This window comes from Solitalea longa, from assembly GCF_002920915.1.
GTDB lineage: Bacteria > Bacteroidota > Bacteroidia > Sphingobacteriales > Sphingobacteriaceae > Solitalea > Solitalea longa.
On record NZ_PQVF01000006.1, the window covers coordinates 230,687 to 288,357 of the forward strand.

At 38.0% G+C, this 57,671-nt stretch carries 52 protein-coding genes and 6 tRNA genes (2 of these 58 running past the window's edge); 33 read left to right on the plus strand and 25 right to left on the minus strand.

Annotated elements, in window-relative coordinates:
- Positions 1 to 2,605: the 5' portion of a TonB-dependent receptor gene (locus C3K47_RS10095; protein WP_103789007.1), read on the minus strand. Its footprint begins 26 nt before the window's first position; only the first 2,605 of its 2,631 coding nucleotides appear in the window; its start codon is at positions 2,603 to 2,605; the stop codon falls past the left edge of the window.
- Positions 2,606 to 2,808: 203 nt separating this feature from the next.
- Positions 2,809 to 5,280: a TonB-dependent receptor domain-containing protein gene (locus tag C3K47_RS10100; RefSeq protein WP_103789008.1), complete on the minus strand. Its 2,472-nt coding sequence runs from the start codon at positions 5,278 to 5,280 to the stop codon at positions 2,809 to 2,811.
- A 546-nt stretch (positions 5,281 to 5,826) separates the two neighbouring features.
- Between C3K47_RS10100 and C3K47_RS10105 the strand changes: the two genes are divergently transcribed.
- Positions 5,827 to 6,882: a hypothetical protein gene (locus C3K47_RS10105; protein WP_103789009.1), complete on the plus strand. Its 1,056-nt coding sequence runs from the start codon at positions 5,827 to 5,829 to the stop codon at positions 6,880 to 6,882.
- Between the two features lie 57 nt (positions 6,883 to 6,939).
- On the opposite strand, the gene C3K47_RS10110 is transcribed toward C3K47_RS10105, so the two are convergent.
- The 6 genes from C3K47_RS10110 to C3K47_RS10135 all read right to left on the minus strand — a co-directional run bounded on the left by C3K47_RS10110 (position 6,940) and on the right by C3K47_RS10135 (position 9,059).
- Positions 6,940 to 7,011: transfer RNA gene (locus tag C3K47_RS10110), tRNA-Glu, on the minus strand.
- A 248-nt stretch (positions 7,012 to 7,259) separates the two neighbouring features.
- The gene (locus C3K47_RS10115) at positions 7,260 to 7,700 is read right to left on the minus strand and encodes an RrF2 family transcriptional regulator (protein ID WP_103789010.1); all 441 of its coding nucleotides are present in this window, start codon (positions 7,698 to 7,700) and stop codon (positions 7,260 to 7,262) included.
- A gap of 84 nt (positions 7,701 to 7,784) precedes the next feature.
- Positions 7,785 to 8,519 carry an iron-sulfur cluster repair di-iron protein gene (gene ric / locus C3K47_RS10120; RefSeq protein ID WP_103789011.1) on the minus strand — a complete coding sequence of 245 codons (735 nt, stop codon included), beginning with the start codon at positions 8,517 to 8,519 and terminating at the stop codon, positions 7,785 to 7,787.
- A 186-nt stretch (positions 8,520 to 8,705) separates the two neighbouring features.
- Positions 8,706 to 8,780 (minus strand) — tRNA-Glu (locus C3K47_RS10125).
- Between the two features lie 68 nt (positions 8,781 to 8,848).
- Positions 8,849 to 8,920: transfer RNA gene (locus tag C3K47_RS10130), tRNA-Glu, on the minus strand.
- A gap of 67 nt (positions 8,921 to 8,987) precedes the next feature.
- A tRNA-Glu gene (locus C3K47_RS10135) sits at positions 8,988 to 9,059 on the minus strand.
- A 136-nt stretch (positions 9,060 to 9,195) separates the two neighbouring features.
- On the opposite strand from C3K47_RS10135, the gene gap reads away from it, so the two are divergent.
- From gap to C3K47_RS19505, 21 genes are all read left to right on the plus strand, one after another.
- Positions 9,196 to 10,215, plus strand: a complete 1,020-nt coding sequence (gene gap, locus C3K47_RS10140; RefSeq protein WP_207765278.1) for a type I glyceraldehyde-3-phosphate dehydrogenase — start codon at positions 9,196 to 9,198, stop codon at positions 10,213 to 10,215.
- 167 nt (positions 10,216 to 10,382) lie between these two features.
- Entirely contained in the window at positions 10,383 to 11,570 is a 1,188-nt protein-coding gene (locus tag C3K47_RS10145) for a phosphoglycerate kinase (RefSeq protein WP_103789012.1), read from the plus strand.
- A 112-nt stretch (positions 11,571 to 11,682) separates the two neighbouring features.
- Positions 11,683 to 12,330: a DUF47 domain-containing protein gene (locus tag C3K47_RS10150; RefSeq protein ID WP_103789013.1), complete on the plus strand. Its 648-nt coding sequence runs from the start codon at positions 11,683 to 11,685 to the stop codon at positions 12,328 to 12,330.
- A 23-nt stretch (positions 12,331 to 12,353) separates the two neighbouring features.
- Positions 12,354 to 13,394 carry an inorganic phosphate transporter gene (locus tag C3K47_RS10155; RefSeq protein ID WP_103789014.1) on the plus strand — a complete coding sequence of 347 codons (1,041 nt, stop codon included), beginning with the start codon at positions 12,354 to 12,356 and terminating at the stop codon, positions 13,392 to 13,394.
- 266 nt (positions 13,395 to 13,660) lie between these two features.
- A complete protein-coding gene (gene mraZ / locus C3K47_RS10160; RefSeq protein ID WP_103789015.1) occupies positions 13,661 to 14,137 on the plus strand; it encodes a division/cell wall cluster transcriptional repressor MraZ in 477 nt (158 codons plus the stop codon).
- 7 nt (positions 14,138 to 14,144) lie between these two features.
- Positions 14,145 to 15,020, plus strand: coding sequence for a 16S rRNA (cytosine(1402)-N(4))-methyltransferase RsmH (gene rsmH / locus C3K47_RS10165; RefSeq protein WP_243392533.1), 876 nt, complete (start codon positions 14,145 to 14,147; stop codon positions 15,018 to 15,020).
- A 1-nt stretch (position 15,021) separates the two neighbouring features.
- Positions 15,022 to 15,423, plus strand: a complete 402-nt coding sequence (locus C3K47_RS10170; RefSeq protein WP_103789017.1) for an FtsL-like putative cell division protein — start codon at positions 15,022 to 15,024, stop codon at positions 15,421 to 15,423.
- Positions 15,413 to 17,512, plus strand: coding sequence for a penicillin-binding protein (locus tag C3K47_RS10175; RefSeq protein ID WP_103789018.1), 2,100 nt, complete (start codon positions 15,413 to 15,415; stop codon positions 17,510 to 17,512). Before C3K47_RS10170 ends, C3K47_RS10175 begins: the two co-directional genes overlap by 11 nt.
- A gap of 1 nt (position 17,513) precedes the next feature.
- The gene (locus C3K47_RS10180; protein ID WP_103789019.1) at positions 17,514 to 18,977 is read left to right on the plus strand and encodes a UDP-N-acetylmuramoyl-L-alanyl-D-glutamate--2,6-diaminopimelate ligase; all 1,464 of its coding nucleotides are present in this window, start codon (positions 17,514 to 17,516) and stop codon (positions 18,975 to 18,977) included.
- Between the two features lie 17 nt (positions 18,978 to 18,994).
- Positions 18,995 to 19,345 (plus strand): four helix bundle protein, encoded by a 351-nt coding sequence (locus tag C3K47_RS10185; protein WP_103789020.1) that lies wholly within the window; start codon positions 18,995 to 18,997, stop codon positions 19,343 to 19,345.
- Between the two features lie 42 nt (positions 19,346 to 19,387).
- Positions 19,388 to 20,632, plus strand: a complete 1,245-nt coding sequence (gene mraY, locus C3K47_RS10190) for a phospho-N-acetylmuramoyl-pentapeptide-transferase (protein ID WP_103789021.1) — start codon at positions 19,388 to 19,390, stop codon at positions 20,630 to 20,632.
- Positions 20,633 to 20,634: 2 nt separating this feature from the next.
- Complete coding sequence (gene murD, locus C3K47_RS10195; protein WP_103789022.1) at positions 20,635 to 21,978, plus strand: UDP-N-acetylmuramoyl-L-alanine--D-glutamate ligase; 1,344 nt, start codon at positions 20,635 to 20,637, stop codon at positions 21,976 to 21,978.
- A gap of 127 nt (positions 21,979 to 22,105) precedes the next feature.
- Positions 22,106 to 23,269 carry an FtsW/RodA/SpoVE family cell cycle protein gene (locus C3K47_RS10200; protein ID WP_103789023.1) on the plus strand — a complete coding sequence of 388 codons (1,164 nt, stop codon included), beginning with the start codon at positions 22,106 to 22,108 and terminating at the stop codon, positions 23,267 to 23,269.
- A 27-nt stretch (positions 23,270 to 23,296) separates the two neighbouring features.
- Entirely contained in the window at positions 23,297 to 24,403 is a 1,107-nt protein-coding gene (gene murG / locus C3K47_RS10205; protein ID WP_103789024.1) for an undecaprenyldiphospho-muramoylpentapeptide beta-N-acetylglucosaminyltransferase, read from the plus strand.
- Between the two features lie 147 nt (positions 24,404 to 24,550).
- Positions 24,551 to 25,912 (plus strand): UDP-N-acetylmuramate--L-alanine ligase, encoded by a 1,362-nt coding sequence (gene murC / locus C3K47_RS10210; RefSeq protein ID WP_103789025.1) that lies wholly within the window; start codon positions 24,551 to 24,553, stop codon positions 25,910 to 25,912.
- Between the two features lie 160 nt (positions 25,913 to 26,072).
- The gene (locus C3K47_RS10215) at positions 26,073 to 26,909 is read left to right on the plus strand and encodes a cell division protein FtsQ/DivIB (RefSeq protein ID WP_103789026.1); all 837 of its coding nucleotides are present in this window, start codon (positions 26,073 to 26,075) and stop codon (positions 26,907 to 26,909) included.
- A 2-nt stretch (positions 26,910 to 26,911) separates the two neighbouring features.
- On the plus strand, positions 26,912 to 28,219 hold the full coding sequence (gene ftsA, locus C3K47_RS10220; RefSeq protein WP_103789027.1) for a cell division protein FtsA: 1,308 nt from the start codon (positions 26,912 to 26,914) through the stop codon (positions 28,217 to 28,219).
- Between the two features lie 184 nt (positions 28,220 to 28,403).
- Positions 28,404 to 30,032, plus strand: a complete 1,629-nt coding sequence (gene ftsZ, locus C3K47_RS10225; protein WP_103789028.1) for a cell division protein FtsZ — start codon at positions 28,404 to 28,406, stop codon at positions 30,030 to 30,032.
- Between the two features lie 180 nt (positions 30,033 to 30,212).
- Positions 30,213 to 31,460, plus strand: coding sequence for an aminotransferase class I/II-fold pyridoxal phosphate-dependent enzyme (locus C3K47_RS10230; protein WP_103789029.1), 1,248 nt, complete (start codon positions 30,213 to 30,215; stop codon positions 31,458 to 31,460).
- Positions 31,461 to 31,791: 331 nt separating this feature from the next.
- Positions 31,792 to 31,865 (plus strand) — tRNA-Cys (locus C3K47_RS19500).
- A 113-nt stretch (positions 31,866 to 31,978) separates the two neighbouring features.
- A tRNA-Cys gene (locus C3K47_RS19505) sits at positions 31,979 to 32,049 on the plus strand.
- A 362-nt stretch (positions 32,050 to 32,411) separates the two neighbouring features.
- Here the strand turns inward: C3K47_RS19505 and C3K47_RS10235 are convergent.
- Positions 32,412 to 32,888: a hypothetical protein gene (locus C3K47_RS10235; RefSeq protein WP_103789030.1), complete on the minus strand. Its 477-nt coding sequence runs from the start codon at positions 32,886 to 32,888 to the stop codon at positions 32,412 to 32,414.
- Positions 32,889 to 33,293, minus strand: coding sequence for a group III truncated hemoglobin (locus tag C3K47_RS10240; protein WP_103789031.1), 405 nt, complete (start codon positions 33,291 to 33,293; stop codon positions 32,889 to 32,891). It abuts the gene before it with no gap.
- Between the two features lie 426 nt (positions 33,294 to 33,719).
- On the opposite strand from C3K47_RS10240, the gene C3K47_RS10245 reads away from it, so the two are divergent.
- On the plus strand, positions 33,720 to 33,902 hold the full coding sequence (locus C3K47_RS10245) for a histone H1 (protein ID WP_103789032.1): 183 nt from the start codon (positions 33,720 to 33,722) through the stop codon (positions 33,900 to 33,902).
- Positions 33,903 to 33,986: 84 nt separating this feature from the next.
- Here C3K47_RS10245 and dapA read toward each other — a convergent pair whose 3' ends face one another.
- The 4 genes from dapA to C3K47_RS10265 are packed head-to-tail and all read right to left on the minus strand — an operon-like array spanning position 33,987 to position 38,105.
- A complete protein-coding gene (dapA, locus tag C3K47_RS10250; RefSeq protein ID WP_103789033.1) occupies positions 33,987 to 34,862 on the minus strand; it encodes a 4-hydroxy-tetrahydrodipicolinate synthase in 876 nt (291 codons plus the stop codon).
- The gene (locus tag C3K47_RS10255; protein WP_103789034.1) at positions 34,859 to 35,386 is read right to left on the minus strand and encodes a DUF6913 domain-containing protein; all 528 of its coding nucleotides are present in this window, start codon (positions 35,384 to 35,386) and stop codon (positions 34,859 to 34,861) included. Before C3K47_RS10255 ends, dapA begins: the two co-directional genes overlap by 4 nt.
- Positions 35,387 to 35,395: 9 nt before the next feature.
- A complete protein-coding gene (gene ligA, locus C3K47_RS10260) occupies positions 35,396 to 37,408 on the minus strand; it encodes an NAD-dependent DNA ligase LigA (RefSeq protein WP_103789035.1) in 2,013 nt (670 codons plus the stop codon).
- Positions 37,409 to 37,433: 25 nt separating this feature from the next.
- Positions 37,434 to 38,105, minus strand: coding sequence for a hypothetical protein (locus C3K47_RS10265; RefSeq protein WP_103789036.1), 672 nt, complete (start codon positions 38,103 to 38,105; stop codon positions 37,434 to 37,436).
- A gap of 218 nt (positions 38,106 to 38,323) precedes the next feature.
- Here C3K47_RS10265 and tyrS point away from each other — a divergent pair, with 218 nt between their 5' ends.
- From tyrS to C3K47_RS10285, 4 genes are all read left to right on the plus strand, one after another.
- Positions 38,324 to 39,607 carry a tyrosine--tRNA ligase gene (tyrS, locus tag C3K47_RS10270; protein WP_103789037.1) on the plus strand — a complete coding sequence of 428 codons (1,284 nt, stop codon included), beginning with the start codon at positions 38,324 to 38,326 and terminating at the stop codon, positions 39,605 to 39,607.
- A gap of 104 nt (positions 39,608 to 39,711) precedes the next feature.
- A complete protein-coding gene (locus C3K47_RS10275; RefSeq protein WP_103789038.1) occupies positions 39,712 to 40,290 on the plus strand; it encodes a DJ-1/PfpI family protein in 579 nt (192 codons plus the stop codon).
- A gap of 280 nt (positions 40,291 to 40,570) precedes the next feature.
- On the plus strand, positions 40,571 to 41,170 hold the full coding sequence (locus tag C3K47_RS10280) for a hypothetical protein (RefSeq protein WP_103789039.1): 600 nt from the start codon (positions 40,571 to 40,573) through the stop codon (positions 41,168 to 41,170).
- A 159-nt stretch (positions 41,171 to 41,329) separates the two neighbouring features.
- Complete coding sequence (locus tag C3K47_RS10285; protein ID WP_103789040.1) at positions 41,330 to 42,475, plus strand: lactonase family protein; 1,146 nt, start codon at positions 41,330 to 41,332, stop codon at positions 42,473 to 42,475.
- Positions 42,476 to 42,713: 238 nt separating this feature from the next.
- Here C3K47_RS10285 and C3K47_RS10290 read toward each other — a convergent pair whose 3' ends face one another.
- Positions 42,714 to 43,841, minus strand: a complete 1,128-nt coding sequence (locus tag C3K47_RS10290; RefSeq protein ID WP_207765275.1) for a phosphotransferase enzyme family protein — start codon at positions 43,839 to 43,841, stop codon at positions 42,714 to 42,716.
- Positions 43,842 to 44,199: 358 nt separating this feature from the next.
- Here C3K47_RS10290 and C3K47_RS10295 point away from each other — a divergent pair, with 358 nt between their 5' ends.
- Entirely contained in the window at positions 44,200 to 45,549 is a 1,350-nt protein-coding gene (locus C3K47_RS10295; RefSeq protein ID WP_103789042.1) for a Gfo/Idh/MocA family protein, read from the plus strand.
- Between the two features lie 91 nt (positions 45,550 to 45,640).
- Positions 45,641 to 46,969, plus strand: a complete 1,329-nt coding sequence (locus C3K47_RS10300) for a DUF3472 domain-containing protein (RefSeq protein WP_103789043.1) — start codon at positions 45,641 to 45,643, stop codon at positions 46,967 to 46,969.
- 143 nt (positions 46,970 to 47,112) lie between these two features.
- On the opposite strand, the gene C3K47_RS10305 is transcribed toward C3K47_RS10300, so the two are convergent.
- A complete protein-coding gene (locus C3K47_RS10305) occupies positions 47,113 to 48,144 on the minus strand; it encodes a LacI family DNA-binding transcriptional regulator (RefSeq protein ID WP_103789044.1) in 1,032 nt (343 codons plus the stop codon).
- A gap of 262 nt (positions 48,145 to 48,406) precedes the next feature.
- On the opposite strand from C3K47_RS10305, the gene C3K47_RS10310 reads away from it, so the two are divergent.
- From C3K47_RS10310 to C3K47_RS10325, 4 genes are all read left to right on the plus strand, one after another.
- The gene (locus C3K47_RS10310) at positions 48,407 to 49,699 is read left to right on the plus strand and encodes a DEAD/DEAH box helicase (protein WP_103789045.1); all 1,293 of its coding nucleotides are present in this window, start codon (positions 48,407 to 48,409) and stop codon (positions 49,697 to 49,699) included.
- A 6-nt stretch (positions 49,700 to 49,705) separates the two neighbouring features.
- Positions 49,706 to 50,026 (plus strand): hypothetical protein, encoded by a 321-nt coding sequence (locus C3K47_RS10315; protein WP_243392534.1) that lies wholly within the window; start codon positions 49,706 to 49,708, stop codon positions 50,024 to 50,026.
- A 47-nt stretch (positions 50,027 to 50,073) separates the two neighbouring features.
- Positions 50,074 to 51,615 carry an alpha,alpha-trehalase TreF gene (treF, locus tag C3K47_RS10320; protein ID WP_103789046.1) on the plus strand — a complete coding sequence of 514 codons (1,542 nt, stop codon included), beginning with the start codon at positions 50,074 to 50,076 and terminating at the stop codon, positions 51,613 to 51,615.
- 69 nt (positions 51,616 to 51,684) lie between these two features.
- On the plus strand, positions 51,685 to 52,041 hold the full coding sequence (locus C3K47_RS10325) for a helix-turn-helix domain-containing protein (protein WP_103789047.1): 357 nt from the start codon (positions 51,685 to 51,687) through the stop codon (positions 52,039 to 52,041).
- Positions 52,042 to 52,123: 82 nt separating this feature from the next.
- Here C3K47_RS10325 and C3K47_RS10330 read toward each other — a convergent pair whose 3' ends face one another.
- The 9 genes from C3K47_RS10330 to C3K47_RS10370 form a co-directional block, all read right to left on the minus strand.
- Positions 52,124 to 52,966, minus strand: a complete 843-nt coding sequence (locus tag C3K47_RS10330) for an NAD(P)H-binding protein (protein ID WP_103789048.1) — start codon at positions 52,964 to 52,966, stop codon at positions 52,124 to 52,126.
- Between the two features lie 75 nt (positions 52,967 to 53,041).
- Entirely contained in the window at positions 53,042 to 53,917 is an 876-nt protein-coding gene (locus C3K47_RS10335) for a helix-turn-helix domain-containing protein (protein ID WP_103789049.1), read from the minus strand.
- 20 nt (positions 53,918 to 53,937) lie between these two features.
- Positions 53,938 to 54,237, minus strand: coding sequence for a HigA family addiction module antitoxin (locus tag C3K47_RS10340; RefSeq protein ID WP_103789109.1), 300 nt, complete (start codon positions 54,235 to 54,237; stop codon positions 53,938 to 53,940).
- A 10-nt stretch (positions 54,238 to 54,247) separates the two neighbouring features.
- Positions 54,248 to 54,529, minus strand: coding sequence for a type II toxin-antitoxin system RelE/ParE family toxin (locus tag C3K47_RS10345; protein ID WP_103789050.1), 282 nt, complete (start codon positions 54,527 to 54,529; stop codon positions 54,248 to 54,250).
- 183 nt (positions 54,530 to 54,712) lie between these two features.
- Positions 54,713 to 55,357, minus strand: coding sequence for a hypothetical protein (locus C3K47_RS10350; protein ID WP_133159363.1), 645 nt, complete (start codon positions 55,355 to 55,357; stop codon positions 54,713 to 54,715).
- A gap of 67 nt (positions 55,358 to 55,424) precedes the next feature.
- A complete protein-coding gene (locus tag C3K47_RS10355) occupies positions 55,425 to 56,153 on the minus strand; it encodes a DKNYY domain-containing protein (protein WP_103789052.1) in 729 nt (242 codons plus the stop codon).
- Between the two features lie 192 nt (positions 56,154 to 56,345).
- Positions 56,346 to 56,954, minus strand: a complete 609-nt coding sequence (locus C3K47_RS10360; RefSeq protein ID WP_103789053.1) for a hypothetical protein — start codon at positions 56,952 to 56,954, stop codon at positions 56,346 to 56,348.
- Between the two features lie 86 nt (positions 56,955 to 57,040).
- Positions 57,041 to 57,340, minus strand: a complete 300-nt coding sequence (locus tag C3K47_RS10365) for a protein tyrosine phosphatase (RefSeq protein ID WP_207765276.1) — start codon at positions 57,338 to 57,340, stop codon at positions 57,041 to 57,043.
- 237 nt (positions 57,341 to 57,577) lie between these two features.
- Positions 57,578 to 57,671 carry the 3' end of a hypothetical protein gene (locus tag C3K47_RS10370; protein ID WP_103789055.1) on the minus strand. 254 nt of this gene lie beyond the right edge of the window, so 94 of the gene's 348 nt are visible here — the last part of the coding sequence; its start codon lies off the right edge, out of view; it ends in the stop codon at positions 57,578 to 57,580.

Below are 57,671 nucleotides of genomic sequence, written 5' to 3' on the forward strand. Positions count from 1 at the left end.
AGAAGTAGGCTCCGCTAAAACCCATTTGAACAGCATCCCACATACCACCACTTTCGGTAAGTGCAGGGTCGTGGTGAGATGGATAAACATCAAAAATATTATTGCCCCCAACAGTTACATTAACGTGTTTACTCAATCGATAGCCAACTGAAATATCGGTGGTTAAACGAGGTGTATATTTGTCAGTTTCATCATTCCAATTAGCCAGAGACACTTTTGAAAACTGATTGAATCTTAAAAATGCGCTAAAATTTTTAAGGCCGTAATCAAAACTCAAGTTAACTTTATAGAAAGGCGCAGAAGCTAGCAAAAAGGCTTTTTCTCGAGGTCCAAAGTAAATATCTTCTTTTCCGGCTAATGTAGGAGTGGTATGAATATTATCGACCTTCATATCATTGATGTTGGCGGTTATGGTAGTATTTAAATTGTTTGCACCCCAGGATGCTGTATAAACGGCTATAATGTCGAGTCCCTTGGTATGTGTATCAACTGCGTTAGTGAAAAACTGCGCCGCACCTACATTCATTTCTTGCAAAACGGATCCGATAACATCATCATCACTTCCGAATAAACCTGTGAGTACAATGCGGTCTTTTACCTGAACCCAATATCCATCAACAGTTAAGGATAGGTTGTTCAATGGCTTTGCGGTAAAACCCAAACTTGCATTTAACGAAGTTTCTTCTTTTAATCGAGGAATACCTACCTTAAAAGCCAGGTCGCTGTGGTTGGGGGCAATAACCTGGTCGACAATTTTACCGGCAGCAACATTGGTAAATGTTGAACTAAATGCCACTTGTGGTAACGAAGGAGCCCTGAATCCAGAGCTAAATGAACCTCTGATGTTTACATTTGGTAAAATCGAATAGCGACTGGCAATTTTAAAGTTCGTTGTTGAACCAAAATCGCTGTAGTTCTCCAATCGAACTGCTGCGGCAACCATCCAGGTTTTTGTAAGGTCGAATTCTGTATCAATATAACCTCCAACACTGTTACGTGTTTGTGATACTACATCTTTAGGCTGAAATCCGGGAAATCCCTGAGCGCCTCCAGGTCTGAAGGTTGTGTCAGGTGGAGTAGTTGAATTGTCGATGCTGAAGATAACTGGCCCGTATTGTTTCCATGAATCCTCATTTCCGGCAAAAATATTGTAATGTTCGTTTCGATATTCTAGCCCCCAGGCTATATTAATCCCATTGCCTCCCAAGGCACTTTCAAGCAGTTTGCTAAAGTCGGCACTTAAATTAAATTGGCCGAGTGCAAAACCTCCCGCCTGAAAACTGGTAGGAGAAGCAGTTTCTAAGGAGGCGTTTAGGGAGTGATTAACATCGTACTCAAAACGGTTTTTTCCATAGGTAAGGTTAAAGTCGGAGTTCCAGCCCAGTATTTTAGTTCTTAGCCCTCCAGATGCTGAGTAATCGCTTATATCCGAACCAATATGAGGATTAAAGCCATTAGGATAAATTTCTATTACATTTCGTTCACTTTCAGGGTCTCGGGTCCAGGCAAAGGCGTCGCCCTTGCGTTGGTTGAATCCTCCGAAAAAATAAACTTCGGCATCTTTTTGTAGCGGGATCCGACTGTTGATCATTGCTGAATAATTGGTGTAGGATGCATCACCAAATTCTACACGATAATTATCGGGATATAAACTTGTGTAATTTGGTCTTGCTGTTTTGTCTTTATGATCAATATCACCGGTAATATTAAAAAAGCCACCTTTCGTTCCTATTTTAAAACCGTAGTTAGCATTTCCATTGTATTGCTGCCCATCCCAAACTTTGGTAAGTAGCTTAGCAGAGCCTGCATCCAAAGAACTCCCATAGCCGGTAGTATTGGCGCCGGCAGTAAAGTTCGCTTCAAACTTATCTACTGATTGTTTCAATACAATATTTATTACGCCTGCAATTGCATCTGATCCGTACTGCGCACTGGCTCCATCTCTCAATATCTCTATACGCTCAATGGATGAAGATGGAATTGCATTCATATCAGTGCCCGTATTACCCCGCCCGCGGGTGCCGTAAAGATTAACTAAAGAAGATTGATGTCTGCGTTTGCCATTAATAAGCACAAGGGTTTGGTCAGGGCCCATGCCGCGCAGTGTGGCAGGTTCAATATGATCTGCGCCGTCTGAACCGCTTTGTTTGTTGGCATTAAAAGAAGGTGCAGCATACTGCAAAATGGTGTTAATGTCAACCATACCGGTAGCATTGGCAATTTTACTTACTGGGATCAAATCGACCGGAACAGGGGAGTCGGTGACCGTTCTTTTCAAATTTCTCGATCCAACCACTTCAACTTCAGAGAGAGAACTCGTGTTTTCCTCTAAGCTCACGTTCAGGATTTTTTGACCGTTTAATATTATTTCTTTACTAAAATAGCCAATGTAAGAAAAAACGATAGTGGCTGTTGTGGAAGAGCAATTGAATGAATAGTTTCCATTGGCATCAGTGTTGGCGCCTAAAGCAGTTCCTTTTTGGGTAACACTTACACCAACTAACGGGCTCCCATTTTTATCTGTAACTTTTCCTTTGAGTAAAAATTGCGCTAAAGCAAAATTGCTTACCGAGAGCGCAAGAATAATAAGTAATACTTTCTTCATAATAAGTTTATTTGGGGATTAACTTATTATAAGTTAAGACTATACGTTTGTAAAGTCAAGATTGCTCCGAGTTTTTGGATAAAAAATGCTCAATAATTGAATAATGTAATTTATATGAACCATTGTTTAATTTACAATTATGGTATTACCGCAAAAAAGGCTGTCGGTTGACAGCCCTTCACTGAAAAGAATAAACACAACTATTAATCTTTGCCTTGTTTTGCCCTGTTTGCTTCCTCATTACTGCTTGTATTGTTATGCTGAGCTGTTTTCAAGTTGGAATTTCCGAAGCGATAGGTAAACGAAAGGGTTGCAACCTGGCTATCCCAACGGTTTTTTACATCAATATCCATTGTTGAATATTTGATTTTACCTTTAAACTCCTGACTATTGAAAATATCGTTAACATTTAGTTTAACAGAACCTTTTTTATTCAAAATGGCTTTTTGAATACCGGCAGAAATCATCCACATCGGATAAATATCAATAATACCCTCAATCATTTTCGAATTATAAAATCCACTGATTTCGCCACTAAAACCATCGGCAAATGTGAATGTGTTTTGAGCATTAAAACTAAAGGTGGTTTGTTGACGGTTTACATTGTCATTTAGGTATTTTCCTTTATAGCTATTATGAAAAACATTGGCATAGGCATTGGCACTCCACCATTTAGTAAAATTAATTGGAGCACTAAAACTGATTCCGTAGTTATCTAAGGTGCTTAAGTTGGCCTTGGTGATATAAACCGAATTTGGTTTTACTCCAGGAGCAGTTAAGTCAGTCATTACATCGGTTGTTTTACTATAATTAATTGTAGTGGTGTATTTACCTTTCAGTACATGACTGAATTCAACGCCATTACTTATTTGCGGTTTTAAAAGTGGGTTTCCAAGTTGGTAGGTATAGGGGTCGATTTCGTTGCGGAAAGGATTCAAACTTTCATAGTCAGGACGATTTACCCTGCGGCTGTAGGAAACCTGTAAAGCATTGTTTTTATTTACTTCATATTTAACATATGCAGTTGGGAACAATTGAAAATAATTACGTTCAGCAACCTCGTTGGTTGCTCTTTGATTTCCTTTGGTACGGGTTTGTTCTCCCCTTAATCCTAATTGGAAACTGAATTTCTTAATTTCTTTATTGAAGTTGATGTATGCAGCATTGATATTTTCATCATAGTCGAAATGATTGGATGTTTGGCCGTTCAATTGCCAATCGCCGTTATTTAATTGATCATAATAATCAATAGCGTTTTTTGTGGACACAAAACTGCTTTTCAAGCCGCCTTCAATTTTTGCAGATTTACTTAATGGGTGAGTATAATCAACTTTTGCGGCAAAGATATTAGCACTTGAAGGAAGCAATCCTTTTTGAATCAATTGAGGAGTACCTGGGTCTTCCATTCCCTGTTCATTATAAAAAGTAGTATTGTATAATTGATTTGCGCCATATTTATTATGAGCAATATCTACGTCGGCGCTTAACTCACGCCCATTAGAATCAATGCTGTATTTATAGTTGGTGTTATAGGTAAAGTTATTCCAATCTTCATCAATATGATTTTGAGAATAGGAACTGCTTTCTGTTTGCAAATTAGGATTTACTTTTTTTGAATAGGTTGGATTTTGGCTTTCCCAAATGCCAACACTACCATTTACTAAAAAGCCAAGAGTTTGCTTAGGTGTCAAAAACACATCAATGCCTGCTTTAAAACGATTGTTATGTGAAGGCATTTCCATTTCGGCATTTTGTAGCATCATATGGCTTAAGGTGCCTTCGTTATAAAATCCACGCAAAAGATTAAGATCCTGCATGTTGGTACGCTTACTAAAGTTATAATTACCAAATACATTGTAATAGTTCTGGCGGTAGTTCATATTAATACCGGCATTTCCCTTGCCATAGTTACCCTGACCCATAGAACCATTTACACTGCCATTAAAACCTGTATTTGTTCCCTTTTTAAGCTTGATATTTATAACCCCCGAATTGCCGGCTGCATCGTATTTAGCCGGAGGGTTGGTCATAATTTCAACCTGGCTAATGCTGCTCGATGACATGTTTTTTAACATATCAGCAACCTCGCTATTTGACAAATAAGTTTGTTTGCCGTCAATCAGCACCACTACTCCGCTTTTTCCTTTCAGGCTGATATTTCCTTCATTGTCAACGGTAATGCCAGGCGCTTTTTGCAGTACTTCAATAGCTGTACTACCGTTGCTGGTAATGCTGCTTTCAACGTTTAATACTGTTTTGTCAAGCTTTTGCTCAATTAGCGGCCGCGAACCGGTAACAGTAACTTCCTTAAGGCTTTTCACAGCTTTAGCTAAGGTTATATCGGCAATGTTTTTCTCAGCATCGTTAGCTTTTATTTCAAAGGTGTTGGAATAGTAGGGTAGGTAGTCAAAGGAAGTAATAGAGAGCAAATATTTCCCTTCTTTAACTTTTACAAATTCAAATGTGCCTGTTGCATCAGTTGTTAGTCCTTTAACTGAAACCGAATCTTTAGCGCGTAGAAGAGCAATAGTTACATATTCAGCTGCCTTTTGATCGGGCGATTTTACGGCCCCATAAATTTTTGTTAGTCCGGCATTAGAAGGGATGGATTGCGCATTGGCAGTAGAGGTAAAAAGTGCCATTACCCCGAGCGCAAAGGTAAATACTGTTTTCATCGTTTTTCTGTTGTTAGTTAATAGTTAATGTTGTTGTTTTTCATTGACGGTTCCGGATCCGCCAACTGTTATGATGCTTCTGACGTCAAAAGTAGAATAGTGGTTGCAGAGAAATTGAAGTTTTGATGTAACAAAAATGCTATGCAATGTATATGTTACAACAATGTACCTTGTATAGCAATGTACACTTGGTTTTCAGATGGTTATTTCTTAATAGTTATGAATTCGAAAACAAAACGAATATGAAATGGAAACAATCTGTTGAAAACAACTAAAAACAATGTTTAAAGAATGGTTAACCAGAATGTATTTACCACCCAAATGGATGTGACAATTTTTTGCTAATATTTTTTATTTTTTGGAATATTGATATAGTAAGCAGGCATGGATTTTGAACTAATAGTTGTATATTGATACTATAAATATGATTTTCAATATTTATAGTATTGAAAGAATCTTTTTTATAAAGTATTTTAAATGAAGGTGTTGCGAATATTTTTAGAAAATTATTATATTCGTCGAAACATAAGCTCTTAACGAACGTGTATGAAGAACGTTTACTATTTACTTAGCCTGGTATCTTTTGTTTTTTTGCTATCCTCATGCTTAAAAAACGAAAGATCAAATGCTGTTATCCATGAAAAGGAGGAACGGCCCAAAAAAGCAGCGCCCGCTGTTATAGGTTCTGAAAAGCTCAATTTTAAAAAGACATTTACCGGCAAAATCAACAAACGAGAGGACGTGGTTGTAAATTTATCAGCAAAGGAGGGCAAGATTAAAGGCTTTGCCGTTATTAAGAAAAGTGGGAAGAGGATTCCGATAGAAGGAGAAATTGATGAAGAAGGTCACTTAGAGGCAAAGGCCCTTTTTGAAACTGGATTTAAGCAAGTTTTAAAAGCCGATATGGAAAACGGGGAATTGAAAGGCGGTATAATTGACCCGAAGAATGAAAGAACTGACTCAGTAAGTTTAAAAGAAAACTTTGCTGCTGCGGCCACCCCTGATAAAGATCTGCAATGGGTTAAGGATCCTGGATTGACAAGTAATGGATTTAAACAAATCTTGTGGCTCCAAAACCGCTTCGATCCGCAAATGAATGATTCGTTGATCACCATTACCGTTAATTCTGAATACGTTTATACATGTCCAAAGCCCGTGAGAGCTGTCTTAGGCTATTACAGCACAATGGCCGGCGCCGATTATTCGGCTTCAGATGGCGAGCCTAATGCAAATTACTCAGGTTTTAGAAACTTGCTGATTGATGCACTCGATTTTGATTTTCAGGGTTCTGATAAGCAGATTAGATATTTAAGCAATTGGTTTAGAAAAGAACCAAACGTTCTTAAACAAATAAATAACGGTTATTTTGTATCATATGGCTCGAGCTGGTTTCGTCAGTTCGATTCAATTAATATGAAGTATGAAGGCGACTCCATTATTGTGAACTTTGCCTATTTTGATTGTGATATGAGCAAATCAGACAGATGGGAAATAATTGGTACCGGTAAATTCAAGGTGGTGGATGATATGATACACCTTATTGATCAAAAAGCAGATACGGTTAGGGTAGCTGCAATTCCTCAAATGGCTGTGACAAAATAATTTTAAGCTATTATTAAACATAAAAAAAGCGTACTGAACTTCAGTACGCTTTTTTTGTAGCCCGTACGGGAATCGAACCCGTGTTTCCAGAATGAAAATCTGGCGTCCTAACCCCTAGACGAACGGGCCATTTAACGTGGCGCAAAGGTACATAAATGAGCGTATGATGCAAATGACTGATTCAATAAAATAAAAAATAAAGTATAAGTGATTGAATCATAGAATGATTTTTTTTCGATATTCTATTTGTACATAAAGCTAACGGGCCTTGTTCTTAGCTCTAAAAATCAGTCGGGATGCAAAATGAAAAATGATATTCGATCCGCAAGATCTTAGCAAAAGTTCGAATATCATTTCTTTTAACGGAGGGAAGTTTATTATTCCCTCAGAAAATTATTGATTACATTTCCTTTTGAAATACTTATAGCCAGCTCTTGAATTGTTTTTGTGGAAAAGAGTTTCAGTAATTCAATTTTAATCGGTTTGTAATTATTGTGAAGCGGACAAGGATGTTTATCATCACATTCTCTGAGACCAAGCACACAAGCGCTAAAAGGGTTGGGCCCGTCAATGGCATAAATAACATCCATCACTGAAATAGGGGCTGCATTTTTTTCTAAAAAAAAGCCACCATTTGGCCCTTTGGTTGATGATACAAGTCCTTGCTTAGAGAGTGTTTGGAGAATTTTAGCTATAAAATGTTCCGGGCTGCCTGTTTCTTTCGCAATATCTTTAATGCTAAGTTTGTCACCTTCGGTGCTTTTGTGAGCAATATAAATAAGAGCTCTTATGCCATATTCGCAAGCTTTAGAAAACATTTAATAGTGTTTTAGTTTCTAAAGGTAAATGTTCACAAAAAAAATAGAATTAAAAACCTAAGGGACTTAATTTCTGCAATCAAATCACATTTCCGTTAATTCTTTTTCAAGTAAATCAGCTTTTGGAAACAAAATGTTGTTTTCCAGGTGAATATGTGTATGCAGGTCATTCTCAAATTCCTCCAATTTTGAATATAAAATCATGTAAGTACTACAGGCATGAAGAGGAGGTGTGTAATTAAACGACAATAATCGAATAGTTTTCATCAAATCACCGGCAATATCATGTTCCAACTCCATCATGTTGATAGGATCTTTAACAGTTCCAAAAGCGGCAACTTTCATATGACCGTTTGTTCTTTTGCAATTCACCAGCTCTTTTACATACGGAAATAGAATTTGTTCTTCTTTGTATAAATGGCATTGAAGTTCCGATGCTAGTTCATGTAATAACTCTGCAATTTTTATGTTTTCGGGATTGTGCTCCCCATGTACATGAGCCACTTTTGTTGCATATTCAAGCAATAATGGTAGTGATTGATTTACGTACTTATGATGCTTATTGATAATGTGGTCAATCAAAACATCCAATTCCCAATCGTCGTAATTTTCTGCTTTCATGCTGGTGTTTTCAATCTCAAGCAGGGCTGCTTTCAGCTCTTCGTAATTAATGCCTTTTCGTAGGCAAGCTTCTTTCACAGAACTCCTCCCTCCACAGCAAAAATCAATTCCATATGCTTTAAAGACATCTGCTTTGCGATAATCTTTAGAGACCAATTCTCCAATCGTCTGTCCGGTTAATTCGGTTATTGCATTCATAGCATTACTTTTTGATATCCTCAAATATACATGATGTTCTAAATAAGAGATAAAATTATCTTTTATTATTTTATTGAGCAGCGTTTCGAGGTCAACTGTTAAATGATTTATTGCTGTAAGTTTTGGGAGCAGAGAATTGGAGCGAGGCTGAAACAAAAAAAGAGTACTGAAATTCAGTACTCTTTTTGGTAGCCCGTACGGGAATCGAACCCGTGTTTCCAGAATGAAAATCTGGCGTCCTAACCCCTAGACGAACGGGCCAATTATTCAAAGTTTTGTTAAAATAGAAAAAGCTTACATCTTAAGCTTGCTACTAAAAGTAATTTCAGTAGCCCGTACGGGAATCGAACCCGTGTTTCCAGAATGAAAATCTGGCGTCCTAACCCCTAGACGAACGGGCCAATCATTCAATTTTTGTTAAAATAAAAAAGCTTACATCTTAAGCTTTGCTACTAAAAATAATTTTAGTAGCCCGTACGGGAATCGAACCCGTGTTTCCAGAATGAAAATCTGGCGTCCTAACCCCTAGACGAACGGGCCTTTATTTTTTTAACGGACTGCAAAGATAAGAGAAAATTAATATGATTAAAATTTTTTTAAAAAATCATTTTTACGAGGTATTAGGCCTTTAAACTGATATTTTTGCCTGCCAATGTATCAAGAGTTTATGCCAAAAATAAAAGTCGCCATTAATGGTTTCGGTCGTATTGGGCGGGTCTTCCTTCGTCGCGCTTTAGCAAAACAAGAAATGGAAATAGTAGCCATCAATGATTTAACTGATGCAGCTACAATGGCACATTTATTTAAATATGATTCCATTCACCGGTCTTTTCAGGGTGAGGTGAGCTTTGACTCGGAACATCTGATCATAAATGGAAATCCCATTAAAATCTTCAGAGAAAGCAATCCGGAGAATTTACCTTGGGCCCAATTAGATATAGACATAGTTATTGAATCTACAGGTAAGTTTACCCAAAAGGAAAAAGCCGAATTACATATTAAGGCAGGAGCCAAAAAAGTGATTATTTCGGCACCATCACCTGATAGGGAAGTTCCCACAATTGTACTGGGCATTAATGAGGAATTGTTGAAAGGCAATGAAAGGGTAATTTCGAACGCTTCATGCACAACCAATAATTTGGCTCCCATGATTAAGGTTCTTGATGATCTTTGGGGAATTGAAAGTGGTTATATAACTACAGTGCATTCTTATACCGGCGATCAATCCTTGCACGATGCCCCACATAAAGATTTGCGACGAGCCCGTGCTGCCGCTCAATCGATCATACCTACAACAACAGGTGCAGCCAAAGCTATTACTTCTGTTTTTCCTCATCTCGAAGGTAAATTGGGGGGAGCCGGAGTTAGGGTACCTGTTCCTAATGGTTCACTTACTGATTTTACATGTGTGCTTAAGGTGGTTCCAACCGTTGAAGAAATCAACAAAGCTTTCTTAAAAGTATCAGAAAATGAACTTAAAGGAATAGTTCAATACACCTCAGACCCTATTGTTTCGGTGGATATTTTGGATAATCCTTACTCATGTATATTCGATTCTCAGCTTACTTCAGTGGTTGGTGAGATGGTAAAGGTGGTTGGATGGTATGATAATGAATACGGTTACTCGAGCCGGTTAACCGAACTTGTTATTAAATGGTGGCAGGAACAGTCTAGTATAGAGTTAGTTAATGAATGATGGTTCATTTTGCCGCTAGTTTATGCTATTTTATTATTGTTTTAACAAAAACTAAAGGATTATCGTATTTTCGCAGCGCTCAGAATCTATCGGGGAGGATTCGTTGGAGTAAAATAGCAGATCAATTTACTCAATACGTATTTAGTTACTCATAGTTAATTAAAAATATGAAAACCATAGACAATTTTAATTTTTCAGGAAAGAAGGCATTGATCCGTGTAGATTTCAATGTGCCCCTTAACGAGAACTTTGAGATTACCGATGATACCCGAATTCAGGAATCGGCCCCAACCATTAAAAAGATTTTGGCTGATGGCGGAATGCCTATAATAATGTCACACTTAGGTCGTCCAAAAGGCGCCGAAGACAAATATTCATTAAAACATGTTAAAGATCATGTAGCAAAAGTGATGGGTGCTGAAGTTGTTTTTGCAACTGATTGCATTGGAGCCCCTGCTGAAGATGCAGCTGCTTCATTAAAACCTGGTCAGATCTTATTGCTGGAAAATCTTCGTTTTCATAAAGAAGAAGAAGCCGGTGATGAAGCCTTTGCTCAACAGTTGGCTAAATTAGGCGATGTATATGTAAACGATGCCTTTGGAACTGCACACCGTGCGCATGCTTCAACAGCTATTATCGCTAAATTCTTCCCTCAGGCTAAATGCTTTGGCTATTTAATGGCTAAAGAAATTGTAGCTATTGATAAAGTATTGAAAAATGGTGAAAAACCGGTTACTGCCGTTTTAGGTGGTTCTAAGGTTTCTTCTAAAATTACCATTATCAATAAAATGCTGGATACCGTTAACAACATCATTATTGGTGGCGGTATGACTTACACTTTTGTTAAAGCCAAAGGAGGTAAAGTTGGAAGCTCTATTTGTGAAGATGATAAAATGGAGCTTGCTCTAGATATATTAAAACAAGCAGAGGCAAAAGGGGTAAAGATCTATATCCCGGTTGATGTTGTTGCTGCTGATACTTTTGACAATAATGCCAAAACCAAGATCGTTGCAGTAGATGCAATTCCTGATGGATGGCAAGGACTTGATGCAGGTCCTGAAACCCTTGCAAGTTTTGCTGAAGTGATCAAAAACTCTAAAACTATTTTATGGAATGGTCCTTTAGGCGTTTTTGAATTCGAGAATTTTTCTGCCGGAACAAAAGCTTTAGGCGATGCCATTGGCGCTGCTACTGCTAACGGAGCATTTTCGCTTGTTGGTGGTGGTGACTCAGTTGCAGCGGTGAAGCAATTCGGATATCAGGATAAAGTAAGTTACGTTTCCACTGGCGGTGGCGCTATGCTCGAATCGCTTGAAGGGAAAGAATTACCAGGTATTAAGGCAGTATTAGACTAAAAAAAAATGAGGAAGCGGGTATTAATCGGCTTCCTCATTTTTTTGTATATAAATTTTGTATTAAATTAATTTTCAATATCCTTTAGCTGCCTGTTAATCAACAAGCTGTGTTATGTCGTTAAACTCAATTTTTCAATTTTTTGTTCCAAAGGACAAGAAATTCTTTCCTCTGTTCGAGCAAGCAACAGAAAATCTTACTACCATGTCGGCCGTAATGATCGAGCTGGTAAATTCAAAAACGGTGGATGAGCGCAATGCATTGATCCGAAAGATTGATGATCTAGAGCATGTGGGCGATAACATTACTCATAATATTCTAACTGAGTTGAGCCGTAATTTTATCACTCCGTTTGATCGTGAAGATATTCATGATCTGGCATCCGTTATTGACGATGTGGCAGATTATCTGAATGGTTCGGCGAAGGATTTCTTGCTTTATGATATAATGGATTATTCGCAGGCAATAAAAGATCTGGTGCATTTAATTCACGAAGGAGCCCAAGAGCTTCAAGTGGCTGTTAGAGAACTTAATGGTCTTAAAAATACTAAGTTAATCAGAGAAGCGATGGTTAAAATCCACAGTGTTGAAAATAAAGCCGACAATGTTTTGGATCAAGCTTTAGCGGATTTGTTTAAACACGAGGAAGATGTAAAAGAGTTGATCAAAATGAAGGAAGTGCTTTCAATGCTTGAATTAGCTACTGATAAGTGCGAAGACGCAGCTAACGTTATTTCTTCAATTGTATTAAAGAACTCATAGTTTAACAGCGAAAAGCTTTCCGAATGACCCTGTTGATCATCATCATCGTTTTGGCCTTCATATTTGATTTTATCAATGGCTTTCACGATGCAGCAAATTCTATTGCTACAATTGTTTCTACAAAAGTATTAACTCCGTTCCAGGCGGTTATCTGGGCCGCTTTTTTTAATGTAATGGCGTTTTGGATATTTGAACTTCACGTTGCAGATACCATCGCAAAAACCGTTAAAACTGATGCCATTAGCCTTGAGGTGATTTTTGCCGGGCTTTCTGCGGCCATCATCTGGAATTTAATTACCTGGTGGGCCGGTATTCCTTCCAGTTCATCCCATACTTTAATTGGTGGTTTCGCTGGTGCGGCCATTTCTCACGCCGGTTTCGGCGTAGTGAAACTGGAAGTAGTTATTCCCATTTTATTATTTATTGTAGCTGCTCCGATTATTGGTATGCTGGTTTCCTACACAATTTCTGTGATCATGCTCTGGTTGAGCAGGAGGGGGAATCCGTATAAACTCAATAACACATTTAAGGGGCTACAATTGCTTTCATCGGCCATGTTTAGTTTGGGACATGGTGGTAATGATGCCCAAAAGGTAATGGGTATTATTGCTGCAGCCTTGGTTGTATATGCTAATCAGCATCCCGACAGTATTCCTGAATGGATGGTGGTAGTGCGCGAGGCCGGCAAAATTAAGCATATCCCTTCATGGGTGGTAATTGGCTGTTACTCGGCCATTGGTTTTGGTACCTTATTTGGCGGTTGGAAGATCGTTAAAACAATGGGTACGAAAATTACTAAAATGACTCCGTTTGAAGGAGTAGCTGCTGAAATGGCAGGTGCTGCTACACTTTTTACCACTGCCGAATTAGGAATTCCAGTTAGTACAACACATACCATCACCGGTTCAATTATCGGTGTGGGACTTACAAAACGTATTTCCGCGGTACGATGGGGAGTTACCATTAGCCTCCTATGGGCTTGGGTGCTAACTATACCTGTTTCCGGATTATTTGCCGCCGGATTCTATTGGCTTTTAAAGATCCTGCATATTGTAGCCAGTTAATATAAACGTTCTCTTTTCCCTCCACTTTTCTCCACGCGAAAGAAGATTTTTGTAATTATATAGTTCTTTCGCCTGGAGATATATTTCTACCTCCTAATTTCTTCTTTCATTAAATCTGCGTTTTTAACATTGAAAATGTGGAAAATCTATGTTTTTGACTATCAGCTTTAAAGGGTGTTCCTGTGGAAAACTTTTGTGGTAAAATGTGGGAGTAAGTGGAAATAATATCTACCTTTACATAGGTATTTTGGAAAAAGCCCACTTACATGACACAATTCATCGGAGAATATGACTGCAAAGTTGATCCCAAAGGAAGGATTATGCTTCCGGCTGGGCTCAAAAAGCAGCTTCCTGAAGAAGCGTCGGATAAGTTTGTGATTAACAGAGGGTTTGAGAAATGTTTGGTGCTTTATCCTTTCAATGTTTGGCAAAATATCAGTGCCGAAGTAAATAAGCTAAATCTTTATAATCAGAAGAACAGGAATTTTGCCCGCTATTTTTTTCGCGGAGCAACTGAACTAACACTCGATACTAATAACCGTTTGTTATTGCCTAAGTCATTACTTGATTACGCCGGTATCAATGGGGAGTTAGTACTGTTCCCGTATTCAGATCGGATAGAGATCTGGTCTAAAGAGGCTTATGATAATTTATTAAATGAAGAACCGGAGGATTTTGCTTTGTTAGCTGAAGAAGTGATGGGCGGAAAAGTCGGAGAAAGGAGTTTCGATGAGTTACCATAATCCCGTAATGTTAAATGAATGTTTGGAAGGATTGAATATCAATCCGGATGGTGTGTATGTGGATGTAACATTTGGTGGTGGCGGACATTCAAAAGCGATCTTATCGAAATTAGATAAAGGTACATTGATTTCCTTTGATCAGGATCCTGATGCGGAGGCAAATGCACCTGATGATGATCGTTTTATTTTTGTAGCGCAGAACTTCAGGTACCTGAAAAAATTCTGTAAACTGAACGGATTTCCCAAAGTGGATGGAATTCTGGCTGATTTGGGGGTTTCTTCTCATCAGTTTGATAGTGCCGAAAGAGGTTTTTCTATACGCTTTGATGCCGATTTGGATATGCGAATGGATCAATCTTCAGAAATAACTGCCAAAAAGATCATTAATGAATATGCTGAAGCTGAATTACATCGGATTTTTGGCATGTACGGCGAGATTCAAAACTCGAAAACGCTGGCTAAAACAATTGTGATAGCCCGTTTGAGAGAACCAATTGAAACTGTTGCTCAGCTGAAAGAGGTGGTGAAACCACTTGTTAAACGAGGCAAGGAAAATCAGTATTACGCACAATTATTTCAGGCTATCAGGATTGAGGTAAACCAGGAACTGGAAGCATTAGTGGAAATGCTTGAACAAGCAGCGGAAATCTTAAACCCCGGAGGTCGACTGGTAGTAATGTCATATCATTCGCTTGAAGATCGATTGGTAAAGAATTTCATCAATAAAGGAAAATTTAGGGGTGAGGTAGAAAAGGATTTCTTTGGAAATGAAATAAAGCCTTTTGAAGCATTTACTCGTAAGGCCATTATTCCTACTGATGATGAAATAAAAGAAAATAATCGTGCGCGTAGTGCAAAATTAAGAATAGGAGTGAAGTTATAGGATGAGCGAAAGAATACAAAATACACTCAGGGATGAACTTGAACCAAGGTTAAAGGAGATGCCGAAAGAGCCGAAGGCTATGCCGCGCAATTTCTTTACGCTTTTGTTAAAAGGTGATTTCATTACTGAGAACACTGCTGTAAGGTGGTTGCCGTTTTTTGTGTTTTTAGGAGGATTGGCAATGTTTTACATTACTAACCGCCATTTTGCCGAACGAAACATCCGTGAGATTGATAAAGCCAATAAGGAACTTAAGGAACTCAGATGGGAATACATGACCACTAAAGCTGAACTGATGTTCTTAAGTAAACAAACCGAAGTGGCTGCAAGGGCCGAGAAAATTGGATTAAAAGAATCAATAGAACCACCAAAAAAAATAGTGATCCAAGAGAATGAAAATTAAAACTGACATAACACTCCGTGTTTACGTTGCGTATGCAGTCCTGTTTGTTTTCGCTTTTGCTATTGTTTTCAGGATTTGGCAGGTACAGTTTGTCCAAGGTGCAAAGTGGTCGAAAATGGCTGATAGCCTTTCAACCAAGTTTGTGAATGTAGAGGCTGTACGTGGCAGTATTTATTCTGAAGATGGAAGTTTGATCGCTACCTCAATGCCTGAATACGAGGTCCGCATGGATGTAAATGCCGATCCGATCACAGATGATCTATTTAAGGAAAAAGTTGACTCCCTGAGCCTTCGTTTGTCTCTTTTGTTTAAAGACAGAAGTAAAGATGAATACAACAGGGCGTTAAAAATGGCAAGGTCTGAGGGCCAACGTTATTTTCTGGTTCAGCGTAAAGTTGATTTTAACCAATTAAAAACCCTCAAATCCTTCCCGATCTTTAATATGGGACGTTATAAGGGTGGTTTAATTGTTCTTCAAAAAAATAAGCGAATACTTCCTTTCAAGTTATTAGCATCAAGAACCATCGGTTATTATGTTGAGAAACAAAAACCAGTAGGACTTGAAGGGGCTTATAATGAATATATAGCCGGTAAAACCGGTAAACGTTTAATGCAACGCATTGCCGGAGGAGTTTGGATGCCTGTTAATGACGATGTTGAAATTGCGCCGGTTGATGGTAGCGATATCATTTCAACCTTAAACGTAAACATTCAGGACGTTGCTCAAAATGCATTGCAAAAGCAATTGATCGCCCAAAACGCTTCTAGTGGTACGGTGATATTAATGGAGGTGGCAACAGGAGAAATCCGAGCGATTGCCAACCTACAGCGAGTTGCTCCTCAGCAATATGAAGAAAAATATAATGTGGCCGTTGGTTCAGCTACTGAACCTGGTTCTACTTTCAAACTAGCTTCATTTCTTGTTGCACTTGAAGACAATAAATTTAGTTTAGATGATACCATTGATGTAAGCAAGGGCTATTGTGTTTACCGAAACAGGATCATGAAAGACTCGCACCTGATCAAGGACAAGCGAGTGACCATGAAAAATGTTTTTGAGCAATCCTCAAACGTTGGAACTTCATTGGCTATTACCAGGGCTTATAAAAATAATCCAGAGAAATTTGTTGAAGGCTTGGAACGATTGGGCTTAGGCCATCGTATGGGTATTCAGATTCCGGGAGAGGCTCGTCCAATGTTTAAGCATCCGGGAGATAAGGGGTGGTCAGGAACAACGCTGCCATGGCTATCCATAGGGTATGAGCAAACCATTACTCCGCTTCAAACACTTACTTTATACAATGCTGTTGCCAACAATGGCACCATGGTGGCGCCTAAGTTTGTTAAGGAGATCAAGTACCTGGGTAAAACCATCGAAAAGTTTGATACCAAAGTGTTGGTAGAAAGAATAGCTTCAGAATCAACCATACAAAAAGCGCATGAGTTGTTAGAAGCAGTAGTTCAAAATGGCTCAGGTAAAGTGTTGAATACTTCAGTATTTCCTATTGCCGGTAAAACAGGTACTGCTCAAATAGCGGATGGGAAATTGGGTTATAGAGTAAAACGTTATCAGGCTTCTTTCTGCGGATATTTTCCGGCTAATAATCCTAAGTACTCCATGATTGTGGTAATCAATGAACCTACCAATCAGTTATATTATGGAGGTGCAGTGGCTGCTCCGGTATTTAAGGAAGTGGCAGATAAGGTGTATGCTACTCAATTGGAAATTCATCCGGGAGTAGAAAAACAATATGTTTTAAATGTCAGGGAAGTGCCTTTGGCAAAAGCCGGTTATAGAACAGAAACAGAATTTATCTACAATAAACTTAATGTGTCTTATAGTGAGAACACGAAAGGGAACTGGGTACAAACTGCACAGCATGATAATTCGGTAGAAGTGAATGAAAAGAATGTATCAGAGAAAGCTGTGCCGAATGTAGTGGGTATGGGCCTGAAGGATGCTATTTACATATTAGAAAATGCCGGTTTAAGGACAGTTGCAAGAGGTTGCGGTAAAGTTGTAGGGCAATCAATGACTGCGGGTACACCAATAGTTAAGGGTAGAACGATAGGATTAGAATTAAGGTAAAATGAAACAGCTAAGCAATATTTTAGAAAACATTTCTGTGCTTGATGTTAAAGGTTCGCTGAATATTCCGGTGGCTTCTATCACATTTGACTCAAGGGCTGTGGGTAAAGATTGTTTGTTTGTTGCTGTTAAAGGTACCGCTGTTGATGGACATAAGTTTATTCTACAGTCGATAGAAAAAGGAGCAACTGCAATTCTATGCGAAGAGTTTCCAGCAGATATTCAGCCTAATGTAACCTATATTAAAGTTAATGACAGTCACGCCGCCTTAGGTTGGCTAGGAACTTCATTCTATAATCAACCTTCTTCAAAATTAAAACTGGTAGGAGTAACCGGCACAAATGGTAAGACCACTTGCGCTACCTTGCTTTTCAATTTATTTAGAGGATTGGGTTATAAATGCGGGTTGCTGTCAACAGTTCAGAATCAAATTGAGGACAAAATAATTCCTTCAACACATACCACGCCTGATGCCATTGCCTTAAATGAGTTATTGGCTCAAATGGTTGATTTTGGTTGCGAATATGTGTTCATGGAAGTTAGTTCTCACGCCGTTGCCCAAAAACGCATAGAAGGGCTGGAGTTTGCCGGTGGAATGTTCACCAATATTACTCATGACCACCTCGATTTTCATAAAACCTTTGACGAATACTTAAAGGTTAAAAAGGCTTTCTTCGATCACTTGCCTGCCGGTGCTTTTGCATTAAGTAATGTTGACGATAAGCGGGGAATGGTAATGCTTCAAAATACAAAGGCTAGTAGAAAAACCTACAGCTTACAAAGCATGGCCGATTTCAGAGCCAAACTATTAGAGGATCATTTTACCGGTATGCTTTTGCACATTGACGGTGTGGAGGCCTGGTTTAAAATGGTGGGTAAATTCAATGCTTATAATTTATTGGCTGTTTACGCTTCCGCAATTTTGTTGGGGCAGGACAAGCTAGAGGTCTTAAGTGTACTGAGTAATCTAACAGGAGCCGAAGGACGTTTTGATTATATAGTGGCACCGAATAAAGTAGTAGGTATTGTTGACTATGCTCATACTCCTGATGCGGTTGAAAATGTCTTGGAAACGATCCGCGAAATTCGTCGCCCTTCAGAAAAAATTATTACGGTAATTGGTTGTGGTGGTGATCGTGATAAAACCAAGCGCCCGGAAATGGCAAAAGTAGCCTGCGAATTAAGCGATAAAGTAATTCTTACCTCTGATAATCCTCGCACTGAAGATCCTCAGTTGATTATTAAAGAAATGGAAGCTGGAGTTCCGATTACGAAAAAAGGTTCTACCGTTTCGATTACTGATCGTCGTGAAGCAATTAAAACGGCCATTATGCTGGCGCAACCTGGTGATATCATCTTATTAGCCGGTAAGGGCCATGAAAAATACCAGGAAATCAATGGTGTAAAACATCATTTTGATGATAAAGAAGAAATATTATCTCAATTTGAAAATTTTAGAATTTGAAAATTTGAGAATGAGCCATGAGGAACGATAAGGATAATTTAATTGTAACAATGACTTTTAAATACTCTCTTGAAATTATTGAGTATACAGAACAATTGGAACTCTTAAAAAAGTTTAACATGGCAAATCAGTTGTTTCGATCGGGAACAAGCATTGGAGCAAATGTTTGGGAGGCCCAGAATGCCGAAAGTAAAGCTGATTTTATTCACAAAATGAAGGTAGCAGCAAAGGAAGCGGATGAAACGGAGTACTGGTTGAAACTATGTACAGAGAGTTCTAGCTATCCAAGGTGCGATAAATTGATAAATAAGTTAGAAGAAGTTATAAAAATACTGAGCAAAATAATTAGTTCATCAAAAAAGGGCTAATTATCAAATTGCCAAATTATCAAATTCACAAATTATAATAGGATGCTATACTATTTGTTCACTTGGCTAGATAAACAATATGATTTCCCTGGAGCAGGAGTGTTTCAATACATTTCTTTCCGTACGGCCATGTCGGTAATTGTTTCTTTAATTTTTACCACAGTTTATGGACGTCGACTGATCAATTTATTGTTAAGGTTACAGGTGGGAGAAACAGTTCGTGATTTGGGTTTAGCCGGACAAAAAGAAAAGCAAGGCACCCCAACCATGGGAGGTCTTATCATCTTAGGCGGTATACTTATTCCTACTTTATTATTCGCTAAACTGAATAATATATATGTGATCCTGATGATCATTACCACCGTTTGGATGGGAGGAATCGGTTTTTTGGATGATTATATCAAGGTTTTCAAAAAGGATAAAGAAGGTTTAGCTGGTCGTTTTAAAATTTTAGGTCAGGTAATTATCGGGTTAATTGTTGGAGTAACGATGTACTATCACAAGGATGTAGTTATCCGTGAAAAACTTCCTGCTCATCAAATTCAGGCTACACAAGTTAAAAGCTATGATGCCAAAGCCATTAGCTCAAGCCATTTTGGTCCTAATACAAAATCAACCAAAACCAATGTCCCTTTTTATAAAAATAATGAATTTGATTACGCAAAGGTTTTGAAATTCTTGCCTGATTATGAGAAATATACACCTATTATTTTCATTCTGGCGGTAATAATCATCATTACGGCAGTTTCGAACGGGGCAAATATAACCGATGGAATTGATGGCCTGGCCACCGGAACTTCGGCTATTATTGGGGTGGCTTTAGGGATACTGGCTTACTTGTCGGGTAACTTAATTTTTGCCGATTACCTTAACATCATGTACATCCCTGACTCAGGAGAATTGATGGTATTTGCAGGTGCGTTTATTGGTTCATGTATTGGATTTTTGTGGTATAACGCTTTTCCTGCCCAAGTATTCATGGGTGATACAGGCAGCTTGGCACTGGGTGGCATCATTGCCACATTTGCTATAATTATCCGTAAAGAATTATTGATCCCTGTTTTATGCGGCATTTTCCTGGTAGAAAACCTATCGGTGATCATGCAGGTTTCTTATTTCAAATACACCAAGAAAAAATTTGGGGAAGGTCGACGCATCTTTTTAATGTCTCCTTTACACCATCATTTTCAGAAAAAGGGTTATCATGAATCTAAGATCGTAACCCGTTTTTGGATCATAGGTATTATTCTGGCAATCGTTTCCATCGTAACTCTTAAACTGCGTTAATCATGGCCCAACAAAAGAAAATAGTGATTCTTGGTGCCGGTGAAAGCGGGGTGGGCAGTGCTGTATTAGCGCTGAAACAGGGTTTTGAAGTGTTCGTTTCTGATTTTGGAGCCATCGCCGATAAGTATAAAAATCAGCTTACAGCACGTGGTATTCGATTTGAAGAATTGCAGCATACGGAGGAGGAAATCCTTTCGGCTGATGAAGTGATCAAAAGCCCCGGTATTCCTGATAAGGCTCCTATCATTAAAAGAATCATTGAAAAGGGGATTCGGATCATCTCGGAAATCGAATTTGCCGGTCGCTATACCAATGCGAAAACCATCTGTATTACAGGTAGTAATGGTAAAACCACTACAACCATGCTTATTTACCATATCTTAAAAAAAGCTGGTTTTAATGTGGGATTGGCAGGTAATGTGGGTCAGAGTTTTGCACGCCAGGTGGCTGAAGAAAACTTCGATCATATTGTGTTAGAACTAAGCAGTTTTCAGCTTGATAACATGTATGAGTTCAAGGCTGATATTGCCTTGTTGCTTAATATCACCCCTGATCATTTGGATCGATACGATTATAAAATGCAGAATTATGTGGATTCAAAATTCCGCATCACTCAAAATCAAACATCTGCAGACGCACTTATCTATTGCCTTGACGATGAAGAAATAATGAAAGTAATGGCTGATCGTACTTTTTCAGCTCGATTATTTCCATTCTCTCTTGATCAAAAGGTAGAAGAGGGAGCTTATGCATCAAACGATACTATAAATATTCAAACCGATAAAAAACAATTTAGCATGAACATCTCAGAATTAGCATTGCAGGGAAGGCACAATGTAAACAACTCTATGGCGGCAGGAATTGCAGCGAAATTACTCGAAATCCGCAGCGATAGTTTGCGTGAGAGTTTGGGTGATTTTCAAAATGTTCCTCACCGATTAGAGCATGTTGCTAAAATTCAAGGCATTGAATTTATAAATGATTCAAAAGCCACTAATGTTAATTCGGTTTGGTTTGCGCTCGAAAGCATGAACACTAAAGTAGTTTGGATTGCCGGTGGCGTTGATAAGGGCAATGATTATTCAATGCTTTTCGACTTGGTTAAAGATAAAGTGAAAGCCATAGTTTGCCTTGGCAAAGACAATAAAAAAATCCACGATGCATTTGAGGATAAGGTGGAAATTATTGTGAATACAGCATCGGCTAAGGAAGCGGTGAATGTGGCCTATCATTTAGCTGCTAAAGGCGAAACTGTATTGCTTTCTCCAGCTTGCGCCAGCTTTGATTTATTCAAAAGCTACGAAGATCGCGGCGATCAGTTTAAAGCTACAGTGAAGGAACTCTAGAAACTTCCGCTCTCAATGTGGAAATGTTGATAGATTTTATTCATGAACAACGATATAATTTGACATTTTAAGGCTCAACATTAAAACCGAGCCTGTTTATATACAACCAAAAAGAGAACAGGAATACATGAACTGGATTTTACGACAAACGCGGGGCGACAGGTGGATTTGGCTGGTGGTGTTTGCTTTATCGATGATATCGGTGTTGGCCGTGTACAGTTCTACGGGTACATTGGCTTACAAAAGCGATGTCAATCCCTTTCATTTCTTAATTAAGCACGGAACCATGATCGTGGCCGGTTTGGCCATCATGTATTTCGCTCATTTGCTTGATCATCGCTACTATTCTCGTATTGCTCAATTACTTCTTTGGCTATCTATTCCTTTGCTGCTTTATACCTTGTTTTTTGGTAGCAGTATTAATAATGCCAGCCGTTGGGTTACTTTGCCAATTATCAACCAAACATTCCAGTCTTCCGATTTGGCCAAACTGGCCTTGTTCATGTATTTGGCTCGCGCTATAACAAAGCGCCAGGAGAAGATCAAGGATTTTAAGGAAGGATTTCTTCCGATTTTTATAGCGGTTATAGGTGTTTGTGGATTAATAGCTCCTGCCAACCTTTCAACGGCCTTAATGGTTTTTGGAACCAGCATGCTGTTATTGTTGATCGGTCGCGTGAGTTTTACACAAATGGCCATTGTGGGTATTGCGGGTGCGGTTTTGGTGGCTTTTGTAGTTTTCTTTGGACCTCGCCGTGGTGTTTACAAAGCCCGGGTCGAGGCATTCTTGCATCCCGAAATGGTGCATTCTGATAAGAACTACCAAAGTGATCAGGCTAAAATCGCCATTGCTACCGGTGGTTTTCTTGGTAAAGGGCCGGGAAATAGTACCCAACGTAACTTTTTGCCATCACCCTATGCCGACTTTGTTTATGCTATTATTATTGAAGAATACGGAATGGTTGGAGGCTTGGTTATTCTGGCCTTGTATCTAATATTTCTATATCGATGTGTAAAAATAGTAACCCGAAGTCCTAAGGCCTTTGGGGCTTTGTTGGCGGCAGCATTAAGCTTTAGCTTGGTTATACAAGCGTTTGCAAATATGGCGGTTGCTACCAATTTATTTCCGGTAACGGGGGTTGCCCTACCTTTAGTAAGTATGGGTGGAACTTCAATTTTATTTACAAGCGCGGCCTTTGGAATTATTCTGAGTATTAGTCGCGATTTGGAAGAGGCCGAAAAGGCGGAAAAGAAAGAATCTACTGCTCCATCAAATGTTGTGATGGCATAAATGTACAGTGAAAAAGAAGTTTAACGAATGAACAACAAACAACATAAAATAGTAATTAGTGGTGGAGGAACAGGAGGTCATTTGTTTCCGGCATTGGCTATTGCTGATGCATTGAAGCGAATCGAACCTACAATTGATATACTATTTGTGGGTGCTTTGGGTAAGATTGAAATGGATCGGGTGCCAGCTGCGGGATACAAAATTATTGGTCTTGATATTCGCGGTTTACAACGTAAGCTTACAATTGATAACCTGATGTTTCCTGTTCGATTGATCAAATCGTTAGCAAAGTCATTTAGCATCGTTAATGAGTTTAAACCCGATGTGGCTGTTGGTGTTGGAGGTTATGCTTCGGGTCCATTATTATATGCGGCAAGTCGTAAAGATGTTCCTACGGTGCTGCAGGAACAGAATTCGTACCCTGGAATTACCAATAAACTGTTGGCAAAGAGAGCTTCAAAAATATGTGTTGCTTATCAGGGCATGGAACAGTTTTTTCCAGCCGATAAATTAATGTTAACCGGTAATCCTGTTCGTCAGGATATTTTGGAAATAGAAGGGAAGAAAGAAGAAGCTGCTGATTTTTTTGGTCTATCGGCCCAAAAGAAAACGATCTTCTTAACTGGCGGTAGTTTAGGTGCTCGCACACTGAACGAAAGTATTTTGAATCATCTTGAATCGTTCAGAAACGAGGAGATTCAGTTGATTTGGCAGTGTGGTAAGTTTTATTACAATACGCTTAAACAACAGTTTAAGGAAGCTGAATTTCCAAATGTAAAGTTGATGGAGTTCGTTTCGAGGGTAGATTTAGCTTATGCCCTTGCCGATGTGATTGTGGCAAGAGCCGGAGCGAGTACCATTTCAGAGCTGTGTTTGGTTAAAAAACCAGCCGTGTTAGTGCCTTCACCAAATGTTGCTGAAGATCATCAAACTAAAAATGCCATGGCATTGGTGAGTAAGCAAGCTGCAATATTGGTTAAAGACGATGTGGCAAAAACAGAGTTGGTTGATGTTGCTATTCGCCTGATCAACAATGAAGAAAAGAAACAAAAACTGGCAGCTAATATTGCTACACTAGGCTTGAAAAACTCAGCTGATGTAATAGCAAAAGAGATATTAAAATTAGTTAAGTAGATACAAGGTAGGAGAGATTAGATAAGAGAATTATGCAAAATTCCGGATCTAAATCTCAGGTTAGAAAAATAAAGAAATGAGTTTTCGTTGGATCAAGAGATATTAATTCTCAAGTCTGACCTCTCAAATCTCAAATCTCAAATAAGAATGAAACTGGAGTCGATTAGTAAAGTTTATTTGATTGGAATTGGCGGAATTGGCATGAGTGGATTGGCACGTTGGTTTAAGCACCGCGGTTGCACAGTTGCTGGCTATGACCGTACAGAAACCCCATTGACCAAAGAATTAGTGAGTGAGGGCATTCCGGTTACTTATATCGATGAGGTTAATAATATTACGGCCCCATTTAACGAAAACGCTGTTTCTGAAGATATACTGATCATCTATACCCCGGCAATTCCTAAAGACAGCCCAATTCTTAATCATTTTAAAAATGTGGGCTACGATCTTAAAAAGCGTTCACAGGTTTTGGGAATAATTAGTCAAGGCAGCTTTTGCATTGCAGTGGCCGGAACACATGGCAAAACAACCACTTCAACAATTATTGCTCATGTATTAAAAGATACAGGTTATGATTGTTCGGCTTTTTTAGGTGGAATCAGCTCTAATTATAATACTAACCTTTTATTAGGTGAGAATAATGTGATGGTCGTGGAGGCGGATGAGTTTGACCGTTCCTTCCTTACCCTGCATCCTGATATTGCGGTTATTACCTCAATGGATGCTGATCATTTGGATATTTATGGCGATGCATCTCATTTGCATGAATCCTTTAATCTATTTGCTTCACAATTAAGCGAAAATGGTTTGCTGATCCATAAAAAAGAGTTGCCACTTCAGCGTAAAGGAGTTTCATATACGGTCAATTCATCTGACGCAGACGTTCGTGCAGAGAACATTCGTATAGAAAACGGCAATTATTATTACGATTACGTTTCTGCTGATAAGATCATAAAAGATTTAAGTTTGGGACTTCCTGGATTGCATAATGTGGAGAATTCAGTAGTTGCAGTAAGAGTTGCCCTGGAACTAAAGATTGATGATGATAAGATTCGTAAGGCATTAGCTTCATTCAGGGGTGTAAAAAGAAGGTTTGAATACATTGTCAAATCTGAGAACCTGGTTTATATTGATGACTATGCACATCACCCTGAAGAATTGAATGCTTGCTTAAATTCTGTTCGTCAGTTGTATCCTGGCAAAAAGCTCACTGTGGCTTTTCAACCGCATTTGTTTACACGTACACGTGATTTTGCTTCTGAATTTGCCGCTAGCTTAAGTAAAGCTGATGAATTGTTCCTTTTGGAAATTTATCCGGCACGTGAGCTGCCAATTGAAGGGGTAAACTCACAAATGGTTCTTGATATGGTGACTATCAACAACAAACATTTGTGTTCAAAAACCAATTTGGTTGATTTAATTAATAAGGAAGATATTGAAGTTTTAGTAACTGTTGGAGCCGGCGATATTGATACGCTGGTAGAGCCATTAAAGCTGAAACTGAGTTAGGAACTGATAGTCCATGGTCAATAGTCCATGGGGTGTAAAAATATATAAGAAACCATGGTCCATCGACTGTGGTCTATTGACTTTGCACAACGAAAGATCTGAGAAGAGACATTTTTACTAATTATAACAAAAAACAAAAGCCCCTTTAGGGGTTTGGGGTATGAAAAATATCAATTGGAAACGAGTATTCGCCTTATCTGCCTGGACTGTGAGCCTGGCGGGATTGGTTGTGCTCTTGAGTTTTGTTTCCAAGCGCCAGGATACAACGGTTTGTAAAGGTGTTAAGATCAATATTGAAGGAAAAAACTTTTTGGTTGAAAAGGGAGATATACTTGCTTTAATGAATAGGGTATTACCCCAGTTCGTTTCAAAACCATTGGATCAAATACCGGTGGAGCAAATTGAAAAGGCAGTTAAAATGAATCCTTATGTTGATCGTGCAGATATCTTTATCGATCTGGATGGTATGGTTCGGGTAAATGTTACCCAGCGTGAGCCAGTGGTTAGGGTGATCAATAAAAATTACCAGAGTTTTTATATTGATAAGAATGGGCGTAAAATGCCGCTTTCTACTAATTTTTCACCAAGAGTTTTAGTTGCAAATGGCAATATTGATGAACAGCCCGCTTATAATGATACGTTGAAAACTGCTTCGGCAAAAGCTATTTATGAAGTGGCCCGGTTTATCGAAAATGATAAGAATGAGTTTTGGAAAGCGCAAATAATTCAGGCCTATGTTAATGAAAATGCTGAATTAGTGCTTATTCCACGTGTAGGAGAGCAGAAGATCTTAGTGGGAAATACGGAAGATCTTGAAATCAGAATGAATAATTTAATGATGTTTTATAAGAAAGCGCTTCCTCGTGTTGGCTGGGAGCATTATAAGGTCATCAATATAAAATACCAAAATCAGGTGATTGGTATACGCGATACCTTGATTAAGGAACAAGTAACATCAACCGATACAGTAAAAACAGACAGCACAAGAATTAATTAGTTATGGAACAATCAGATATAGTTGTTGGATTAGACATAGGTACTACAAAGATCTGCGTAATTGTTGGACGCAGAACCGAGCATGGAAAGATTGAGGTGTTAGGTATGGGCAAAGCCGATTCTCCTGGCGTTAGTCGTGGGACGGTTACCAATATCGAAAAAACCGTACGTGGCATTCGAGAGGCCGTTGAAATGGCCGAATTAAAGTCGAATGTGGAGATACGTGTGGTAAACATTGGTATTGCCGGGCAGCATATTAAAAGTCATCAGCACCGTGGTATGCTTACACGTAACAATACAAATGAAGAGATTAGTCATTCAGATGTGGATAAACTGATCTCTGATATGCATAAGCTTGCCATGAACCCAGGAGAGAAGATCATTCACGTTCTTCCACAGGAATATGTGATTGATAATGAGCCGGGAATTGTTGATCCGGTGGGGATGTCAGGTGTGCGCATGGAAGCAAACTTCCATATCATTACCGGCCAGGTTACTTCGGTTCAAAACATTATAAAATGTGCAACCAAAGCTTCATTAGGTTATGATGACATTATTCTTGAACCTTTAGCTTCTGCCGAGGCAGTATTAAGTCCGGAAGAAAAAGAGGCTGGCGTTGTTTTGGTTGATATAGGAGGTGGAACAACTGATGTGGCTATTTTCTATCGTGGTATAATTAGACACACAGCCGTAATTCCTTTAGGTGGAAATATTGTTACTGAGGACATGGTGGAAGGCTTGTCAATTTTAAAGGCACAAGCGGAAGTTTTAAAAACCCGCTTTGGTTCAGCATTGGCTGATGAAAATGCCGAAAATGAGATCATTTCTATCCCTAGTCCGGTAAAAGGTCGTCAGCCTAAAGAAGTGTCGGTAAAAAACCTGGCTTATATTATCCAGGCTCGTATGGAAGAGATTATTGAGCATGTATACTATGAGATCCAATGTTCGGGTTACGAGAAAAAATTGATTGCAGGTATTGTGTTAACAGGAGGAGGTTCGCAATTGAAACATTTGCCTCAATTAGTTGAATATATTACCGGTTTAGACGCGCGCATCGGTTATCCAAATGAGCATATCGCTAAATCAAATCATGCTGAAATTGTAAGTCCAATGTATGCAACAGGTATTGGTTTGGTTATTAAAGGGCTGCAGGCAATTGAAGAAGACAGGATGAAAAATGAACATTTGCCAGCTTCCGATACACAGGTACGTCAGCCTCAGGCCGACCGAAAACAGTGGTTAAAGAAGTTTATTGACCCGATAAAAGAGTTTATCCGCGAGGATATTGATGATAAAGACTATTTGAAATAAAAACGAAATCGAATTAAGAAAATACTTATACGATAAAGGGCGGTTAATAAAATGTCAATAATTATCAACAATGGGCGGGTTTTTCCACATTGGGAGGTTTCATAGGCCCAAAAAGGCATTTAAATCGCTATTATTACATGTTAAATGAGAATTCAACAATTTACGTCGCTTAAACATCTGGATAATGGAATTCGAAATGTATAAAGAAAAATCATCGATTATCAAAGTAATCGGTGTTGGAGGTGGAGGTGGAAACGCAGTCAATCACATGTACCGTCAGGGTATAAAGGGAGTTGACTTCATTATCTGTAATACCGATGCTCAGGCACTCGAGCTAAGTCCAATTCCTAACAAAGTACAGTTGGGAGCTAGCTTAACCGAAGGTCGTGGAGCAGGCTCAATACCTGAAGTTGGCCGCAACTCAGCCATTGAAAACGTAGAGCAACTGCGCGAAATGCTGGGAGCCAATACCAAAATGGTGTTTATTACTGCCGGAATGGGTGGTGGTACAGGTACAGGAGCTAGTCCTATTATTGCAAAAGCAGCAAAGGACATGGGTATTCTTACTGTAGGTATCGTTACTACACCTTTTAAATTTGAAGGCCCTCGCCGTAAGGTTCAGGCTGATCAGGGTTTGGAAGAACTTAAGAAGAACGTTGATACACTACTGGTTATTTCTAATGAAAAGGTGCGCCAAATGTGTGGTAACCTTGAGTTGAAAAGTGCTTTTGCACAAGCTGATAATGTATTAACAACTGCTTCAAAAGGTATTGCCGAAATTATTACTGTTCCCGGTTATATCAACGTCGACTTTGAAGATGTTAAAACAGTAATGAAAGATAGTGGTGTTGCGATTATGGGTTCTTGCTCTGCTGAAGGAGAAAATCGTGCACGTAAAGCAGTTGAAGGAGCTATGGCTTCACCATTATTGAATGATAATGAGATCGAAGGAGCCCGTTACATTCTTTTAAATATTACTTCTGGCAATAAAGAGGTGTTAATGGATGAAGTATCGGAAATCACTGATTATATTCAATCCAAAGCTGGCGCCACTGCCGATATCATTTGGGGTAATTGTAATGACGAGTCATTAGGTGATGCAATTTCGGTTACGCTTATTGCAACAGGTTTCAATACTCGTTCGCAAAGGGAAGAGTTTATAGTAGAAAAGCAAATTGCTGAGCAGCCGGTAGTTCCACAAGAACCAGAGCGCATTGTGATCAACTTAAATGACGATCCTATTAAAGAGGCTGAAACACTTGTAAATACCTTAAAGAACAGGTCTTTAGAGCCTTCGATGAAAGTTGTAGAAAATCCGCAGATGCCATCGCAGCCAACCCAAATAAATATACAGCAGCCATCAGCCGCCCCGGCTTTGCGTCAGGTATCTATGTTTGATTTATTTGGAGTGGAGTCTAATGATGCCCAGGTTTCAAATAACACATTTGAATTTACGGTTAGCAACAAGATCAAAGAAGAAACTAAAGTAGAAATAGCTCCAGTACAGCCTGAACCGGAGAATATATTGCCGCAAAATTTAGAAGAGGAACTTTCTGAAGAAGAAATGATGAAAAGAAGTTTGCAGCAATCTCGTGACCGGATCATGAAGCTGAAAAACTTTAGCATTAAGCTTAACAGTAATAATGGATTGAATGAATTGGAGAATGTTCCTGCTTATGTTCGCAAGAATATGAAGTTAAAAGAAACACCACATTCCTCAGAACAGCATATTTCGCGATTTACCTTGTCGAATGATAATGATGGAACGGAAATAAGACCAAATAATTCCTTTTTGCACGACAACGTAGATTAATCAACACATTGTGAAAATAAGAATCCCGGTTTTACCGGGATTTTTTATAACTTTCGCGCTCAGATTACTTCAAGTAAATAAATTATAATCAAACCATTATTATTTAACCAGGTTGATAAATCTGCAATTATCTTATATTTTTGCAGCCTTTTCATGGTTTAACAACTAAAATTTAAAGCATTGGATATTTTTGAGAAGATTAAGGAGAAAAGAGGTCCTATCGGGCAACATTCAAAATGGGCCCATGGATATTTCGCATTTCCTAAATTGGAAGGTGAAATTGGCCCTCATATGATGTTTCGTGGTAAGGAACATCTTGTTTGGAGTTTGAACAACTACTTAGGTTTAGCTAACCATCCGGAAGTTCGTAAAGCTGATGCTGAAGGTGCTGCTCAATATGGTTTAGCCTCACCTATGGGTGCCAGAATGATGTCGGGTAACTCTAACAATCACGAAGCCTTAGAAAAAGAACTGGCCGATTTTGTTGGTTTTGAAGATGCTTTCCTGTTAAACTATGGCTACCAGGGAATGGTGTCTATCATTGACAGTTTGGTTGATCGTCATGATGTAATTGTTTATGATGCCGAATCTCATGCATGTATTATAGACGGTCTTCGTTTACACCAGGGCAAACGCTATGTTTATACGCATAACGATATGGAAAGCCTTGAAAAACAATTGCAGCGTGCTGAAAAATTGGTAGAAGGTACTCCAGGAGCTATTTTAGTGATCACCGAAGGTGTATTTGGAATGTCAGGTGTGCAGGGTGACTTAAAAGGTATCGTTGAATTAAAGAAAAAATATAATTTCCGCTTATTGGTTGATGATGCCCATGGTTTTGGAACAATGGGGAAAACAGGCGCCGGTACACACGAGGAGCAAAACTGCGTTGAAGGCATTGATGTTTACTTCGGCACTTTTGCAAAATCAATGGCTGGTATTGGTGGTTTTGTTGCCAGCAGTGAGCAGGTTGTTGAGTTCTTGCGCTATAACATGCGTTCTCAAACTTTTGCCAAGTCTATCCCAATGCCAATGATCGTTGGTTTGCGCAAACGCCTTGAGTTATTAAAAACCAATCCTCAGCTAAAAGCTAAGCTTTGGGAAATTGTTAATGCATTACAAGGTGGTTTAAAAGAGTTAGGTTTCGACATTGGAAAAACCAACAGCCCGGTAACACCTGTATTTATGCATGGTTCATTAACCGAGGCAACTAACTTAATTGTTGATCTCCGCGAGAATTACAGTATTTTCTGCTCAATCGTTACTTATCCGGTTATTCCGAAAGGTTTATTGATGTTACGTTTAATTCCAACTGCAGCTCACAGCCTTGAAGACGTTAAGCGTACGCTATCGGCCTTTAGTGAAGTTAAAGTTAAATTACAGGAAGGTGCATACAAAGAGACAGAAGAGTTTGCTGCTCCCCGCTAATAATATTTAACCAAAAATATAGATCCCATAAGCCAATAGCTTATGGGATTTTTTCTTTCCGCGCAATAGCCGTTAGCCTCCCTTCAAAGTTTTTCGCCTTAAATAAAGCTCAAAAATAGCAGTGTATCAAAATGTTATAGGTAATGTATTGAAACCTCGACATTCTATTTAGTCTATAGAAATTATATAAAATTAAATGAAATGAAATACGATTTCTTAAAAGTAACTTTTAGTTAATTATTTGTTTTATGAATAAATTTTAAGCGAAAATAGAGGAATAGATATGATAATGTTGCTTTTTGGTTTGAAAGTTGACTATTGAAGAGTACAAGATCGGGTGGCCGAGCGGTTAGGCAAGTGTCCGCAAGACGCTGTACAGTAGTTCAAATCTGCTCTCGATCTCCAACTTTCACCTTAAAAAAACAGATCGGGTGGCCGAGTGGTTAGGCAAGTGTCCGCAAGACGCTCTACAGTAGTTCAAATCTGCTCTCGATCTCAAGCTTTCGTATTTAAAAAAAGATCGGGTGGCCGAGTGGTTAGGCAAGTGTCCGCAAGACGCTGTACAGTAGTTCAAATCTGCTCTCGATCTCACAAATGCCTTCTATCAAGAATTTAATGCTTAACTTTTTTCATTTTGAAAAAGCCTCCAATATTTGGGGGCTTTTTTGCTGACAAATTTGTCAGTTTTAATTACTTGCGTAGTTATACGTTAGGTAAATACAATTAGGGTTATTACTTTTGAATCGGAAAGCAAAAACAATAGCAATCTACCTCTGAAATCCGAAGGCCGGAATATTAATCTATAAGCGCTTTATAGATTATAATCCCGGCTTTCTTTATTTATTTCACTTTTCTAAATTATTTTCAGCTGTATATACAATCTTCATGTATATTTTATTGAATTATTCATGAAAATGAAGTGAGATTGTAAAAAAGAGCTGATATGTAATGTTAATTCGTTTTATTCTCAATAAAAAAACGCTCTAGGCACTTTTCTCTGAAATAGCCGAATTGTGATATCCCTAAAAGAACTAAGCAAACTGCTTTAACGCTATCCAATACAATATAAAGTTTGTGTAAATAAGAAGCCGGTGGAATTTGACCCTCAATTATCAATTGAATTCGCTCGTGTAAAGCTGGTAATAGCCAGAAAGTTTGAGCCCCAAGAATAATGGCCAATAAACAGAGAAAGATAATGATTGTACGATGGAAGGAGTTTATAAACACCAGGCCTATTGAGCATAAGCAAAAAATAATTTCAATTCGATTTAAGGCTTTAAATACCACCCGGCCAACTTCTACGCCGACTTCCAGCGTTAAATGAGGTGCGGTAAATTTTATCGGGGCTTCCATAAAACTTATAGAACAAATAAAGCCCAGCCATAAAAATGTAATTACAATAGGAAGTGAATGTTTTAACTTGCTCATTTAAATTATAGATAGGTTACCATTGGTTCGCATATGTTCAATTTTAAAATTAAACATTTCGGCCATGCGCTCAGCTCTCCAAATAGCCTCATTTGCTTTTTCACCTTCAAAATGTTCATTCACCGTTTTATTAAATAGCTCAATCCAATGTTCGAAATGAGATTTTTCAATGGGAAGCTTAGCATGTGGAGGAAAGGGACTTCCGGTGTAGCCGGGTTCCGAAAATAGAACTGTATTCCAAAACTTGTACATTTTTTCCAAATGTACATCCCACTTATCTTTAATAACGGCATTAAATATTGGCCCTAATAATTTGTCTTCTCGAATATTGTTGTAGAAACTGTTGACTAACAATTGAATGTCATCAAAGGTACTGATATCCGCTTTATTTACATTGTTAGCCATATTAGAACTTGCATGTTTATTAAGTACAAATTTAATAAGAAAGTGTTTGTATTAGCTGACCAATATCAGATTTAAATAGCCATTAAAATGTTTTTTTTTACTGAAAAATCAATACTCTTTATTTAATTAAAGATTATAAAATAATATAAAATCAGCATATTTTTTTACTATTAATAAAATAATATAAATAATTAATATTCAATGTGTTATATAGCTTTATTTATGCATGTTAATAAATGATAAACCTAAATTTCATCTAACTATTCTTGATTTTTTGGATCTGAAAATGGTGGAAATGTGGATAAAAACACGTTTAAAGGCCCTTTTTTATACTTGTAAAGTTTGCATTCTGTATTAAAAGCTATTACATTAGCTTTGAAAATAACCTAATCAGTATTTACCAAACATTTAAAGGAGTATCTAAAAATGAAAAAATTTAATGAATTCAAAGCTTTGTTGGCCTCGTTAGAAGGTGATGCAGATAAGTTTTACAACAAAGGTAACAATGCTGCCGGTACTCGCGTACGTAAAGGAATGCAAGATTTAAAAAATCTGGCACAGGAAATTCGTATGGAAATTCAAGAAACCAAAAACAAGGCTGAAGCTTAGTCTTCAACTGTGAAAACCTTGAAGAAAAAGAAAAGTCCAGTTCAATTGATTTGAACTGGACTTTTTTTATAAGGTTAAAACAGATTAATAGTTTTGAGCTGCTTTTACAATTTTAGCTTTTAATCCATCGCTAACATCAACCAATGGCAAACGAACAGCAGATCCACAAATACCTAACTGGTTCAAAAAGGTTTTAACCCCTGCCGGGCTTCCTTCTGCAAACAGCATGTTTATAATATCTGTTAGTTTGTAATGTAATGGACGAGCTTCTTCAAATTTCCCCTCCAAACATTTTCTGATCATGGTTGAAAAATCTTTAGGGAATGCGTTTCCTACAACAGAGATCACTCCGTCAGCCCCTAAAGCAATCATTGGTAACGCAACCGCATCATCACCCGATATAAACAGAAAATCTTTTGGTTTGTATTTTAAGATTTCCATGAATTGTTCAAAATTTCCAGAAGCTTCTTTTATACCAATTACATTATTTAACTCAGCCAAACGCAAAGTGGTTTGGGCTGTCATGTTTGAACCTGTGCGTCCAGGAACATTGTACAAAAGAATAGGAAGTTTTGAGTTTTCAGCCACTTGTTTATAGTGCTGGTAGATTCCTTCCTGAGCTGGCTTATTATAATATGGGCTCACCGATAAAATCGCTGAGAACCCTTCTGATTTAAAGTTTTTTACCTGATCAACAACAGCTGCGGTATTATTACCTCCAATACCCGCAACTAACGGAACACGCTTATTAGTAATTTCGAGTACAAAATCAAAAACCTTCTGCTTTTCTTCCTTTGATAAGGTTGCAGTTTCGCCGGTGGTACCCATAGGCACTAAATAGTTAACACCACCAGTGATTAAATGTTCAATAAGATTTTTTAGGCCCGGAAAGTCAATACTTCCATCCGGATTAAAAGGGGTAACCAATGCAACACCCGTTCCTCTCAATTGTGTACTCATTTTTTAATTAATGAAAGATAATGTAATACTTGGGCCGTAAAATTAACAATACTTGTGTCTTTTTTACAATCTATCATCAAATCGTAAATAAAACTTTGATTTTGTTCGTATTTTGAAATTTTAAATCTGGAATTGGCTTTTAGTGCCAAATAAGATATGGTGGAATTGATTTCTTGTGAAAGATTAATTAATACATCGAATTGAACTTTTTGCAGTTCTTTAACTTTATCTTCTTTAGGTATCTTCAGATAGTTGAGATCTTTGTTCGTAATGAAGTTAAAATCACGTGCTTCCGTTCTGAACTCAGGTAGATCCTTCTCGTTAATTAACCCCCAAAAGGTGAGTTTTTTCTGCCTTAAATCAGGTGTTAAGGCAAGGTCTTTCACCTCTTTTAGATCCTCAATATTTTCGGCACAAAAAATAAACAGAAAGGATTCCACCTCCTTAAGTCCATTAAACTCTAGCTGAGTTATGATCTTACCAGCTTCTCGTTTTAAAATATAGTTGGTTAATTGTGATTTCATTGTTTTGGTTTAACTAAGCATTGCCAGTAAGTCAGTATCAGAAATAATAGGGACGTTTAAATCAGTTGCTTTTTGAAGTTTAGCTGGTCCCATATTGTCACCAGCCACTAAAAAGTTAAGTTTTGCAGAAATACTGCTTAGCATTTTCCCCCCATTAGCTTCGATAAGGTCTTTTAGTTCATCACGGCTAAAGTTTTCGAATACTCCGGATATAAGAAATGTTTTCCCTTCCAGTTTATTACTAGCCATTACTACTTCCTTTTCTTCAATTTCAAACTGTAATCCATCTGCTTTCAACTGCTCAATAAGTAAGCGATGCTCAGGAACCGCAAAATACGCTAATACACTTTCGGCAATACGGATCCCAATTTCGTTAACGGCAACTAATTCATCAGCGGAGGCAGCGATCAGGTTGTCAATGTTTTTAAAATGCTGGGCCAGTTTTTTGGCAACCGTTTCACCCACATATCGGATACCTAATCCAAATAATACCTTTTCAAAAGGCATTTGTTTGGAGGCTTCAATTCCATCTATAAGGTTATTTGCCGACTTTTCGCCCATACGCTCCAAACTCAGCAGTTCAGCTTTTTTATCTTTTAAAGCATAGATGTCTGAAATATTATGAAGCAACTCAGCATTAAATAACTGAACAATGGTTTCATCGCCCAGACTATCAATGTTCATCGCTTTACGGCCAGTGAAGTGCTGCATCTTGCCGATGATTTGAGGTGGACAACCTGTATCATTTGGACAATACCATGCGGCTTCGCCTTCGGTTCTCTCCAATTCAGCATTACACTCAGGACAGGTTTTGGTAAATATGGTGGGCTGAGAGTTTGCCGGACGTTTATCAAGATTAACTTTGATGATTTTAGGGATAATTTCACCGCCTTTTTCCACCAAGACTGTATCGCCTTCACGAACATCTAAACGTTCAATTTCATTAGCATTGTGCAGTGTTGCTCTTTTAACCGTGGTTCCCGCCAATTGAACTGGTTTTAAGTTAGCCACAGGAGTTACAGCTCCGGTCCGCCCAACTTGGTAGGTAATAGCCACTAACTCGGTTTCTACTTCCTGAGCCTTGTATTTATAAGAGATTGCCCATCGTGGAGATTTAGCTGTAAAACCTAGCTCTTGCTGTTGTGCATAGTTGTTTACTTTAATAACAATTCCATCAATGTCGAAAGAAAGCTTAAAACGTTCAGATTCGAAATAATGAATAAAGTCGAGCACTTCCTGAATATTGCTGCATAATTTCGAATGTTCCGAAACTTTAAAGCCCCATTGTTTAACGGCTTGTAAACTTTCCCAATGCGTTTTATAAGGCGAATTTTCGACATATAAGAAATAGAGGAAGCAATCGAGCGGGCGTTTGGCAACTTCTGCAGAATCCTGCATTTTGATGGTGCCTGAAGCAAAATTACGAGGATTGGCAAAGGGTTGTTCTCCATTTTCTTCGCGTTCAGCATTTAATTTTTCAAAAGCTTTTAAATGCATAAATACTTCGCCACGGATCTCAAATTCAGCCGGAAAGCCATTCCCCTTTAATTGGTGAGGAATAGTTTTAATAGTTTTAACATTGGTGGTAACGTCATCTCCTTTTGATCCATCACCACGCGTTACAGCCTGAACAAGTTTACCATTTTGATAAGTTAAGCTCATCGATAAACCATCAAACTTCAACTCACAAACGTACTCGAAGTTATCTCCAATGGCTTTTCTGATACGGTTGTCAAAATCAATTAAATCCTGTTCTGAATAGGTATTACCTAATGAAAGCATGGGATATTTATGCTTTACAGTTTTAAATGACTTGGTAATTTCTCCACCCACTTTTAAAGACGGAGAATCAGGGTCCTGGAGTTCAGGGAATTGTTTTTCTAATGCTTCAAGTTGTTTAAGCTTTTGGTCGAAATCGTAATCAGATATAGTGGGTTGAGCAAGAACGTAATAGTTGTAATTATGTTGATTGAGTTCAGCTGTTAAATCAGCAATTAATTTTTGAGCTTCTTGTTGTTGCATAGCCGGCGAAAATATGGATTGCAGTTTAAAGTTTGGGTGTTATTTCATCAAAAATGTCCATGAAATTACTAATTAGTTCGGTTTTGTATTGGAGCAACACTTGTTCAAGTTCTGTTTTAGTTTCCTCAGAAAAATTTGTGCCCCAAACGCGGTAACAAATCCTATTTAAAGCATAAACCAATTTATTGTAATCTGTATACGAATGAAGGTATGCGTGTTCAACAAACTTATTGTAAAAATTCAGGAAGTTTTCGGGTTGGTTTATGCCAGTAATTCGTAGGTATTCAAGCAATTTATTTTGATCAACTGCACTCAGATGTAAGTAAAAATTGTTCGTGTCAACTTTCTTATTTTCAATAAGTAAACTATCAAGCATTAGTTCAAGTGCGATGTGCGCCAGTATAAATGGCCGAACGGGTGTGCCGATCAATAGAGGGGTAATTAGCTGTTTGAGTCTGTCGGTTTCCTGCTTAAAGAAACCCGAAGAATGAAACAATTTGTCGACCTGTAAATGTTTTTGCCAGCCCTCATATATTCCCATTAGTTGAGCATTGGTAGAAAGTTGACCAATGAATTTATGTGGATGAATATTCCAGGTTTTGTTGAAGTTTTTGGTCAGGTCAGGTAGCACCAATCCCAAAACAAAATGAGCATTTACTGAATCCTTGTCGAAATAATAGTGGGAGAGGAAGTTCATTGATTAGATTACACAGATTTTAAAATAAGGTTTCAACGATTGCTATCAATTTTTACCGATTTCTTGCTGTTACGTCCTATTTCAAGCTAACTCAAATTAAGCATAAATAATTATCTTTGGCATTCTCGTTATGAAATCTGTTTAAATCATTTTTCATTTGTGGAATCAATGAAGAACGGTGTAATCACCACTAATCTGTGTAATCATATTAAACTAGAATGAACTTTGTAGAAGAATTGCGTTGGCGCGGCATGCTGCATGATATTATGCCTGGTACCGAAGAAAAATTGAATAGTGGTGTTATTGCCGGTTATATTGGTTTTGACCCAACTGCCGATTCGTTGCATGTTGGTCACCTTACCCAAATTATGACCCTGATTCATTTTCAAAAGGCCGGACATAAACCTTATGCTTTAGTTGGCGGTGCTACCGGTATGGTTGGCGATCCATCGGGCAAGTCGGAAGAACGTAATTTACTTTCTGCAGATATTCTTAATCATAATCAGGCTTGTATTAAAGCGCAGCTCGAAAAATTCCTTGATTTTGGCTGTGGCGCTAACAGCGCCGAAATGGTGAATAACTATGACTGGTTCAAAGAGTTTTCTTTCCTTGATTTTATTCGTGATGTTGGAAAACACTTAACGGTTAACTACATGATGGCAAAAGATTCGGTGAAAAAACGCTTGGAAGGAGATAGCGGTCTTTCTTTTACCGAGTTTAGTTACCAGTTAATCCAGGGCTACGATTTTTACTATTTGTGGAAACACAAAGGTTGTTTTCTGCAGATGGGTGGTTCTGATCAGTGGGGAAATATTGTTACTGGTACAGAATTGATCAGAAGGAAAGATCGGGGAGAAGCATTTGCGTTAACTACTCAGCTAATTAAAAAGACTGACGGTACCAAATTTGGTAAAACCGAAAGCGGAGCAGTTTGGTTAGATCCGGCTAGAACTTCACCTTATAAATTCTACCAGTTTTGGTTAAATGCGAGTGATGATGATGCTAAAAACTGGATCCGCATTTTCACGTTAAAGTCTAAGGAAGAGCTGGAAGCCTTAGATGCGGAACATGCTGCGGCACCTAATTTGCGCGTATTGCAAAAAGCCTTAGCGAAAGACATAACCATTCGCGTTCACTCGGAGGCTGATTATGAAACCGCAATTAAATCATCAGAGTTCTTGTTCGGTAATGGTTCTATCGATTTTTTAACCGGCATGAGCGATGATAACCTATTGGGTATTTTCGATGGCATTGAGCAATTCAATATTTCAAAAGAAGAGCTTTCTGCCGGAATTAATATAGTTGACTTATTAGGAGATAAGGCAAAAGTATTTCCATCAAAAAGCGAAGCTAAAAAAATGATCCAAGGTGGTGGTGTAAGCTTAAATAAAGCTAAAGTTGGCGGCGTTGAAGAAGTGATCAATCACTCAAGCCTGATCAATAATAAATTCATTGTTGCTCAAAAGGGTAAGAAGAACTATTACTTGCTGATTGTAGAATAAAAACAATTATAGACTCTCGAAAGAGAAAAGATATAACAAAAATAGCCTCGGGTTTAAACCTGAGGCTATTTTGTTATATTTAATTATCTAAATCACTCACGTTCATGAAAAAAAACATCTTATTCCTTACCGGCGATTTTGCCGAAGATTATGAAACAATGGTTCCTTTCCAAATGCTGACCATGATTGGTCACGAAGTGCATGCGGTTTGTCCGGATAAGAAAAAGGGAGACTATATCACCACTGCCATTCATGATTTTGATGGCTTTCAAACTTATAGCGAAAAGCCAGGACATCGTTTCGTGCTGAATTATTCGTTTGCCGATGTTGACCCTTCTAAATACGATGCTATTGTGCTGGCAGGAGGGAGAGCTCCTGAATATCTTCGCTTAAACCTTAACGTGATTGAGCTGATAAAACACTTTGCTGATAATAATAAACCAATCGCAGCTATCTGTCATGGCATTCAAATTTTAACGGCTGCCAATGTAGTAAAAGGTAAAAAACTGACGGCTTACCCGGCTGTAGGTCCTGAAGTGACATTGGCCGGAGGAACCTTTGTTGATGTGCCCGCCACTGAAGCTGTGGTGGACGGTAATTTAGTTACATCACCGGCTTGGCCGGGACATCCCAAATGGATAGCTGAATTTTTAAAGCTATTGGGTACAAAAATTGAAATATAAACTATAGTGATATCCTGAAGTTAAGTTTAATGCTTCAGGATATTTAATTATAAGTGGGAATTATTTACATTGTTTGAGAAGCAATTGCCGCATTATTGTGTTGTCCTAAGACCTTCTTTTTTCCCCCTTAGTTTTTAAAATAATAGCATCTGTATTCCTGAATTCGGTTTTTAGCTGCATGTTGATCATTTTATTAGAATTGGCAGTTAAGTTGTTTTAGCTAGGAAACAATAACTCTTTTCCCCCAAAAGAGAAATTAAACCATCCAAAAATTAGTAAAATGAGTAAAGTAGTAATTCGTATTGCCGCTACGTGTTTGTGCTGTATCAGTATAAACGTAAATGCTGCGGGCTTACAAAACGGCCCCAGTTTACAAAGCCAGTTCGATGCAATAATTGAAAAGGCTAATAATTACCAGGATTACAAAGTTGTTAAAACGGCATCGCTTCGTTATTTATGGAAGAATGCAAACGACTCATTGGTAAAAGAACGACAGAAAAATGCCACTTCCTTAACTAAGATTGCTAAAAACAAAATCGAAATCGATTCATTAAAACAAGGTTTGAACCAACAGGAAGCCAGTCTTCAGGCATCTACTTCAATCAATAACTCCATTGGCTTTTTAGGAATTAACTTTTCAAAGACCGGTTATAATACCTTCATGTGGAGTTTGATTGTAGGTCTTGCAGCCGTATTGGCTTATTTAAGTTTTTTGAATGGCAATTTTAAGCGAGAAGCGCAATATCGAATTAAATTGTTTGACGATTTAACGGAAGAATTTAAAACTCACCGAATGAAATCAAACGAAAAAGAAAAGCGACTGGCTCGTGAACTTCAAACTGAACGGAATAAACTCGAAGACATCCTGGCAGGTAGTTAAAGATATTCGCTCTATAAAACTCTAAAGAAAGCAGCCGAAAGTATTAACCGCTGCTTTCTTTTTTTAGTTATAAATTATGCATGAATACTTTAGGAAAAAATTAAATCAGTTAAACTTAATTTATCATTTATACTATATTTATCGAATCAATTTATAGTTATGAATGCAATATTAAAAAAATCGGTTTTCCTTTTCCTTTTAATGGTTTCGGCGTTGGTTCAGGTTAGAGCTCAGGCACCGGCTACAGATTACTTCTTGTTGGTAGGAACCTATACTGATACAAAAAGTGAAGGGATCTATGTTTATCGTTTTAATCCTGTTACGGCCAAGTTTACTTACGTTAGCACAACTAAATCTGAAAATCCTTCCTATCTGGCCATCTCTCCAAATAAAAAGATCGTTTATGCTGTAAATGAAAATGGAGACAATAAAGGTTCGGTAAGTTCTTTTACCTTTAGCAATAAAACTGGGGCACTAAAATTGGTTAGCAAACAGCCTACAAATGGAAGCCATCCATGTTTTGTTGATGTTGATAACTCAGGAAAAAATGTAATTGCCACCAATTATTCCAGCGGTGATTTCGTGGTTTTTAAGGCCAATGGAGATGGTTCTTTAACCCCGGCGGTACAAACCATTAAAGATGAAGGCAGTGGTGCCGTTGCCGATCGCCAGGAAGCTCCACATGTACACAGTGCTCAATTCTCTCCTGATGGAAACTTTGTGTTTGTAGCTGATCTGGGTAACGACCGTTTTTATAAGTATAATTTTTATCCTGCTAGTCCTTCGGAGGTTTTAACTCCGGCAAGTCCTGCATTTTATTCAGTTCCTGCAGGTTCAGGACCTCGTCACTTTGCGTTTCATCCAAATAGAAAAAACTGCTATTTGTTAAACGAATTAAGCGGTAAACTTATAGCTTACAACTACACACAGGGCGATTTAAAAGAAATTCAATCAATAGTCTCTGATAAAACCCCAGGTGAAAACAATAAAGGTTGTGCAGATATACACTTAACACCTAATGGTAAATTTTTATATACCACCAACCGCGTTACCAGTAATGAGATTGTGGCTTATGGTGTTGGGGTGGATGGAAAGTTAACGGAAGTTGCACGGTACAAAACAGGCACTCACCCTCGCAACTTTGTTATTGATCCATCAGGTAAATTTTTATTGGTAGCCAGCAGAGATAGCAATAGCATTGTTCTTTACAAGATTAACCAGGAAACCGGCAAATTGGAGGAAACGAAAGTTAGCTTAACTATTGACAAACCTGTTTGTTTAAAAATGATCAGAATTGCTAAGTAATTTTAGCTTTACCTATAAATGCAAAAGCGCCCCGGTTTTCGGGGCGCTTTTTTTATTGCTTGGTTTAGAATTAAGAAACGTGTGATTCTTCTGTTTTGATATCCGAATAAATGATATTTACCATGGTGAAGACTGGATTACAATGATCTCAATTGACATTAATTTCAGCATGACCTATAAATGCAAAAGCGTCCTGGTTTTCAGGACGCCTTTTACTCGGTTAAGGTATATTAAAAATTTATGCTACTTCTGATTTAATTTCAGAATAAACAGTATTTACAATGCTTGAAAGCTGCGTTGCATGCGCTTCAATTTCTTTAAGGAGTTTAATTTGCGCTTTGGTGCGTTGCAGGTTATGTTCTTTGAAACTGATCTTGTAATAAACATCATCTTCGAGGTAATCAGTTAAAAAGCGAACCGCCTGCATGTAGGGGAAAAGCAATACACCATGCATCAATGATTCAACTTCAATATCTGTTAAAAAATGGCAGGCTTCTCTTAAATACCCTATGGTGTAAGCCTCAAACAATGGAATATTCAGCTTTATTTTATCGAGTTCTTTCTCATCTTCGGAAGCGGAATTAATGATCGTACGAATAGCATCACCAAAATCATAAGCTACAAATCCGGGCATAACCGTATCTAAATCAATAACGCACTGTACTTCGTCATTCTTGTTGAGCAAAACGTTATTAAACTTAGTATCATTATGGGTTATTCGCAGTGGAAGTTTACCTTCTCTACCCAACTTGAGAATGGTTTTCATCTGCTCTGTACGCGCATTGATATATTCAATTTCTTCTGTAACAATATGTTTTCTTGCCGCGCTATCATTCTCTAAAGCCTGATAAAATCGGTTTAAGCGCATTTCAATGTTTAGGAAGTTCGGTATGGGTTCAATTAGCAGACTGGCATCCAAATCGGCAAGCATTGCCTGAAAACGTCCAAATGCTTTTCCTCCCTCATTAGCCTGCACCTCTTTCTCAACCAGGTCGTAGCTGTTCGTGTCTTTTATAAAATGAAAAATTCTCCAATAGTTGCCCTCTTCATCTTTATAAAATAACTCACCTCTATGTAATGGGACAATTGTTAGTACTTCTGTTGCTGCTGCTGCTTCTGAAAGTTTCGATTTTAGATGATCAGTCACCAATTGGATGTTTTTCATCAACCCAGGCACATTGGTGAAAATGCTATGATTGATCCGCTGCAACAAGTAATCAGGGTATGAATCATTTTCGTTTTTCAGCAAATAAGTATCATTAATATGGCCCGAACCAAATGCTTTTATTTCGATAATTTTTCCTTCTATATTAAATCGATCAATGATCGTTTCAACATTTTTGGGAGTTTGGTGGTTTAAGTTCATGTACTGCACATTTGAAATGAGAAAGTGTATTCTGAAGAGCTTAGCTTAATAAATTTAAATTATTCTTAACAAAGATCAGGGTGGCTATACCCAAATCCTTTAATTGCGCTAATGGTTCAATCTTTACATTTTTTAATTATATGTTTGAATTAAAAAGATGGTTTAAGGACCTCGAAATAAATTAAATATGGGGCAAGATGCGAATTTTGATTAGACCTGCAATGGGGGAACGTAAGGCAAACGTTTGCGGAATTTTTTATTTTTTTAGACAAACGTTTGCGTAAAATATTTCAGCTTTCAATTTATAGGTTTGCCTTCGGGCTATTCAAAATAGCTCCAGCCAACTAAATTGTTTTATATGCTTCGTAGAGATTTTATAAGGAACACAGCAATTGCTGCAGCCGGCATTAGCATTCTTCCGTCGAGAGTGATTTTTGGTAAAGACAATGACAAAGTTCGATTAGGTTTCATTGGAGTAGGCGCGCGTGGGCAAAACCATATTCAGGAAGGTCTTTTACGTAATGACGTTGAAATAGTAGCCATTTGTGATTTGCAGGAATGGGCCCTGAGCGGTACTCGTGAAATGTTTAAAAAGGCGGGCAAAAAATTACCGGTTGAATACACCGGTGGTTTAGATGCTTATAAAAAACTCATCGAGCGTAAGGACATTGATGCTGTGATCATCTCTACTCCATGGCAGTTTCATAAAGATCAGGCAATTGATGCTATGAAAGCCGGCAAATATGTGGGTTGCGAGGTAATTGCAGGTTTAACAATGCAAGATCATTGGGATATTGTTAATACTTCTGAGAAAACAGGGATGCCTTACATGACCCTTGAGAATGTTTGTTACCGCAGGGATGTGATGGCCGCTTTAAACATGGTTCGCAAAGGTTTATTTGGCGAGATCGTGCATTTAGAAGGGGGATACCAGCACGACTTACGCGGAGTATTATTTAATAACGGTAAAGATTGGTACGGAAAAGGTGTGAAATACGGACCGGATGCAATTAGTGAAGCTCAATGGCGTACTCAGTTTAATATCGATCGCCAGGGAGATATTTACCCTACCCATGGTGCCGGCCCGATGATGCAAATGGTAGACATTAACAGAGGTAACCGCTTTACAAACCTGGTTTCGTTTGCATCAAAAGCAAGAGGATTAGGTGCCTATGTAGAAGAACTGGCTCCTGGAAATCCTGCCGCTAAACTTAATTACAAGAACGGTGATATTATTACCACAGTACTTAATTGTGCTAACGGCGAAACCTTAGTGTTAAGTCACGATACGCACTTACCTCGTCCTTATTCATTAGGTTTCAGAGTTCAGGGAACTAAAGGAATTTGGATGGATGTGAACAAATCAGTTTATATCGAAGGTAAGTCTCAAAATTATGACCAGTGGGATTCCACTAAAGAGTGGTTTACTAAGTACGATCACCCACTTTGGAAAAAATATGAAAAAGAAGCTGAAGGTGCGGGTCACGGAGGTATGGATTGGTTCGTGTTTAATGCCTTTGTACAGGCCGTTAAACAGAAAAAACAAACCCCAATTGATGTGTATGATTCGGTAACGATGAGTGCGATAATGCCGCTTTCTGAAAAATCAATTAAAGAAGGTAACGCACCTCAAAAATTCCCTGATTTTACCCGTGGTAAATGGCAAAGTAGGAAGAATGTTTTTGCACTAGACGATAGTGGTTTTTAATTTGAAGTTGAATTGAATTGAATTGAATTTGAATTGGCATCCGGAAGGGAAACCTTTCGGATGTTATTTTATCCCCCCTCTATAAAATCCCATGCATATTTTAGTGAAATTTAAGCTGATAGGTTTACTCGTGTTGGTACTTACCTGTTTCAAAAGCTTTGGAGCTTGTACCAAAATAACTGATCCTAAGGTTACTATCCCGTTTGGAGGCAATGCCTGGATAATCAATAATCCTTCAAACTCCGATGCAGCCTTAATAACTAACCAAGGCGTTACAAACTGGAAATCAGCGAAAAGTGTAATTACCGCTTATATATATGTCGAAAAGACTGGAACATTTGATCTTTCGCTAAAGCTTAAAGTTTTAAAAGGAACTTCAACGATAAAGCTAGAGGTGGCGGGCTCCTCAATCATATTTCAGGCAAGTAATGATACATATGATACGCCAAGAATAGGTACGGTAGTTTTTAAAAAGGCCGGCTATAATATTGTAAAAATTCAAGGCATAAATAAAGCCGGAGATACCTTCGCCGAAGTTTCGGATCTGATTTTAAGTGGGGCATCAGTAAATGATGCGCTAACCTTTACTAAAAATAACGACGATAATTTTTTTCACTGGGGAAGAAGAGGACCCTCGGTTCATTTAAATTACATAGTACCAGAAACGGTAAAAGATCAAGTCGAATGGTTTTACTCCGAAATTACTGTTCCTAAAGGAGATGATCCAGTGGGTTCGTACTATATGTCCAATGGATTTAGTGAAGGATATTTTGGTATCCAGGTGAATTCTCCTACAGAACGCAGAGTTTTATTCTCTGTTTGGAGCCCTTTTAATACCAATGATCCCAAGAGCATTCCTGACAGTATGAAAATTGTTTTACTTAAAAAAGGAATGAATGTGAGGAGTGGGGAATTTGGTAATGAAGGGTCTGGTGGACAGAGTTTCATGGTCTACAATTGGGAAGCTGGTAAAACATATAAATTTCTTACACACGTTAAACCCGTAGATCAGTCGCATACAGAGTACACGTCCTACTTCTTCGATATAAAACAAAATAAATGGTTGTTGCTGGCTAGTTTTAAACGCCCTCAAACGCATACTTACTTAAAGAGCCCACATTCTTTCCTCGAAAACTTTGCACCTGATAAAGGAAATATTGACCGCTTGGCCAATTATGGTAATCAATGGGTAAGAGATATGAATGGAAATTGGTATGAAGTTACGGAAGCGTATCTATCAGCCGACCTTACTGCTCGAAAAGGATATAGAAGAGATTATGCCGGTGGATTGAGTAAGAGCAATACCTCATTTTATATGCGAAATGGCGGATTCTTTAATGAGTCGGTAACTTTAGATCAAAAATTTATTAGAAAGCCGATGAATAAAGAACCCAATATTGATTTTGACGCTTTACCATAGAATGTAAATTTTATAATTACACTTCGCTTATGGCAAATTGTAATCATTTTATAATCAGGCTGAAGCGAATAAATTGTAGACTTCCAAATCTAGATAAGTTTGAATTTGATTGGTGAGAGTCGGTTAATAGCCGGCTCTTTTTTTTACAAATGTTTTATCAGCTCCGAGTCAAAAATTATTTGCTGATTACTCAACGGTTCTGTTGATTCATCTGTTGAGGATTGAGATTCGATGAACGAGAATAAAATTTCAGAAGCCTTTTCTCCCTGCCTGTATGGGAACTGCTCAATAGAAGCTAAAGGACGATTATCCATGTATTCCCAAATAGGCAAATTTGCGAAGCTTATAATACTAACATCTTTATTTATTACAAGTCCATGTTTTTTGGCAATGGCAATAGCATCTAAAGCTACGTAATCGTTAAAGGTGATAATTGCCGTAGGCCGGTCTTTTAATTCAAGCAAAGAGCTGGTTGCCTGTTGGTTACTTTCTTTTGAAAGGCTCGAAGAAACCATTAATTTTTCATCAGGTTTAATATTGTTGTCGGTTAAACCTTTAAGATAAGTTTCTTTACGCTGGTTACTGGCAATTAGTTGGTCTGGGCCATTGATCAAGCCAATTTTTCGGTGTCCTTGCTCTATTAGCAGGTTTAACGCCTGTAATAAACCACTTTCCAAATTACAAGCCACATAACTGATATCTTTTTTTTCGGGTATACGATCAAAAAATACAATTGGGATATGATATTTAGTGAGCTGGTCAAAATGGTCGTAGTTATCGGTATTCTTTGTAATGGAAACGATCATTCCGTCAACCCGATGTGTTTTCATTGTTTCGATGATCCTCTTTTCTCTTTCAGGATCATCGAGTGACTGGCCCAATAGCACGTTATAGTTTTTGGTGGCTGCAAAGTCTTCAATCCCACTGATTGCTGTTGAGAAGAAGGCTTCCGACAAATTGGGTAATACTACGCCAATGGTATATGTTTTACGCTGTTTAAAGGAAATAGCGGTGAGATTGGGTTCGTAACCAAGCTCTTCTGCCAATTTATGAACTCTGTAAGTGGTAATATAACCAATGCTCGGATGGTTGTGTAATGCTCGCGAAACGGTAGAAGTAGAAACCTTCAAGCGTTTGGCAATTTCTTTAATAGTAGGAAGTTTATCGCGCTGCATTTTTTATCAGTAACTGTTTTAATTGCTCTAATAGCCTTTTAAACTTATTAGAGAATTGAAAATTAACATTTCTTTAGTGGTGCAAATTTTTCAGTCAGCCTCCATAAAATGGCCGTTTCTGTTTTATTTATTACCTGTTGTATTTAAAATGAATATAATAATATACGGTTTTGGTGCTACAAATATTGTTAATTAAATTAAATCCGTGTTTCCCTTAATAAGTTCAGTATTTTTGTTGCTTTAAGTTTAAACAAAGAAGATCGTGTCGTTAGATAAATTAAAACTAAGCAAGCCGCTAGCATCGGCAATGATAGAAGCAGGTTTTACCTCTGCCCGTCAGATTCAGGAAAAAGTTGTTTCGCGTATCATTGGCGGACAGGATGTGATTGCTTTAGCCCCTGAGGGGAGCGGTAAAACTACCGCCTACATTATTGGTATCTTGCTAAAACTGAGATACCCTATTGATGAACCTCCGCGGGCTTTGGTTTTAGTACCTAACGCTGAACAGATCGTTGAGGTGGTTGAACAATTTCAACTGTTGAATAAAAATAAACTGGTTATTCACGGCTGTTCACCAACAGGGGGAATTCAATCGCAGATTAATGCTATTGCCGAAGGTTGTGATGTGGTAGTTACCACACCCGACAGGGCGAAGGCGCTCTATATGAAAGCTGGAATTAACGCCAATAAGGTTCAGGTGATGGTGATTGATAATGCCGATCAGATGATCAAAAATGGCATGCAATTGCCTATTTATGAATTAGGAAGAGGCTTTTTAAAGTGCCAGCATTTGGTGTTTACCGAAGTGATGCACGATAAGTTGAATAATCTGCTGGAACCGTTTATGAAACTACCGGCAACAATAGAAGTTACGGATCTTCCAACACCTTCTGTTGAAACGATTGAGCAGATCTTATATCACGTTCCTAATTATAAAACTAAACTTAACCTGATCAATTTACTCATGAGTGATGACGAGTACTTTACCAAGGTTATTGTTTTTGTAAACACCCGCTTTACGGCTCAAAAGTTATTTAAAAGCTTGGATAAGCGAATTCCAGGGGCGGTAGCATTGCTGAAGCCAATGTTTTTTGATATTCCGGGTTTTAAAAATATCAATGATTTTAAGGCCGACGAAAAATCAAGAGTATTTATTGTTTCAAATGAAGATGAGGTGGAAGAAGAGTTAAACGGAATACCATTCATTTTGCATTTTGATTTGCCGGAAGAGAAAAAGGTATTCATCAACCGGGTGGTGAAGCCTGCTACAGATGATGAAGCTATCGCCCTCACTTTTTCTACCGATATTGAATTAACCCTGATCAATAAGATCGAGCAAACCGTTGGTAAGAAAATGGAGCTGGTAGATTTGCCTGCAGGCTTGATCATTGAGAACAATCCGAATAAAGAAAAGGCTGCTCAGAAGAAGGTACAACGGAAAAAAGAGGAAGAGGAATTCATTGGAACTGCCTTCCACGAAAAAAAGGCAAAGAATGCTAAGGATTACAATTTCAGTTCTAAAGAAAAGGCTAAAATGAAATATAAGTACAGGTAATATTTTATGCCAGATAGCGAAGACTACCATCAATTACTGCAGTTCAGCACCCGCGATTTAAGTGTGGCAAAGCCCAACCTGCCAGTCTTTAATTCACCGGAAGAACAGTTTCAGCAATTGCGTAAACTGATAATTGAACGAATTATAGTGTTGATGGATAGCAACTTTTCTTCATTAATAAATTTATTGTATCGGGCCGATGTGGATGAGTTCAAACTCAAAAAAGCATTGGCCGAAAACCCTGATAACCCTGCCGAAATCATAGCTGATGCCTATATCCAGCGTCAGCTTCAAAAAATAGAAACCCGCAAGAAATACCGAAAGTAAAATCAACTGAAATAGCCTAAATTAATAGAAAATTAATTCTATTGATTATGTTCAACTATCGGATAAGGGCTGTTTTGCTCATTCAGTTGCTGGTTCTTTTTGTTGCACAGTGCTTTGCTCAGTATATTCCCGATCGCGATTTAAAGGAGCTTTTTAGAGATGTTCAGCTTCAGAAAATATTTGCCGATTCAAAAACCTTTGCCGATTGTTCTCCCATTAACTCCAGCGATTCAATTCTAAAAGCCTATAGGATTGCCAAACAACAACCGGGTTTTGCCCTTAAGAGTTTTGTTGAAAAAAGCTTTACACTCCCTCCAGCCAAAACACCTTTTCAAACCCAGAGCTCATTTTTACCTATAGATGATCATTTACAGGAATTATGGAAAGTTCTTCAACGTCATCAGCAAAATTCAGTCGGAACATTGATCGGATTGCCAAAACCTTACATTGTTCCGGGAGGAAGGTTCAATGAGATTTACTACTGGGACAGCTACTTTACCATGTTGGGTTTAAAGGCTTCAGGGAAGGTGGATCTGATTGAAGATATGGTGGATAATTTTGCCTATTTGATCGATCAATACGGACATATTCCAAACGGAAACCGCACTTATTATCTAAGCCGATCACAACCTCCTTATTTTTCCCTGATGGTTGAATTGTTGGCTGAAATAAAGGGGACATCTGTGTATGCTCAATATTTACCACAGCTTTTAGCTGAATACACCTTTTGGATGAAAGGATCGGAGCAATCAAAAACAACTAATAGGGTAGTGAAATTACCGGATGGGAGCATCTTAAACCGCTATTGGGATGATGCAGCCACACCCAGGGCCGAATCTTATCGTGAAGATGTGGAGTTGGCCAATGAAAGCAAAAAACCAGTAGTTTTATATCGGAATATCCGCGCTGCCTGTGAATCGGGATGGGATTTTAGCAGCCGTTGGTTTAAAGATGGAATAAGCTTAGGTTCTATCCATACCACCGAAATTATTCCTGTTGATTTAAACTGTTTATTGTTTCAGCTCGAAATAACTATCGCAAAGGCTTATCAACAAAAAGGAGAAACTACCAAGGCCTCCTTGTATAATCAAAGGGCTGAAAAGCGAAGGAAAGCGATTTTGAAATATTGCTGGAGTGAAAAAGTAGGTTTTTTTATGGATTATGATTTTATAGGACATAAGCCAACTTCAGCGTTTACACTTGCTGGTTTGTTTCCCCTGTTTTTTAAAATAGCTGATGCTCAACAAGCGAATGAAGTTGCCGATAAAGTAAACCGTTACTTTTTGTTTAATGGCGGACTTGCAACTACCGTTACGCTTAGCTCTCAGCAATGGGATGCTCCAAATGGCTGGGCTCCCTTGCAATGGATAGGGTATAAAGGGTTAAAAAATTACGGTCAAACCGCATTGGCTGATTCTGTAAAAGTAAAGTGGATCCGGACTGTTGAACGTCAATATTATCAATCAGGTAAGTTGCTGGAAAAGTATAATGTGTTGTATCCTGAAATTCCTGGCGGTGGCGGTGAATATCCAACCCAGGATGGCTTTGGTTGGACGAATGGGGTGTATCTGCAAATGAAAAAGGAGTAATTACGATATTTGTAAACAGCATAAATATATCAGATAAATGAAAATATACGCGACTGAAATCTGAAGACAATGAATATTAAGCCAATTAAATCGGAAAAGGATTATAATGATGCAATGAAAAGACTTGAATTTCTTTTTGATGCAAAAAAGGGTTCGTTGGAAGGAGATGAATTGGAAATTCTTGGAATACTGATTGATCAATTTGAAAAGGAGCATTTTCCTGTAGGGTTACCCGATCCGGTTGAAGCCATTAAGTTCAGAATGGAAAAATTGAATTACAGCCAATCGGATTTGGCAAAAATCATTGGGTTAAAGAGCCGTGCCAGTGAAATTCTGAATAAGAAAAGAAAATTGTCATTGGAAATGATACGTCAGCTTCATGAAAAGTTGAATATTCCAACTGATGTTTTAATTCAAATCTATTAAATGATAAAACCACAGCGTTGCACTGAGTAACACATCGTTTTAAACTCTGATAAACACTGCACAACTCTGTGGTCATTCTTTTTTATTTGTTTGCCATTTGCATGTTCCAAACACCGCTTTTGGCTGTTTCTTGAGCGTATACCGAGAAGTCTTTAGCTTTTCTTCCCAATACTTTCTCAATGTCGTTAGTTACCGAAGAATTTCGTCCGTCGAGCACTTCTGTAAAGAGGTAGTTTACCAACCAGATAATTTCTTCCGGAACCTGGTAATCACGAAGCATAGCAGTATAGTCTTCCAACGAAAGTCCTTCAAACTGAATTTTTCTTCCGGTGGCATTGGCAATTTCAGCAACAGCCTGTCCAAATGTTAGCAGGCGAGGGCCGGTAAGCTCATAAACCTGCCCATTGTGCTTATCGTTGATCAGTGCCTGTACAACAACGTCAGCAATATCATCGGCATCGGTAAACGGTTCCTGTGCCTCGGCTCTAGGCAAAGCCACATATCCGGCTAGCACCGGTTCAAGGAAAATACTTTCGCTAAAATTTTGATTGAACCAGCTTGATCGAACAATGGTCCAGTTGAGAGCTGTATTCATTACCACTTGTTCGCAGGCCTGGGCTTCCTTTTCGCCACGGCCCGAAAGCAACACCATTTTGGTAATGCCGTTTTCAGCAGCAAGGGTAGTGAAATTACGAATGGCGTCTACCGACGAGGGAATGGCCAAATCAGGCTGAAAGGTGATGTAAACGGAATCCATTCCAGCTATGGCGTCTAACCATGTTGCGGGATTTTCCCAATCAAAAGGAGGGTTTGCATTTCTTGATCCGATACGGAGATCGGTATGTCCTAACTGAGTTAATTGTTCAGCAACCCTGCGACCTGTTTTTCCTGTGCCGCCTAGGATTAAAATTTTGTTACTTTTCATGACGAGAATGTTTTTATCTGTGATACAATCAAAGTTGCTATAGTATTGATAAAAACATTTATCGGAAAGGAACTATTATTTGTTCGAAAAGGAGTTTTGTTTTACTTCATTGGGCCGAACCCCAAACTTCTTCTGAAAAGCGTTAGAAAAGGAACTTAAGCTTTCATAACCCACATACCATGCGGTTTCTTGTACGCCCATTTCACTGTTTCCCAGCAACTCATAGGCTTTGCTTAAGCGTTCCTCCTGCAGGTATTTAAAAACGGGTAGACCAAATAACTCCCGGAATTTTGTTTTTAGCTTATTATTATTCAAGCCCACCAGTTTCGACAATTCATTTAATGATGGAGGTTTTGAAATGTTATTGATAACAATATCCCTTGCCTGAAACAATTTGTCTTTGTCAAATGAATTAATGTCGCCTTTCTTTTCACTTTCAAGCAATGCAAAGTAGTGGGAGAGTAGCTCATTTACCTGGCTTTTCAGAAACATGATCCGGGTGTTACCGCTGTAAGTATTGTTAAAGATCTTTTGAACTGCATTTTGCATATCGCGGGTCATGTAAAATTCCGGGCCTTTTACAAAATGTTCAGTGGGGTTTAATAATTGGGGTAAATGCTCCTGAAAAATGTCTTTCTCTGCCTGCGGCAATGTTTGCATGGTTTTGATCCTGGCAAATATGCTAATGGACTGAAGTGGCCTATCAGGAGCGATTTTATGCGAGAAGCCAACCTTTTCATTGCCAAAAAATGAAACAGCTAACCCTGTGGTATTGGTCAGGTATTTGGTTTGACCATTATGTTTAATTTCCAGCTCAACATTCCCCGATCCGTAAAAGGCAAAACCTATCACATCTCCATCCATTTCACATTTTTGAACAAATGTTTTTGAAGCATTTGATTGCTCAATCAGCACAATGAGATTGTTAAACTCTAAAATGTCGGTAGTCATTACAGTAAACAGCTAAGCATTTATGCAGCGCTCCCTTCCAAGGGTTTGATATTATTTATTTCTTTCTCTTTCTGATTTTTCTCTTCTTCGAGATCATAATCATTCTGAAGCCCCAGCCAAAATTTGGCACTTGTTCCGAAAAATTTGGAGAATCGCAATGCGGTATCAGCTGTTATTCTACGATTACCTTTTATGATCTCAGAAATGCGTGTTTGTGGGAGAAAAGTTTCTTTCGCCAATCGATAGGCCGAAATTTCCATTGGAATTAAGAATTCCTCTAAAAGTATTTTCCCTGGATGAATATTTTCAAGCTTTTCCATGCCTGTATAATTAATGATAATCAACTATTTTAATTTCGTAAGCATCATTATTAATCCATTGAAAGATGATTCTCCATTGATTGTTAATGCGAATGCTGTAATGATCTTGAAGATCTCCTTTTAATTTTTCCAATCTGTTGGCAGGTGGGATTCTTAGGTCATTTATATCATGAGCATTATTGATCATTCTAAGTTTCCGTCGTGCAACATCCTGAATTTCGTTTGGCAATTTTTTCGACCGAATCCCATTCCAAATTTTTTCGGATTCTTTATCGCCAAAGGTTTTGATCATTGATAATGAGTTACGTTACTAACGTTAAAGGTAAGTATTTGTTTTTTTATGGACAAGTTTGCTGGTTGGTAATACTTTAAATCAATGAAGCATGTTTCTCACTCTCTGAAAAATTAAACATAGTAGCGTTTCTTAAGATTGCTTATTATAAAATGGGACTTTTAACAAGCATTAAGGCATTGATTATGGTTTCCGCGCCCGCAGTTCACGAAATGTTTTTGTTTTTTCGTCAAATAAGTAAATAATAGGCTTGCAATGCGAACAATCAAAATAGAAGCCACTCGTGTCAGGAGGGTTAACTATTAACATTCTACTACTTACTTTAAAGTCATATCCTACAGATGCGCTGGGAGAATCATATATTTTTCCTGTTTTTCTATCTATTAATAAACTGCTCTGACAAGGAGAACCACATCCCCAAAAAACAAAGGAATAATGTCCAGCAAAATTTGCTGTGTCCGCACGATAACCTTCTCGAAGGTTAGTTCGAAAGTTATTTGCCTCATTGTTTGATTTTAAATCAAGATTTGCATATTTCTCATGGTCAATTTTATCAACCGGGAAATCTTCAAATCCTATATATAGTTCAAATTTTAAGTAAGCATGTGAGATTTTACTTCTATCAATTGTACTGTCCCCATATAGTCGAACATTTTCTGTTTCGTAAATAACGCCATTAATTGTTTTTGGGGAAGTTTTATTTAAATCACTTCTTGGTCTAATGGAAATTGAAATACTGTCTTTCGCTGCAGTGTCCTTTGTCTTTTGTTTGTCGTAACAACTATTGCCAAGTATTAAAAAAGTCAGTGCGTACACAATGTTCTTCATATATTTCTGACTAAGGGTTTTCATTTATTGGCTTAGTGTAATAATTCTTAAAAGAACCAGTGGGTATTTATTTAATTGGTTCTCCATTGAAATATTTTCTATTCTTATCCTTAGCGTCAATTGTGTCAAGGTTTAGGAGTGTGAATGTTTTAGGATCAGCACCTTTAATTTTCTGCAATCCATAATAAACATTTTTGTCATCTATAAAATAACAATTACTGCAATTCCAACAACCTCGTTCCGGGTTCAATACTTTAATTGTCTTAGGATCGGCTCCGTCTATTTTAGAAAAATCCTCAGGTGGTCCACCATAAAAAACAGATTTTTTGTCTGTTCCACCAGCAATACTATCAAATGGAACAAATGTTTTAGGGTCTGCTCCAACAACCTCAACTGGATATTCACCATCTGAATTACCCCACCATAAATAGACTTTCCCTCTAGTTATAAAAAATCCATCTTTTACTGTTCGAAATGTTTTCAAATCAAAAAAGTCTGTTATGTCTTTAAAGTATTGGGTGGTGAGTAAAGTATCCTCACTTATCGTTCTGAAACATGCAGTCAATTTGTAAATCTTGTTTTTATTGTCCTTATAGATATTGTCGACTATTTTTTTATAGCTAATTGTGTCGTCAACTGGATCAACAAACATTTCTTTATGCTTTTTATCCTGGACAAACTCCACCAGATTGTTGCCTGGCAAATTTCTATGAACATTAGGTTTTTGTTTTTGCCCGCAAGCTGTTAAAATCGCAAAAAGTGTAAATGATAATATAAGAAGTGATAATCTCATCATAGTGCTGCCTAATGTTTTTCATTTATTGGTTTAATGTAAGAATAAACCGCTTTTTTCTCTCTCCGTTTAGTTTTTATTCCTATGCTAAACCTTAGCGGGAGAGGTGATTTTTTCAATATATGTTGAATTGCCGTTAATGTTAAAGCTGGCCAATGGTTGTCTGGTATCAAGGTTTATCTCATGCATTGGTTTTTAATTAACCCTTTGTTCAATTATTTCCGTCATCTTAATTTTTCCGTTGCCTGAAACTTTACCAGTCATAAAACGAATATACTTTTTCATTGTATTTTCCTTTGGACCGATACTGTCACATTCGCAGCTCCGTATGGAGTCAACCGAATATATTGTCATGTCTTGATTTATTTTAATGCTCTCCTTACACCAAAAACAGCAATCGGAGCCACAACCACCTACTCCTAAATATTGCTCATTTATTCTTTGTCCTTTCTTTGAAAATGTTGTAAGGACAGGAACTAACATTTCAGCTGGTGCAAGCCAAATAATTTTGTACGTTTTGCTTGTATCAGGAAGTAGTCCATAGCTCCATATCTCGTTTGGATATTCAGAATTAATGAAAGTATTGTCTTTCTCGTTTAGTCTTTTTAGTGAGGAAGTTGCTTGGATTTCGTCTGTATTTATTGTCAGAGGTAGTGATAACACTTTAAACTTCCTTATGAATTGTCTAAAGTTTGTTTGATTTATGGCGCTAATTGTCTTTTCATTTGAGTCTTTCCCCGAATTTGTCGAACAACTTAGAAGTAAGAAAAGGGGAAGGATATGGAAATATTTTAAAAATTTCATTGTCTAATGGTCGATGGCTGGTGTTTGAACTTGCTGGTAACGTTAAAAATTGTCGAAAGCGCGATGTAAACACCTTTATATTTTCGTCAAATAAGCTTTCGGTTATAAACATCTTCAACTCGGTCTTTTAACAGTACAATTAATTCAGTCTGCATATAGTCATAGTCGTCGGGAATGTATAGGCATACAATTTTCTTGTTTTTATAGATGTCAGGAAAATGTTCTCTTATATGATTCCTATGGTGTTTTTCCATTACCACAACGCTGTCTGCCCAGTTCAATAATTCTGATGTTAAAACTGTGTTTGCGGTTTTATCTGTTCCTGCTGACTTTACTTCAAAACGATTGTCATTCTCGTAAATTTTATGTGCAGTTGCACTTCTCATTCTATTAATAGTGCATACAAATAGCAGTTTTAATTTTTCTTCGCTTGGCATATTCTAACTATCTCTATTGTCTTTTCAAAATTGTCAATGGAGTCGAACGTTTTGCACATTTGTAATGGTTGGGAGTTACAGCGTAAATGTTAATTCGAAGAACAGAACTTCAATAACCACAAACTGTCTGCTGATCAAGAAACCCATCATATTGCAAATGTGCTATTACCTGCAGGCTTTCTGTCGTTAGTCAAGTTGTATCTCAATTATATTTCTCATGGTGTCAATGTTGAGCCAGTTTTGTTTATCGGGGCTTGGAACACATTCTTTTATGTCCAAG

What these genes read in the sequence shown, in the direction of transcription:
- C3K47_RS10340 (WP_103789109.1), bottom strand. Translation starts at nt 54,237, where the DNA reads ATGGAAAAGCTTGAAAATATTCATCCAGGGAAAATACTTTTAGAGGAA.
- C3K47_RS10245 (WP_103789032.1), top strand. Translation starts at nt 33,720, where the DNA reads ATGAAAAAATTTAATGAATTCAAAGCTTTGTTGGCCTCGTTAGAAGGT.
- C3K47_RS10100 (WP_103789008.1), bottom strand. Translation starts at nt 5,280, where the DNA reads ATGAAAACAGTATTTACCTTTGCGCTCGGGGTAATGGCACTTTTTACC.
- ric (WP_103789011.1), bottom strand. Translation starts at nt 8,519, where the DNA reads ATGAATGCAATAACCGAATTAACCGGACAGACGATTGGAGAATTGGTC.
- murD (WP_103789022.1), top strand. Translation starts at nt 20,635, where the DNA reads ATGGCCCAACAAAAGAAAATAGTGATTCTTGGTGCCGGTGAAAGCGGG.
- C3K47_RS10170 (WP_103789017.1), top strand. Translation starts at nt 15,022, where the DNA reads ATGAGCGAAAGAATACAAAATACACTCAGGGATGAACTTGAACCAAGG.
- C3K47_RS10150 (WP_103789013.1), top strand. Translation starts at nt 11,683, where the DNA reads ATGTCGTTAAACTCAATTTTTCAATTTTTTGTTCCAAAGGACAAGAAA.
- ligA (WP_103789035.1), bottom strand. Translation starts at nt 37,408, where the DNA reads ATGCAACAACAAGAAGCTCAAAAATTAATTGCTGATTTAACAGCTGAA.
- C3K47_RS10350 (WP_133159363.1), bottom strand. Translation starts at nt 55,357, where the DNA reads ATGAAGAACATTGTGTACGCACTGACTTTTTTAATACTTGGCAATAGT.
- C3K47_RS10180 (WP_103789019.1), top strand. Translation starts at nt 17,514, where the DNA reads ATGAAACAGCTAAGCAATATTTTAGAAAACATTTCTGTGCTTGATGTT.
- C3K47_RS10185 (WP_103789020.1), top strand. Translation starts at nt 18,995, where the DNA reads ATGAGGAACGATAAGGATAATTTAATTGTAACAATGACTTTTAAATAC.
- C3K47_RS10305 (WP_103789044.1), bottom strand. Translation starts at nt 48,144, where the DNA reads ATGCAGCGCGATAAACTTCCTACTATTAAAGAAATTGCCAAACGCTTG.
- C3K47_RS10280 (WP_103789039.1), top strand. Translation starts at nt 40,571, where the DNA reads ATGAGTAAAGTAGTAATTCGTATTGCCGCTACGTGTTTGTGCTGTATC.
- mraY (WP_103789021.1), top strand. Translation starts at nt 19,388, where the DNA reads ATGCTATACTATTTGTTCACTTGGCTAGATAAACAATATGATTTCCCT.
- tyrS (WP_103789037.1), top strand. Translation starts at nt 38,324, where the DNA reads ATGAACTTTGTAGAAGAATTGCGTTGGCGCGGCATGCTGCATGATATT.
- C3K47_RS10115 (WP_103789010.1), bottom strand. Translation starts at nt 7,700, where the DNA reads ATGTTTTCTAAAGCTTGCGAATATGGCATAAGAGCTCTTATTTATATT.
- C3K47_RS10200 (WP_103789023.1), top strand. Translation starts at nt 22,106, where the DNA reads ATGAACTGGATTTTACGACAAACGCGGGGCGACAGGTGGATTTGGCTG.
- C3K47_RS10330 (WP_103789048.1), bottom strand. Translation starts at nt 52,966, where the DNA reads ATGAAAAGTAACAAAATTTTAATCCTAGGCGGCACAGGAAAAACAGGT.
- rsmH (WP_243392533.1), top strand. Translation starts at nt 14,145, where the DNA reads ATGTTAAATGAATGTTTGGAAGGATTGAATATCAATCCGGATGGTGTG.
- C3K47_RS10265 (WP_103789036.1), bottom strand. Translation starts at nt 38,105, where the DNA reads ATGAACTTCCTCTCCCACTATTATTTCGACAAGGATTCAGTAAATGCT.
- treF (WP_103789046.1), top strand. Translation starts at nt 50,074, where the DNA reads ATGTTCAACTATCGGATAAGGGCTGTTTTGCTCATTCAGTTGCTGGTT.
- ftsA (WP_103789027.1), top strand. Translation starts at nt 26,912, where the DNA reads ATGGAACAATCAGATATAGTTGTTGGATTAGACATAGGTACTACAAAG.
- C3K47_RS10235 (WP_103789030.1), bottom strand. Translation starts at nt 32,888, where the DNA reads ATGAGCAAGTTAAAACATTCACTTCCTATTGTAATTACATTTTTATGG.
- C3K47_RS10295 (WP_103789042.1), top strand. Translation starts at nt 44,200, where the DNA reads ATGCTTCGTAGAGATTTTATAAGGAACACAGCAATTGCTGCAGCCGGC.
- C3K47_RS10290 (WP_207765275.1), bottom strand. Translation starts at nt 43,841, where the DNA reads ATGAACTTAAACCACCAAACTCCCAAAAATGTTGAAACGATCATTGAT.
- C3K47_RS10175 (WP_103789018.1), top strand. Translation starts at nt 15,413, where the DNA reads ATGAAAATTAAAACTGACATAACACTCCGTGTTTACGTTGCGTATGCA.
- murG (WP_103789024.1), top strand. Translation starts at nt 23,297, where the DNA reads ATGAACAACAAACAACATAAAATAGTAATTAGTGGTGGAGGAACAGGA.
- C3K47_RS10155 (WP_103789014.1), top strand. Translation starts at nt 12,354, where the DNA reads ATGACCCTGTTGATCATCATCATCGTTTTGGCCTTCATATTTGATTTT.
- C3K47_RS10345 (WP_103789050.1), bottom strand. Translation starts at nt 54,529, where the DNA reads ATGATCAAAACCTTTGGCGATAAAGAATCCGAAAAAATTTGGAATGGG.
- C3K47_RS10285 (WP_103789040.1), top strand. Translation starts at nt 41,330, where the DNA reads ATGAATGCAATATTAAAAAAATCGGTTTTCCTTTTCCTTTTAATGGTT.
- C3K47_RS10325 (WP_103789047.1), top strand. Translation starts at nt 51,685, where the DNA reads ATGAATATTAAGCCAATTAAATCGGAAAAGGATTATAATGATGCAATG.
- C3K47_RS10365 (WP_207765276.1), bottom strand. Translation starts at nt 57,340, where the DNA reads ATGAGAAGTGCAACTGCACATAAAATTTACGAGAATGACAATCGTTTT.
- C3K47_RS10240 (WP_103789031.1), bottom strand. Translation starts at nt 33,293, where the DNA reads ATGGCTAACAATGTAAATAAAGCGGATATCAGTACCTTTGATGACATT.
- mraZ (WP_103789015.1), top strand. Translation starts at nt 13,661, where the DNA reads ATGACACAATTCATCGGAGAATATGACTGCAAAGTTGATCCCAAAGGA.
- C3K47_RS10335 (WP_103789049.1), bottom strand. Translation starts at nt 53,917, where the DNA reads ATGACTACCGACATTTTAGAGTTTAACAATCTCATTGTGCTGATTGAG.
- dapA (WP_103789033.1), bottom strand. Translation starts at nt 34,862, where the DNA reads ATGAGTACACAATTGAGAGGAACGGGTGTTGCATTGGTTACCCCTTTT.
- C3K47_RS10355 (WP_103789052.1), bottom strand. Translation starts at nt 56,153, where the DNA reads ATGATGAGATTATCACTTCTTATATTATCATTTACACTTTTTGCGATT.
- C3K47_RS10300 (WP_103789043.1), top strand. Translation starts at nt 45,641, where the DNA reads ATGCATATTTTAGTGAAATTTAAGCTGATAGGTTTACTCGTGTTGGTA.
- murC (WP_103789025.1), top strand. Translation starts at nt 24,551, where the DNA reads ATGAAACTGGAGTCGATTAGTAAAGTTTATTTGATTGGAATTGGCGGA.
- C3K47_RS10360 (WP_103789053.1), bottom strand. Translation starts at nt 56,954, where the DNA reads ATGAAATTTTTAAAATATTTCCATATCCTTCCCCTTTTCTTACTTCTA.
- C3K47_RS10275 (WP_103789038.1), top strand. Translation starts at nt 39,712, where the DNA reads ATGAAAAAAAACATCTTATTCCTTACCGGCGATTTTGCCGAAGATTAT.
- ftsZ (WP_103789028.1), top strand. Translation starts at nt 28,404, where the DNA reads ATGGAATTCGAAATGTATAAAGAAAAATCATCGATTATCAAAGTAATC.
- C3K47_RS10105 (WP_103789009.1), top strand. Translation starts at nt 5,827, where the DNA reads ATGAAGAACGTTTACTATTTACTTAGCCTGGTATCTTTTGTTTTTTTG.
- C3K47_RS10145 (WP_103789012.1), top strand. Translation starts at nt 10,383, where the DNA reads ATGAAAACCATAGACAATTTTAATTTTTCAGGAAAGAAGGCATTGATC.
- C3K47_RS10255 (WP_103789034.1), bottom strand. Translation starts at nt 35,386, where the DNA reads ATGAAATCACAATTAACCAACTATATTTTAAAACGAGAAGCTGGTAAG.
- C3K47_RS10215 (WP_103789026.1), top strand. Translation starts at nt 26,073, where the DNA reads ATGAAAAATATCAATTGGAAACGAGTATTCGCCTTATCTGCCTGGACT.
- C3K47_RS10315 (WP_243392534.1), top strand. Translation starts at nt 49,706, where the DNA reads ATGCCAGATAGCGAAGACTACCATCAATTACTGCAGTTCAGCACCCGC.